General features: G+C 53.4%; 53 protein-coding genes and 2 pseudogenes. 48 read left to right on the top strand and 7 right to left on the bottom strand.

What is annotated here, in order from left to right; genetic code table 11:
• The first annotated feature begins 228 nt into the window (after positions 1-228).
• Positions 229-2,130: a protelomerase family protein gene (locus NNO02_RS10680; RefSeq protein ID WP_271454788.1), complete on the top strand. Its 1,902-nt coding sequence runs from the start codon at positions 229-231 to the stop codon at positions 2,128-2,130.
• A gap of 272 nt (positions 2,131-2,402) precedes the next feature.
• Here NNO02_RS10680 and NNO02_RS10675 read toward each other — a convergent pair whose 3' ends face one another.
• The 7 genes and pseudogenes from NNO02_RS10675 to NNO02_RS10645 all read right to left on the bottom strand — a co-directional run bounded on the left by NNO02_RS10675 (position 2,403) and on the right by NNO02_RS10645 (position 9,532).
• Positions 2,403-3,584 (bottom strand): RNA-guided endonuclease InsQ/TnpB family protein, encoded by a 1,182-nt coding sequence (locus tag NNO02_RS10675; protein WP_271454787.1) that lies wholly within the window; start codon positions 3,582-3,584, stop codon positions 2,403-2,405.
• Positions 3,584-3,811 (bottom strand): hypothetical protein, encoded by a 228-nt coding sequence (locus NNO02_RS10670; RefSeq protein ID WP_271454791.1) that lies wholly within the window; start codon positions 3,809-3,811, stop codon positions 3,584-3,586. The genes NNO02_RS10675 and NNO02_RS10670 overlap by 1 nt, the downstream gene beginning before the upstream one ends.
• Complete coding sequence (locus NNO02_RS10665; RefSeq protein ID WP_081365492.1) at positions 3,808-3,972, bottom strand: host cell division inhibitor Icd-like protein; 165 nt, start codon at positions 3,970-3,972, stop codon at positions 3,808-3,810. Before NNO02_RS10665 ends, NNO02_RS10670 begins: the two co-directional genes overlap by 4 nt.
• 73 nt (positions 3,973-4,045) lie before the next feature.
• Positions 4,046-4,108 (bottom strand): annotated as a pseudogene (locus NNO02_RS10660) (host cell division inhibitor Icd-like protein); the annotation flags it as partial.
• A 150-nt stretch (positions 4,109-4,258) separates the two neighbouring features.
• Positions 4,259-4,585, bottom strand: coding sequence for a hypothetical protein (locus NNO02_RS10655; RefSeq protein WP_271454786.1), 327 nt, complete (start codon positions 4,583-4,585; stop codon positions 4,259-4,261).
• 10 nt (positions 4,586-4,595) lie between these two features.
• Positions 4,596-8,585 carry a plasmid replication protein, CyRepA1 family gene (locus NNO02_RS10650; RefSeq protein WP_271454785.1) on the bottom strand — a complete coding sequence of 1,330 codons (3,990 nt, stop codon included), beginning with the start codon at positions 8,583-8,585 and terminating at the stop codon, positions 4,596-4,598.
• Positions 8,586-8,902: 317 nt separating this feature from the next.
• Positions 8,903-9,532: an XRE family transcriptional regulator gene (locus NNO02_RS10645; protein WP_271454784.1), complete on the bottom strand. Its 630-nt coding sequence runs from the start codon at positions 9,530-9,532 to the stop codon at positions 8,903-8,905.
• Between the two features lie 115 nt (positions 9,533-9,647).
• Here NNO02_RS10645 and NNO02_RS10640 point away from each other — a divergent pair, with 115 nt between their 5' ends.
• The 47 genes and pseudogenes from NNO02_RS10640 to NNO02_RS10410 all read left to right on the top strand — a co-directional run.
• Entirely contained in the window at positions 9,648-9,836 is a 189-nt protein-coding gene (locus NNO02_RS10640; protein ID WP_271454783.1) for a Cro/CI family transcriptional regulator, read from the top strand.
• A gap of 69 nt (positions 9,837-9,905) precedes the next feature.
• Positions 9,906-10,481, top strand: coding sequence for a hypothetical protein (locus NNO02_RS10635; protein WP_271454782.1), 576 nt, complete (start codon positions 9,906-9,908; stop codon positions 10,479-10,481).
• Positions 10,471-11,136 (top strand): bacteriophage antitermination protein Q, encoded by a 666-nt coding sequence (locus tag NNO02_RS10630; RefSeq protein WP_271454781.1) that lies wholly within the window; start codon positions 10,471-10,473, stop codon positions 11,134-11,136. The genes NNO02_RS10635 and NNO02_RS10630 overlap by 11 nt, the downstream gene beginning before the upstream one ends.
• Positions 11,093-11,395, top strand: coding sequence for a hypothetical protein (locus NNO02_RS10625; RefSeq protein WP_071698531.1), 303 nt, complete (start codon positions 11,093-11,095; stop codon positions 11,393-11,395). The genes NNO02_RS10630 and NNO02_RS10625 overlap by 44 nt, the downstream gene beginning before the upstream one ends.
• Before the next feature lie 39 nt (positions 11,396-11,434).
• Positions 11,435-11,653 (top strand): hypothetical protein, encoded by a 219-nt coding sequence (locus NNO02_RS10620; RefSeq protein ID WP_271454780.1) that lies wholly within the window; start codon positions 11,435-11,437, stop codon positions 11,651-11,653.
• 1 nt (position 11,654) lies between these two features.
• Positions 11,655-12,593 (top strand): recombination-associated protein RdgC, encoded by a 939-nt coding sequence (gene rdgC, locus NNO02_RS10615; protein WP_271454779.1) that lies wholly within the window; start codon positions 11,655-11,657, stop codon positions 12,591-12,593.
• 202 nt (positions 12,594-12,795) lie between these two features.
• Entirely contained in the window at positions 12,796-13,722 is a 927-nt protein-coding gene (locus NNO02_RS10610) for an exonuclease domain-containing protein (RefSeq protein ID WP_271454778.1), read from the top strand.
• Between the two features lie 13 nt (positions 13,723-13,735).
• A complete protein-coding gene (locus tag NNO02_RS10605) occupies positions 13,736-13,966 on the top strand; it encodes a hypothetical protein (RefSeq protein WP_271454777.1) in 231 nt (76 codons plus the stop codon).
• A complete protein-coding gene (locus NNO02_RS10600) occupies positions 13,963-14,481 on the top strand; it encodes an ead/Ea22-like family protein (RefSeq protein WP_271454776.1) in 519 nt (172 codons plus the stop codon). The genes NNO02_RS10605 and NNO02_RS10600 overlap by 4 nt, the downstream gene beginning before the upstream one ends.
• Positions 14,478-15,014, top strand: coding sequence for a DUF262 domain-containing protein (locus NNO02_RS10595; RefSeq protein WP_271454775.1), 537 nt, complete (start codon positions 14,478-14,480; stop codon positions 15,012-15,014). The genes NNO02_RS10600 and NNO02_RS10595 overlap by 4 nt, the downstream gene beginning before the upstream one ends.
• Positions 15,011-15,517, top strand: coding sequence for a hypothetical protein (locus NNO02_RS10590; protein ID WP_271454774.1), 507 nt, complete (start codon positions 15,011-15,013; stop codon positions 15,515-15,517). Before NNO02_RS10595 ends, NNO02_RS10590 begins: the two co-directional genes overlap by 4 nt.
• Positions 15,518-15,859, top strand: coding sequence for a hypothetical protein (locus tag NNO02_RS10585; RefSeq protein WP_271454773.1), 342 nt, complete (start codon positions 15,518-15,520; stop codon positions 15,857-15,859). It abuts the gene before it with no gap.
• Complete coding sequence (locus tag NNO02_RS10580; RefSeq protein ID WP_143188258.1) at positions 15,856-16,092, top strand: hypothetical protein; 237 nt, start codon at positions 15,856-15,858, stop codon at positions 16,090-16,092. The genes NNO02_RS10585 and NNO02_RS10580 overlap by 4 nt, the downstream gene beginning before the upstream one ends.
• On the top strand, positions 16,083-16,709 hold the full coding sequence (locus NNO02_RS10575) for a DNA N-6-adenine-methyltransferase (protein WP_271454772.1): 627 nt from the start codon (positions 16,083-16,085) through the stop codon (positions 16,707-16,709). Before NNO02_RS10580 ends, NNO02_RS10575 begins: the two co-directional genes overlap by 10 nt.
• 84 nt (positions 16,710-16,793) lie before the next feature.
• A complete protein-coding gene (locus NNO02_RS10570) occupies positions 16,794-17,030 on the top strand; it encodes a DinI-like family protein (RefSeq protein WP_271454771.1) in 237 nt (78 codons plus the stop codon).
• A 27-nt stretch (positions 17,031-17,057) separates the two neighbouring features.
• Positions 17,058-17,333, top strand: a complete 276-nt coding sequence (locus NNO02_RS10565; protein WP_271454770.1) for a hypothetical protein — start codon at positions 17,058-17,060, stop codon at positions 17,331-17,333.
• A 319-nt stretch (positions 17,334-17,652) separates the two neighbouring features.
• Positions 17,653-18,714: a DNA-methyltransferase gene (locus NNO02_RS10560; protein ID WP_271454769.1), complete on the top strand. Its 1,062-nt coding sequence runs from the start codon at positions 17,653-17,655 to the stop codon at positions 18,712-18,714.
• Positions 18,715-18,772: 58 nt separating this feature from the next.
• Complete coding sequence (locus NNO02_RS10555; RefSeq protein WP_271454768.1) at positions 18,773-19,084, top strand: hypothetical protein; 312 nt, start codon at positions 18,773-18,775, stop codon at positions 19,082-19,084.
• A complete protein-coding gene (locus NNO02_RS10550) occupies positions 19,081-19,572 on the top strand; it encodes a hypothetical protein (protein ID WP_071698519.1) in 492 nt (163 codons plus the stop codon). The genes NNO02_RS10555 and NNO02_RS10550 overlap by 4 nt, the downstream gene beginning before the upstream one ends.
• A gap of 13 nt (positions 19,573-19,585) precedes the next feature.
• Positions 19,586-20,047: a hypothetical protein gene (locus NNO02_RS10545; protein WP_271454767.1), complete on the top strand. Its 462-nt coding sequence runs from the start codon at positions 19,586-19,588 to the stop codon at positions 20,045-20,047.
• Positions 20,048-20,049: 2 nt separating this feature from the next.
• Positions 20,050-20,292 (top strand): hypothetical protein, encoded by a 243-nt coding sequence (locus NNO02_RS10540; protein WP_271454766.1) that lies wholly within the window; start codon positions 20,050-20,052, stop codon positions 20,290-20,292.
• Between the two features lie 25 nt (positions 20,293-20,317).
• On the top strand, positions 20,318-20,566 hold the full coding sequence (locus NNO02_RS10535) for a hypothetical protein (RefSeq protein WP_271454765.1): 249 nt from the start codon (positions 20,318-20,320) through the stop codon (positions 20,564-20,566).
• Entirely contained in the window at positions 20,563-20,877 is a 315-nt protein-coding gene (locus tag NNO02_RS10530) for a DUF4406 domain-containing protein (protein WP_271454764.1), read from the top strand. The genes NNO02_RS10535 and NNO02_RS10530 overlap by 4 nt, the downstream gene beginning before the upstream one ends.
• A gap of 161 nt (positions 20,878-21,038) precedes the next feature.
• Positions 21,039-22,040: a hypothetical protein gene (locus NNO02_RS10525; protein WP_271454763.1), complete on the top strand. Its 1,002-nt coding sequence runs from the start codon at positions 21,039-21,041 to the stop codon at positions 22,038-22,040.
• Positions 22,041-22,097: 57 nt separating this feature from the next.
• The gene (locus NNO02_RS10520; RefSeq protein ID WP_271454762.1) at positions 22,098-22,460 is read left to right on the top strand and encodes an HNH endonuclease; all 363 of its coding nucleotides are present in this window, start codon (positions 22,098-22,100) and stop codon (positions 22,458-22,460) included.
• On the top strand, positions 22,460-22,660 hold the full coding sequence (locus tag NNO02_RS10515) for a hypothetical protein (RefSeq protein ID WP_271454761.1): 201 nt from the start codon (positions 22,460-22,462) through the stop codon (positions 22,658-22,660). Before NNO02_RS10520 ends, NNO02_RS10515 begins: the two co-directional genes overlap by 1 nt.
• Before the next feature lie 815 nt (positions 22,661-23,475).
• Positions 23,476-23,913: a P27 family phage terminase small subunit gene (locus NNO02_RS10510; protein WP_213733009.1), complete on the top strand. Its 438-nt coding sequence runs from the start codon at positions 23,476-23,478 to the stop codon at positions 23,911-23,913.
• 36 nt (positions 23,914-23,949) lie between these two features.
• A complete protein-coding gene (locus tag NNO02_RS10505; protein ID WP_271454760.1) occupies positions 23,950-25,662 on the top strand; it encodes a terminase large subunit in 1,713 nt (570 codons plus the stop codon).
• A 178-nt stretch (positions 25,663-25,840) separates the two neighbouring features.
• Positions 25,841-27,103, top strand: a complete 1,263-nt coding sequence (locus NNO02_RS10500) for a phage portal protein (protein ID WP_271454759.1) — start codon at positions 25,841-25,843, stop codon at positions 27,101-27,103.
• 40 nt (positions 27,104-27,143) lie between these two features.
• A complete protein-coding gene (locus NNO02_RS10495) occupies positions 27,144-28,055 on the top strand; it encodes a S49 family peptidase (RefSeq protein ID WP_271454758.1) in 912 nt (303 codons plus the stop codon).
• A gap of 72 nt (positions 28,056-28,127) precedes the next feature.
• Entirely contained in the window at positions 28,128-29,417 is a 1,290-nt protein-coding gene (locus NNO02_RS10490; protein WP_271454757.1) for a phage major capsid protein, read from the top strand.
• A gap of 64 nt (positions 29,418-29,481) precedes the next feature.
• The gene (locus NNO02_RS10485; protein ID WP_271454756.1) at positions 29,482-29,829 is read left to right on the top strand and encodes a hypothetical protein; all 348 of its coding nucleotides are present in this window, start codon (positions 29,482-29,484) and stop codon (positions 29,827-29,829) included.
• On the top strand, positions 29,810-30,133 hold the full coding sequence (locus NNO02_RS10480; protein ID WP_271454755.1) for a head-tail connector protein: 324 nt from the start codon (positions 29,810-29,812) through the stop codon (positions 30,131-30,133). The genes NNO02_RS10485 and NNO02_RS10480 overlap by 20 nt, the downstream gene beginning before the upstream one ends.
• Positions 30,130-30,474 (top strand): phage head completion protein, encoded by a 345-nt coding sequence (locus tag NNO02_RS10475; RefSeq protein ID WP_271454754.1) that lies wholly within the window; start codon positions 30,130-30,132, stop codon positions 30,472-30,474. The genes NNO02_RS10480 and NNO02_RS10475 overlap by 4 nt, the downstream gene beginning before the upstream one ends.
• Positions 30,455-30,835, top strand: a complete 381-nt coding sequence (locus tag NNO02_RS10470; protein ID WP_271454753.1) for a hypothetical protein — start codon at positions 30,455-30,457, stop codon at positions 30,833-30,835. Before NNO02_RS10475 ends, NNO02_RS10470 begins: the two co-directional genes overlap by 20 nt.
• Positions 30,836-30,840: 5 nt before the next feature.
• Positions 30,841-31,251 (top strand): HK97-gp10 family putative phage morphogenesis protein, encoded by a 411-nt coding sequence (locus NNO02_RS10465; protein WP_442867898.1) that lies wholly within the window; start codon positions 30,841-30,843, stop codon positions 31,249-31,251.
• A 12-nt stretch (positions 31,252-31,263) separates the two neighbouring features.
• Positions 31,264-31,743, top strand: coding sequence for a phage tail protein (locus NNO02_RS10460; protein WP_271454752.1), 480 nt, complete (start codon positions 31,264-31,266; stop codon positions 31,741-31,743).
• A 51-nt stretch (positions 31,744-31,794) separates the two neighbouring features.
• A complete protein-coding gene (locus NNO02_RS10455) occupies positions 31,795-32,139 on the top strand; it encodes a phage tail protein (protein WP_271454751.1) in 345 nt (114 codons plus the stop codon).
• A gap of 228 nt (positions 32,140-32,367) precedes the next feature.
• Entirely contained in the window at positions 32,368-35,349 is a 2,982-nt protein-coding gene (locus NNO02_RS10450) for a phage tail tape measure protein (protein ID WP_271454750.1), read from the top strand.
• Between the two features lie 2 nt (positions 35,350-35,351).
• Positions 35,352-35,699 (top strand): phage tail protein, encoded by a 348-nt coding sequence (locus NNO02_RS10445; protein ID WP_271454749.1) that lies wholly within the window; start codon positions 35,352-35,354, stop codon positions 35,697-35,699.
• A gap of 8 nt (positions 35,700-35,707) precedes the next feature.
• A complete protein-coding gene (locus NNO02_RS10440; RefSeq protein WP_271454748.1) occupies positions 35,708-36,058 on the top strand; it encodes a hypothetical protein in 351 nt (116 codons plus the stop codon).
• 77 nt (positions 36,059-36,135) lie between these two features.
• A complete protein-coding gene (locus NNO02_RS10435) occupies positions 36,136-36,885 on the top strand; it encodes a phage minor tail protein L (RefSeq protein ID WP_271454747.1) in 750 nt (249 codons plus the stop codon).
• A gap of 3 nt (positions 36,886-36,888) precedes the next feature.
• Positions 36,889-37,596: a C40 family peptidase gene (locus NNO02_RS10430; protein ID WP_271454789.1), complete on the top strand. Its 708-nt coding sequence runs from the start codon at positions 36,889-36,891 to the stop codon at positions 37,594-37,596.
• Positions 37,586-38,197: a tail assembly protein gene (locus tag NNO02_RS10425; protein ID WP_271454746.1), complete on the top strand. Its 612-nt coding sequence runs from the start codon at positions 37,586-37,588 to the stop codon at positions 38,195-38,197. Before NNO02_RS10430 ends, NNO02_RS10425 begins: the two co-directional genes overlap by 11 nt.
• A 56-nt stretch (positions 38,198-38,253) precedes the next feature.
• A complete protein-coding gene (gene gpJ, locus NNO02_RS10420) occupies positions 38,254-41,469 on the top strand; it encodes a TipJ family phage tail tip protein (RefSeq protein WP_271454745.1) in 3,216 nt (1,071 codons plus the stop codon).
• On the top strand, positions 41,469-42,413 hold the full coding sequence (locus NNO02_RS10415) for a DUF6453 family protein (protein ID WP_271454744.1): 945 nt from the start codon (positions 41,469-41,471) through the stop codon (positions 42,411-42,413). The genes gpJ and NNO02_RS10415 overlap by 1 nt, the downstream gene beginning before the upstream one ends.
• 9 nt (positions 42,414-42,422) lie before the next feature.
• A pseudogene (locus NNO02_RS10410) lies at positions 42,423-43,109 on the top strand (hypothetical protein); the annotation flags it as partial.

Raw genomic sequence — 43,109 nt, 5'->3', positions numbered from 1 at the left:
CATATACTGTTACGCTAATCATCACACGTTATTAAATATACGCGCGTATATTTAATAACGTGTGATGATTAGCGTAACAGTATATGTAAATGATGTTACGATAAATTAATTAACGGTTACGATAACTATTTACATGCAATTTAAATTATGTTACGATGATTTTCAGGTTGATTTTTGGCCTATTGAGTGTAGTGTTTGCGTATAATGTTACGATAATGAGGGGGTCACATGGCGAAGCTAGGCGATGGCGGAATTGGTAAAATCATCTCTGATTTGGTGGCGGATGTAGACGCTATAGAAGCGGCCGATATCCCACAGGGAGATAAAACACGAAAATACAAGGCTGCGGCTACGCGTGTTAAAAATGCGCTGTTTTTAGATAAACGTAAGTTTCGTGGAAACGGTCTGAAAAAACGGATTACAGCCAATACCTATAACGCGTATATGACCCGTATTCGCAAACAGTTCGACGACCGTTTGCATCACCACTTCGCCAGCAGCCTTGATAAATTGGCGGCTAAATACCCCGCCTACAGTGCTGAATTACAGTCGTGGCAATCTATGCCAGCGGCAGGTATTCGTCAGGCATACGGCAACCTACAGAGCCAGCTGAAGGAAATTATGCCGCTGGCGGAAGTGCTTTCGGGTATGAAGTTCGGACCGGCTGCGGAGAAAAAATTGACGCGCTTGGCAAAAAAATACCCTGCCTGGAACATCTATCTTAACGCGTTGGCCAGCCAGGACTGGAAGCCGGTCGAAACCGAAATGCATACCGCGTTCCAGCAGGGTACCCGCTTACTGGATGATTTGAACGGCCTGAAAATCAACCATGAAATCCTGTATCACCTGCAGTTGAGTCCGGCAGAACGCTCATCGATACAGCAGCGATGGGGCGAAGTGCTGAGCGAGAAAAAGCGCTCAACGGTACTCCTGGACTACCCCAAATACATGCAGGCTGTGACCGAGCAAATCTACAAAGCGTTCGAACCCTCGCTTATCACGCAGCGTAAGGATATGGCGCCGCTGGCGTTTGCGCTGGCAGCAGTATCCGGGCGCCGGTTGATTGAGGTGATGGTGCAGGGGGAATTTGAGGTTGCCGGCAAATATGAGGTCATTTTCTACGGGCAGGCCAAAAAACGAACCGGAGAAGATAAGGGGCGTAAAATTTATGTTCTGTGCGACCCTGCATTGTTCGTTCAGCGTGTTAATGAGCTGAGAAGCTGCCCAGCAGCGGCTGATTTTGACGAAATCAGATCCCTGCTAAACGATGACAGTTACCGGGCTGCAAATGTGCGTATCGCATCAATTCTTGGTAATACATTTAACCAGCACGCAAAACTGTTCTTCGGTGACGACCGCCGAACATTCAAAGACACGCGTGCGATTTATGCTCGTATCACCTATGAAGCCTTTTTCCGCTATGACCCTCGCTGGAAGAACGTCGACGAGGACGTGTTTTTCTCTGAAATTCTGGGGCATGACGACGAAAATACGCAGCTGCACTACAAGCAGTTCAAGCTCCATAATTTCTCACGCAGCTGGCGCCCGGAAACGGGGATTGAAAATCAGCGCCTGGCTGCTCTTCAGGCGCTCGATGATCAAATGCCCAGCTTCGCCAGAGGCGATGCTGGTGTCCGTATTCACGAAACAACAAAACGGCTGGTGGAAGAGTCGGCAGATGTTGTAATCAATACCAAGATACTGCGTGACGCTGGTTTCAACCCGACCCTGGTTCGCCGGTATTTGGATTTCGTTGCTGATGCACTGGCCATGGGGGGATCTGTTCACAACACAGAAGCACCATCTATCGTCATACCCTCTGACGAGCTGGATGATGAGGATGACCTTACTGGCGATAGCGATGCCGATAGAGAGGAAACCAGTGGCGATACCCAGGCGCTGGAAGGTGAAGATAAAGGGCGAGAAGATGATGTAACCGCCGAGGCCGAAGATGAAAAATCAGTACCAGTAGACACTCGTCCACGCTTCTCTGCGCCCGTTCGTAGTGACGACGGCAGCTGGACGATCCGTTTCGAATATAAGGGTCAGCGATACGCCTGGAGTGGCGAAGCGGATAGCATCAGCAGTGCAATGAGAGCAGCATGGTTTGCGTATTTCCCAGAAAATTAATCCACATAACCGGGACCACGGTCCCGGTTTTACAACCGATCTATCCCGACCGTAGGGGCGAACCCACCGCGCGCCAGGTGGAGATCGTTGAAATCGCGACCTATCCCCGCCCGTAGGGGCGAACCTCTAACGGCATCTGGCTGAATTATATGGAGAAAACTGACACCAACATTTCTACCGGATGTTTTGCGGAAATTTCCTCGTTCATCCACGGCGCACTGGCTATGTCCGGAGGCGTTAATTCGGGAGGGCCGCTCCCTATCTATTCTTTATTATGCTGCCCGTGCAGCGATATTTATGGCCGCGTTAATATCGCGGTGATGTTCCGTACCGCATGCCTGACACTGCCACCGGCGATCTGCCAGCGTCAGTTCTATGTTGATCTCGCCGCAGTTGCTACAGCGCTTACTGGATGGCTCCCAGCGCCCAACTTTCAGCAACGCAACGCCTCGCCTGGCGCATTTGTACTCCAGCTGTCGGAAAAACTCCCCTAGGCTGGCGCTGGCCAGCGATCTGTTCAGTCCACGCTTACGGCTGGCGCCGTTCGGCAGAAATGTACCAGGCTTTTCCAGGTCCGGTTTCGACGCTGGTTTCGTCATCATGCCCCGCACATTCAGATCCTCAACCGCCAGTGCTTGGTTTTCGCAGGTCAGGCGATGAGTAAGTTTGTGCAGGAAATCACGACGAACGGCGTTGATACGCTCGTGCAGCTGCGCCACGCGGCGCTTCTGCTTCAGCCGGTTTGTACTTCCCTTCTGTTTACGTGACAGCTTACGCTGCGCGCGGCGCAGCCGTTTCATCTGCCGTTTGTATTCCGCTGGCGCGTGGATAATATAGCCAGTCGACAGGGCGGCGAACTGGTGCGTGAATCCCTCTGTTTTACAACCGACGTCAATACCCAGCGGCGTCAGACCGGCTTCCGGTTGCGCCGGCAGATCGTGACCGTCATCAATCAGCACGGTGGCGTAATATTTCCCAGTGGGGGTCTGACGAACGGTCGCGCGTTTGATGCGCCCTTCCCACGCCCTGGCACCCCGGCAGCGAACCCAGCCAGCCTTTGGAAGTTTAATCTGCCGTAGCTCCAGCTTGATACTGGTCGCTGCGGTGGCGGTGTATGTTGCATCGCCTCGGTGTTTCGATTTAAAGCGGGGAAAGCCGGGCGTTTCACCGTTCTTTACCCGCCTGAAGAAATTTTTATACGCACCATCCAGATCTGTGCAGGCTTGTTTCAATGCCTGGCTGTCTGCCTCTGCAAGCCATGGATATTCAGTTTTCAGCGTAGTCAGGCGATTCATCAGGTCATATGCGGACGGGCGTGGCGTACCCGTCTCGTACAATGCCTGGCAATATGCCAGCGCTTCGTTGTAAACCCACCGGCAGCAGCCGAACGTCCGCGCAAAGAAGTCACGCTGCGCGGCGTTCGGATACAGGCGGACACGGATGGCATAAAGCATCAGCGGCGCGCCCGTGGGATCAGGCTTTCCCACTCGTTACGGTAGCGCTCTGCATCTGCTGACAGGTTTTTGATGGTGATTAGCAGCTGTGCCGCTTCATCGAGATACACCGAACCGCCGGTGCTGCTGATTGTGTGGTGAGCCACACTGGCCAGCGCGTTGATTTGCGCCAGCGCTGACTCCAGCGACTCAGCCAAGCCGAACTCATTCATCTGCAACTGGTTCATGCGATACCCCCTGCAGCTGGCAGACGGGCCTGAAAGAACAGCACAAATTTTCCGGACAACTGGCGGCGGGCGGCGCGTTCGCTGTCGGCTATAGTCGACAGATAATGGATATGGTTTTTGCGGTCGGTACGGCAGATAGCAGCAAATTTGAATTTGTACATAGCATGGCCTCCATTGGGTTATGGAGCTGCCACCAGAGTTGCGAATCTCTATAGGGGTGGCAGCCCAGGCGGGGTTCGCAATACCGGTCCCAACGGATACCGGCCAGCCCGAGGGCTGCCCCGCCTGGACCACCATAATTCGGGTGTGCGCAGGCAAATGACACAAAAAAACACGCTAGCGCGTGTGTGTCGCCGTTGAGGTTTTCAGGATTGCGAGGCCCGGCTGCAGATTTTGCTGCAGCACGGTTACGTTAACCCGACGGCGCACATCACGTCAATAGGGAAATCAGCCCCACTGACCATCAGCAAATAAGGCGTTGTACTCCGACAGCGGGAGACGATTCCCCTCAATGGCGATATTCAGATCGTATCGCGTTCCTGGGTTCTCTTTATCAGCATCGGACCACCGTTCAGCAGCTGCTGCAGCAAGACATTCAACCGCTTTCGGGTAGTCCTCAGTTCGGAACCAGCCAAAGTTAATCCCGCCATCAGTCACAGCCCAGGCAACCTTTTTTTCTTCCTCCTGAATGGCCCGTATACGGTCGTTGATCTCATCACGGAAGGACTTCAGCTGCTCATAGTCCAGTGAGTTCAAAAAATCAGTAGTCGACATAGATATCTCCTTAAACCGCCTGCAGGCGCTTCAGTTCGTTGTATTGGCCATCTGACAGTTGGCCTATATTGTCAGCCATAAACAGCCCGGCAACCGTCGCCTGTATCAACCGTGGCGGCATAGTCGCCAGTTGTGCCAGTTCTTCCGGCGTCAGTGCGGTTCTCAGCCATGCAAATGGTACCGGCATGGCGGAAATAGCCTCTTCAATCGTCGTCAGCGTTGCCTCAATAAATGCCGTCTCAGCAGATCCAACTTGAGATCTTAAAGCTATAGTTGATCGGCAATCGAGATCCGCTTCTTCCGGCGCACCCACATCCAGTGTCATGTGGACAAACGACAGTGACGCCTCGGCGCGACGCGCTAGGATTCCGTGAATAAACGCCCAGGACTCTGGGACGATTGACCACACGTAGCCAAGGCCCTGTGAACGCGGTAGGCGGCGTTTCTGGGTTGAGTAACCGAATGCTTCGCATACTTGTTTGAAAACCGTCTCCGGGCGTTTCTGGCGACCTTTAGGGTTGATATAGCCGCCGAACCGGAGAACGTTGTTGAAACGGTCCGCGGTGGTTGGGTCCATCAGTTTAGCCATAGCTTCCGCCATGCCTTCCTGGCTGGCTTCGCCGGCGCCGGTATCTGGGTCAATACCGCAGGTGGAGAAATACTCCCTGGCGGCCTTACGGTGCAGCGATGCGTACGTACGCTGGGTGACTTCCATCACCGGGCGGCTTTGCACTGTGTAGCCGGTTATTCCTGGCTGCATGCGGTCGAACTGCGCATCAGCGGCTTCGCGGTTTAGTGCGGTGATCGTGACGAATTCATTGCGCGGCCCTTTGCGGAACTGGTAGGTAAACGTGAACGCCTGCTGCTCGCGGTCAATGCGCGCGGCGGTCATTTCGTCCATCGTCATCAACTCGGCCAGCGTGAGTTTCTTCTTCCCGCCATCAAGCAGGAATTTAAGCGACTCCGGACTGACGTCCAGCATCAGTTCTTTTTCGATATCCCAGCGCGCCAGCTGCGCCTGCTCATCCTCTGACAGAGAGCGCTTGCCCAGCAGTTCGTCGCGCTGATCTTCATCCGGGGTTTCAACTTCCATATGGCGCAGAACGGTCATATCCCAGACCCGCTCTTTCGATGCCTTACGCAGTTCTTTGCCGGTTTCGCTGGCCAGCGAGTCTTCAGCCAGATGGCTGACGTTATAGCCATCAGCGTAGAGAATGCAGATCAGGTTGTTGGCGAAATCGTTTCTGGCCTGGGCTTCCATCGCCGCTACTTTAAATTTCATGCGGACGTAGGTTGTGTCCGCCAGTCCGAGCGACAGACGATCGCCATCCAGAATGGCGTCGGTAAATTCTTCGTTTATCTCGGCGGTTTCCAGCAGCGCCTGCAGGAAGCCGCGGCGGATGTTTTCGGCGTTCTCTTCGCGTACGCCAGGCAGCTTGTTCAGGCCGACCATAAATTCGGTGGCTGTCCTGTCGCGGCGCAGCATCTGAATAGCGTCGGACGGAACTACCTGGCCGCAGAAGCAGCCGAAGTGGCGGGTGAAATGCTTCTCTTCGATCGAGACGCCAGAACTGATAGCCGGGCTATAAATCAGGCCATCGTAGAGTTTCGCGCGCTGGTTCGGCGCGTCGGTAAATGCTACAACTTCCTGATCTGGCTTTGTGTCCTGGCTGACATACAGCCATTTCTTTTCTGGCCAGCGGTCGCGCAGCTGCAGCAGCAACTGTTCGGCAAAATTGGTTGAGTCGGTGGCCAGCAGGAATTTTTCGCCAGCGGCCACGGCTTTCAATACTTCAACCATGATGCGGTCGGTATCGGTGTAAAGAACGCGGCGCGCTTCGCGCGTTCCGTCGATTTTTTTGTACTTCACATCAACCGGCAGCTCGATGACGTGGATCTGTGTCCAGGTCGACAGGCCTGTTTGTTCGCGTTTGGCCAGCGCCAGTTCGCAGAGGTCTACCAGGATGTCGCTGGCGTCTGCATCAACCAGCAGCGCGTGGTCATCGCTGTACGCAATGGAGTCGATCAGGCGGTTGAATACATCAACCGGGTGCGCCATCGCTTTACCGGAAAGCGTGGCGCGCAGGCCCTGGGTAGCTTCATCCAGGCCAAAGAAATCATGCTTGCGCATCAGCGGCTGCCAGCAGCCTTTCACGATTGAATTAATGCAGATCGTCAGCTTGCTGGCGTATGGCGCCAGTTCCTGATAGCCAGGGTCCTGATAGTGCAGGATATCGCAATTCATGCGGCGGCCATCGTCGGCACGCGTCATCATGTCCCAGAGGCCACCGATCAGAGAAACGCGGTGCGCAACAGAAACGCCGCGCTGCGCGCTGTGCATCATAGGGCGCAGCAGGTGCTTGGATTTGCCAGACCCCATGCCAGCGCGGACGATTACCGGGCCGTTCAGCGCCTTGATGTAATCCAGCACTTCCTTGGTCATGTGGGGTGTTTCAAACCGCTTATAGGTGATGTGGTCGGGGCGTATTGCCGGGTTCGTTACGCGCTCGCTGAATGAGCGGAACGCCTGGGCCTTGTCACATTTCTGTTTGAAGGCACGTTTCACTCGGTTATACACGGTACCGTGCAGCGCTTTGTCGGCGCCGAGCTGGTCCAGCTTCATTTTAATCAGCGAGATCAGCTCCTGCGGGGATAACTTGGACGGGCATTGCATCATGCCGGCATCAATGCAGCGGACCAGCTGGCGCGAGAACGCGCGGCGATCGGAAACCGGCGCAACGGCCAGGGACAACATTTCAGCATCAAAGGAGTTGCCTGGCAGCTGCAGGCGGTTCTGTTTTGAAAACAGCTGGCGGTTGGTTTCGGTGGCGCCGCGCGCCAGGTGGAGATCGTTAAAGTCGCTTAATTCAGTTTCGCTGCTGTCGAAAATCGGGAATGTGCAGCGGACCTGCGGGAATTTCTTCATCACGTCGATACCGACTCTTAACCCGGTATTGCCCTTTCCATTACGGGCCGACTTCTGGTCGTTGTCCAGTGCGCACCAGATTTCCATGCCTGGGTACAGGCTGACCAGCTGATCAACAACCTTGATAACGTTATTCGCTGAAACAGCGACGACAACAGCGTCAAAGCGTTTTTTCGCAACAGCGAACACGCTGGCGCCCGTCGCGAAGCCTTCAACTACGCAGACCCTGGTTGCGCCGCGCAGCTGGCCGATGATGTGACACGACCCGGAGAAGTCGCCGGAGTCCACAGCACGCGTCTGCAGCTTGTCGCTTCTCTCGGTGATTCGCTGCCAGCCAACAATAGGCCCAACGCGAGATTCTCTATCTTCCCGACGGTCATCGATATGAGACAACGGGATCGCCATAACAGTTTGTTTTTTAACCGCTTTAGAATTGGGACCATGGTCCCAATGGGTTACGCGTCTGACGTTGCAGTATGAGAAAATGGAGCTAATCCCTTTCTTCACTGCATATGGCCATGAACCATCTTCTGCCGGTGCGTTGGCGAATGCGGCGGAGAACTGCAGGTATTCGTTCAGGTCAGCGTCGCGTCGCTGCGACTCCATAAACACAGAGATAGCCTGCTGGCGCTCACGTTCCTGGCGGCGTGCCTCAGCACGTTTACGCTGTTCCAGCTCGCGCGCAGACAGTGGGACCACGGTCCCACCGTTCTGTTCTTTGTACCGACGGTATTCAGAGATAAGGAACTGGAAGCCACTCCAGGAGCCAGCGTCAGAACCTTTACATACGAAGTTAACAAACGGGTACTTGATGCCTTCCTGCGAACACTCCATGCGGGAGTAGATCTCAACCTTGCCTTTCAGCTTTGGCTCAGTAACAGCAGGGCCATGGTGGGCATACTTTGTGAATTTTTCGGCGGCACCGCGCGAAGAAGAAAGCTGAATATCGGCAGCGCATTTGTGCCAGTCAATACCAGCAGCGCTCGCAAGATCACTCAGTTCATTTGATGCCGCGTCAAGCAGCGAAAACGGGTCAGAGTTAAATTTGTGTTGAAAAAAGTCCGTTAATTTCATTATTTCACCCAAAAAATAACGCTGCGCAGTTGCGCAGTGCAGGTGAAACGAACTACAATCAACTCACAGTTGTGTCTTTGATCAGCTTTGTTCTTAAAGTGAACGCCAATCACTGACTGAGTTGAATCTAGACCTGTTTCACCCGAAAAGCCCTGGACGCCACATCCGGGGCTTTTTATTTGTCTGAATCCAGAGGTGGTTAAAAAGTGCTCAATCCGCACGCTACCTCTGGGGCAAGTACATCCTGGTCAGTTGCTATCACGCCACATAATAGCCTCTGACAAGTGTGTTTGACAAACCTTGGTTACTAAATTTTCCTATCTGGCTTTAACTGCTATAGATTTAGCCACGCAGATAACTGGATGCATCAAAATAATTTCGTCAAGATCGATTATCACACGCTGGGATCTGTCGTTCGGCGCGTCGAGAAACACTTTGCCATCACGCTTCGAAGCTAACATCTTAATAAACGGGTCATTACCTGATTTTGTGACAACGACCACATCTTCACCGGTCACCGGCTCGCGGTTTGGGTCTGCGATCAGCACTTCACCGATATGATACGGCGCTGCGACGTCGTTATCGACCATCAGGCCATACAGGGCCGCATCCTGAACATTGATATCAACGTACTCCCGGCAGTTCTGCGCCAGGCCGCTATTAATCATTTCCAGGTTGGGGCCTGTTGCGGTTGAACCGATAACAGGGACTCCACGAAACACATCACCGCCGGCACCAGTCAAGATCCACTCAACAGGACGTCCAAGCTCGCGCGCCAGCTTGATAGCCAGATCTAACGCGGGCATAGCATCACTATTTTCCAGGTGTGAAAGTCCTGCCCCGGTAATACCGACGCGTTCAGCTACGGCTCTCACCGAGAACTTTGATTTATTTCGCTTCTTCAGCTCTTCACGGCGAGCCTTCAGCCAATCACCACGTTTTTCCATAGAGAGATATTAAATCAAATCTGTATAGCTAGCTATACACGGCTAAAGGGAATATTAGTGTAAATTTTGACAAGTGTACTAGACAAAAGTTGTATAGCTTGGTTAGTATAATTTCATGAAAACGAAAGAAGCCATAGCCGCCTGCGGCGGCATAAACAAACTCTGCGAACTGCTCGGCTGTACTCGCGTTGCGATCTACAAATGGGGAGAGGAAGTCCCCGCGCTTCGACAGTACGAGCTGGAGATTAAAACAAATGGCCTACTCAAATCTGACTACACACTGCATAAAGAAAAGGATGCCTAACCTATGGGACAGAATAAACGTCCATCGCGAGACACAATGTCATCAGTGGTTATACGGGCAACTTTACGTATGCTCGATGAAACCGGCGGCAGTGTCGCACAATTCTCTACAACGCGCTTGATTCCTGCTCTGGAAGTTCAGGGGCTTGTTGATATGGGATCTGAAGGAATCAGCGTGCCTGATTACATGCGCTGGCGCAGCCGCTGCATTAAGCGCGCTCAGCGCGTTCTGACCGGTAATACACCAATGCCGGCTGATTGGGTATTAACGTGGATGTCATGCCTGCCTGAAGAGTACCGTAACAAGTGCTCACAAAAGCTGGCCGCGATGCAGGGCCTGCAATGGGTCCGCATGCCTAAATACAACCGTGTCCGTGTTGATTCAGTCGACGCTGAAATTGACGAGATCACTGTGAAATTCGGTGCCGTTCTTGCCAACTCAGAGCCAGCCCAGGACGGTGTATACGATGGCAGTGATGACCAGCACGCCCTGAAGCAGCTGCAGAACAGACTGTATGAATTGTCGTCATACCTCCATCGGGAAATCCTGAATATAGAAATGGCCACCGGCATTAAACCGGACCACATCGAACTTGGTGTGCTGAGTCCGTTGGGCTATCAAGCTGGGGGCAAATATGCAGTTTAATTTTATTCGCAACGAACTGACTGCCGCGCTGCTGTCGTTCTCAAAATCACACCGCAATCAGATAGTTGCGATGGCAGAACGCGCGCCTCTTCAGAGTCGTTTTACTGCAAAACCACAGCGTGAAATTGATATCGATAACGATACGGTCATTGTGATTGATGCCGAGCCGATCAGCTACAGAGAAGGCAAGCGCTACCATACGAGCATGATCCCGGTATCCCCAGCCATTTTCAGACAGGTTTCCTGGCGTAGCGCATTACTGAAAATGCCTGAGCCGTATAGATCCTGGTTGAACTACTGCTACGGTGATTCAATTTCATTCGAATATCAAACAATACTGACCACACATATCTGGCATTCCCTGCTGATTAACCTGGCTGAAAGCAAATCGCCAAAAATGAACGGCAAGACTGAAATCAATTTAAAAGCACTTGCCTGGCTGGCTCTACAGGAATCAAAAAATTTCATTAACCGCGGCGAGCTTAAATACAGCCAAAAAGAATTGAGCCAGCTATGTGGTGTGGAATATGACTTATGGCGGAAGAATTATAAAAACCGCTGGGATGTCATGTTGGCCTGCGGTGTTCAAATAGATCGGGAGGCGTTAATACATGTCGACCAATTACGGAAGAAGCATATCAGCAACAGGCGGTGAAATTCCTTCCTGCCTTTGCAAACAAGTAATGCATCACCACGCAGTAAAACCGAAATTAGTTAGATCTGAGCTACGCAATGAATATTTGATGTTTTGTCCATCTTGCGGATTCAGAACACATCCTGACTGGTGTCGAAATGCCGTTATTGCTGAGTGGTGTGGCGCGAATAAACCAGGTGATCAGCATATTCAGGAACTTTGGTTAAAGCGCTATACAGAGCAACAAAATGAAAGTCTTGCAAAAAAGATGAATATTTAACTCATTGGGACCATGGTCCCAAAATCGGATGAGGTAATTATGGCAGATAACCTGTTCGGGACGGATCGCACCTACCGCGACTCTGGTGATTTTACACAACGCTACTTCTATTTATTGCGTGGTTGCGTTCCCCCGCCAGCTAAAAGGCAGGCAGAACTCCGCGTGCAGCCAGTAGCAAAGGCAGAACCAAAGAGCCAACGTCAGCACGCCATGGATAAGGCCAGGGCTAATGCTAATCGTCGTTATAAAGGAAAATAAGATGAAAAACTTCCGTTGCGTATTCCCCTATATCAGCAAAACAGCAGTACCCGAAAACATCAACGAGCTGCTTGTCGAACGTGCGTTTGATGGCCTGTCGGATTGTGAACGTGAGGGGAAAGGTTGGGCCAGAATTGGCGATGAGCGCATGCTTACAGTTGATGGTAAGTACCTCTTCCGCTATTTAGCTAGCAAGCGCCGTCCTGACCAACTGGCGGTTCAGCGTCTGGTTAACGAACGTATCGATGAAGTAGCCGACGACGGTCGGGAGATTACGCCGGAACTGCAGGAAGAGATGCGCTTCCAGGCTGAGAACGATGTGATGAAGTACTCCCCAATCAGCAGCACCGCGATCTATATCCTTATGTGGCCAGCTCGTCGTCTTCTGCTGGTTTCTGGCGGAACGGCATCAAAGTGTGAGGACGCATTGTCATTTTTGCGTAAAACGCTGGGTAACCTGCATGCGATGCCATGGGGTAATTCACATTTTACTTCCACAGCAGTCACTAAGAATATGACTGAGGGAAATAGTATCTATAAGCTGCCACCTATGCTGGCTATTTCGCCGTATGGGAAAACGTTATTCACTGGTGAAGACACCTCTTTAAAAATCACGCTTGATGGCGTATCGAATGATACTGACGATGCACGAAATATTCTTTCCGGAATGACGGCCCGTTCAGTTGAGATGTCCCTTTATAAACGCCCTGATAATGGGCAAATTGAAAACTTAGCGAATTTCAATCTTGTCATGCCGCCAAATGGCAACGTCCATTTAAAATCGTTCGATTACGACGATGATATGGAACGTGATGACTTATCGCAGGCATTGATTGCTGAAATGCACCTTGTGACTAACTACACACATCAAATTCTGTCCGGGCTGGAAGAGTTTATCGGAGAGGATCTGGAAGAAAATAGCCTCACCCCACAGGAATAAATATGGCATTGGATCTGTTTATGCAAGGGCCAATGACAGAACAGGAAGCTACGGAGCTGGTAAATAAGTACAAAGCATCAGGACGCCGGGTATCAATAACGGCGTCGTTTCAGCCAGGTCTTAAATATGTTCAGGTTTATCTGCCAGTAAGCAGATTTCGCCCCAGACAATCAGCGACATATCAACAAAGAATATGGAAATAATGATGGATAATGCACATAAGACTATTTTACAGCTGTTAATGGCTACATGGCTTAAAAGTGATTTTCGTATTATTGATACGGAAACAACCGGACTGGCAGATAATCATGAGATTATCGAAATCTCGATCATCAATATGCGTGGCGATGTGCTGCTTGATACCCTTGTTAAGCCGACCCGCCCTATCCCCGCAGCTGCGACCGCTATCAACAACATCACCAACGAAATGGTTGCTGATGCCCCATCCTGGCAGGAAGTTTATCCGGCGGTAGTCGCTGCGATTGGCGGCCATAAGTGGCTTGCCTGGAACTCAAAATTTGATGCCCGGTTGATTACTCAGACCTGCCTGATTACTGGCCTTTATAACGATCTGGCACCGGCGGCCATGCTGGAAATGTACAGCAGCATCCATTCCGGCCATATCGACGCGAAAGAGACTTACAGCCAGTGGTACGGCGCGCTTTCTATGAAGGATAGAAACTTTGTTCGGCAACCACTGGCGATGGCCGTTGTTCAGCAGGGTATTGCTGTCAGCGCTGAAGCCCATCGTTCGCTAGCCGACTGCCAGCGTGTTCTCCGTGTTCTGGAGAGCGTATGCAACGATCCTCATCTTCCAGACAACGGTGCAGACCTTTACCGTGCAGATGATTCAGGACTAGCCCCCTGCCCGTTCTGCTACGGGCCGCCGTCTGTGTTTGTTCACCATCTGCATGGCCTCCAGTACAAGCCGCTGTGGAACCCAGCCAATTACAGCGAGGACGGTCTGTATGCCGGCGCCGTTGTTTTCTGTCATGAGTGCGGCGCACATGGCGAAGAGGCAACCGATGTTGTTTTTGATGATAGCGACGTCGAGCAGCTGGAGAACGCCGCCAAAAAGAACTGGAACACGCGCGATAAGCGTCATCAGGACCTTTATGAATCCGAATAAGCGGGGTTAAGTCATGAAGCTGAAAATGAATACGCCGGATGGTTCCGTGATTGTCGAAAGCAACCTGGTATCTCAGTTCTATCCTGATTTCGACAGCGGTGGCGAGCTAACAACAATCGAAACTGTTTCGCCTGAGGGGAAAACTTTCTCAGTGAAAGTTAAGCACTCGTTTCATCAGGTCACTAATGCGCTGGCGACCGCATGGTGTGTAGATGAGAAGAAAGCCGAAGGAGCAGCCCAATGAACGATATCACCATGCTGTTACAACGGATGAAATCAGCCGCAAGTTTAGCGACTCAAGGCGAATGGAGTTATGCGCGCTCCGGGTTCAACTCAATTGTTCAGGTGTCAGTTTCCTTGCTAAGAGGCGGACCGGCCCGCGCAGTTCTATGCAAATTATTCCGCTCAGAGTGGAGAAGCGAGCTGAACACGGCACATGATGCCGCATTCATTGCGCTGGCCAACCCGGCTAATGTCATGACGCTTGTAGGCGCGCTGGAAGCCAGGGATAAGCTGATCGTCGACAGCGAAAGCAGAGTTCGCCAGCAGAATCGCCATGTCTGCGAGCTATTCGATGAGAACGCAGTATTACGTCAGCGCATCGCCGAACTGGAGTCAAAGCTGGCTAACCCAGTGTTGCTGCCAAAAACAAACGGTTACTGGACTGAACAAGAAAAGGCCTATGAAGAGGCGATCACGCTCGCTAAGCGGCAGATTCGCCTTGCTGGATTCCAGGTTATCGAAGGAGAGCAACAGTGACGAACAGAATCCGCGACGCCGAGGTTTTCCGCGCGCGAGCTGGTGAATATCCCATTGATATGTATATCGACTGGATTCGTCGTGGCGCACTCAATTTTGATGCCGATTACCAGCGTGAATATGTATGGGGGGAGGAAGAGCAGCAAACCTTCTTGCGTGTGCTTATCTCTGGCTTCCCGCTGGGTAACGTGGCGCTGGCTAAAGCCCCAGATTGGGATTATATCGACGGTCCATACATCGAAGTTGTTGATGGAAAGCAGCGCCTGACAACGCTGAAAAAGTTCATCAACAACGAGATACCTATCGTGCTTGGCGGGCAGAGTGTCTACTGGTTTGAGTTCACCCGCGCCGAACAGCTGTCATTCGGTCGTCCAACACTCACCGCGATCATTCTCGACGAAGCTACGCCACAACACCGGCTTGAATATTTTATCGCAGTGAACTTTACCGGCGTTCCGCAGAGCGATGAGCACCGCCAGAAAGTTCTGAACATGGGACGTTTGAAATCAACGGTGGGGAGATTGATTAAATGACCAATAACCAGTTAACAGACAAACGCGCGCGCCTCCGCAAAGCCGCTCAAGACTATCAAACAGCATTATCTTGGTATCAAGAAAACCTCGATAACCCAAACGCGGAACAGGATTGCGATGAGGCTGCAGCGGCATTTAAGCGAGAGATAGCCTATCGAGAAATGGACATTATTGCTGACCTGCTGAATGAGATAGGCGAGCTTCAGGAACACCGCAAAGCCGCAGCGGAGCCAGTGCGCTATCTGAATAAGTTTTCTGGTGCTTGTGTGACGTTAGAACAGCAGCCAAATGCAGCTGATGACATAGCCGTGTATATGCCTCTCTACGCCTCCTCGCAGCCACTGACAGACGCAGGAGAGCACTTCCAGCGCGGGTACGACGAAGGGCATTCTCGTGGCCTGACGTGCGGAAAGCTGTATAAGGGTGACGACCAGATGAGGCAGCACCGCGCCGAGTGTGTGAAGGTGTACCGGGCTGAAATTAACGGCGGGGAGATTGATTAAATGGACAATAACCAGTTAATAGACCCTCAAGCACCAGTAACCGATAAAGAGCTTGATGCGCTCATTTGGGGGCTTGAGCGTGAAGGTTTTCTCAAGCGTACGCTGGCTGCATTGGTAGAGCTACGCGAGCGCCGGAAAAGTGACGCCGAATGCCGTTCAGCTGATAGCCTTCACGATCAGCTTTCTCGCCTGGCAACACATTCTGCAGAAGAAAGCGCCCAGATGGCAGAATGGGATCGCCCTGCTCCGAAAAGCGCTCTTCGCCAGCAGGCTGAGAAAATTGCCGATGATGTGCAGGAACTAATTAAGCGTTTACCCGACGCAGATCAGGGGGGCGCATGATAGACCGGAATGTCGTATTGATAAACACATTGACGCGCCGAACAATGGCGAGCGTCACTGCCGGCGGTGATGGTTTCATTTCTACCGGTACGTTGTCGTTTGATGTTGGCCTGAATACCAGGACTATTCGTCGCATGCTCGATAGCGCAGTAGAGTCGGGCGAAGCTGAGCGCCGTTCTAACGGGCCAGGCAAGCCATACAGCTATCGCATTCGGGAGGCGGCATGCTCTTAGATCATCGCAGCCACACCGCCGCTGAGCATCGAGATACCTGGAGAACTGACCCGCGCATAGCCGCGGGCCTTTTTGAGCTATTGCGCCCTTGCCATGTTGATGCGTGCGCCAGCGCTGAAAATCATCTTCTGCCGGAGTTTTTTACCCGCGAAGATAATTGCCTGCAGCTGGACTGGCTGGCTGAAACAAAACGTCGCGGCGTACTGCCGGCGCTTTATGCCAACCCGCCATTTTCGAAAGAGGACAGCCGAGCGGCCACCCCGCACAATGGCATGGGAAATTTCTTCCGTAAGGCGCGCGTAGAGGCTGAGCAGGGTGTTTATTCTCAATGGCTTTTCCGTGCACGTCCAGGGGAAAACTGGTTCCCCTGGCAGCTGGCCAGCCGCATCTGGTTTATCGTCGGGCGTGTGGGCTTTGTTGATTCCTCAACAGGTCGAATCGATAACGAGCAGACAGAGAATCATTGTGTAGCCGAATTTATCCCTGGAGAGCATCCGATTCTTGCGGCTGGGCTACCGATAAACCGTGATGACATTCTGGCCGCAGGCATGACTGCAATCAGTTCTGGAAAATATGGATTGATAACAATCCGATACAAACAACTATCGATGAGATAAATATTTTCAAAATCAGCTTGGAAGATCCTCTTTCACTATTTACACTGTATAAATAAACAGTATTATCAAGGAAAGGGGATCATCGTGAGAGTAGAAATTCTTATTGATCAAGAAGCTAAGATTTCGGAAAAGGTTATGGCTGCTCTGTCTGAGCAGGTGAAGCTACGCCTCTCCCCCCAGTTCGAGAAATTCACTTTGCGCATAGCAAAGAGCAGCAGCTCTGCGGTGCAGATCACCGGCACAAAATCACCAGATGAACACAGTGCAGCTATGGGAATCTTACAGAGTGTCTGGGAAGACGATAGTTGGTTGCCAGAGTAGGCAACCCGGTTGCAGGAGGTTGAATTGATGAAAGATGACACATGCAGTTCTGATTTACTCGCGCTAAAGCTACAGCAACTTAACTCGCTGATTCAGATTGTTCTTCGGACGCTGGACAGTAATGAAGGCAGCATTTATTTGAATGAGGCCATCAACTTGATGGGTGCCGCTGGAGAGATGACTCAGGACTGTGAGGCTATACGTAAACGGATTGATGTAGAGCTGTACCAGCAGAGCAGCAAGTACTATGACCTGTATGGCCCCAGCCATCAGTCAGCAGGGAATCAGAACGTATCGATGTGATCTATTCCCCAGCCGATCGGTGGCGGATAGGCTGGGTTTTCCAGACGTGTTGTGGCGACGCGGATAATTTGGGACCACGGTCCCAATCTGGAGCTTGCAAAAACTTCACAAAAAAATTAAACTTTTTCTAAGTTGGGTTTTTTGTAACCAGCTTATTCTAACCGCCTCCATGGCGGTTTTTTTGTGCCTTGAAAATGGGCGCTGCGGCATGTGTGACCATGCCACAGCTTTCAGCCCATGCCGCGGGACAGGGTGAAACAAGGCCCATTGCTGATGCGCAACAGCAAAACGAGCCTATCAAAAAAGGCTAATAAAAACCATGGAAAACACTGTAAATATAAACAGTGCAATTCTCGTGCGTGCTGATACCCTGGCATACATAAAAACTCTCCCAGATAACAGCATCGACGCCATCATCACCGACCCGCCCTACTACAAAGTAAAGGCGGCATCGTGGGATAACCAGTGGCCGACCGCTGTTGATTATCTGGCATGGCTCGATGAGTGTTTCGCGGAGTTCTGGCGGGTGCTGAAGCCTGCTGGCTCTCTGTATGTATTCTGCGGCCCTAAGCTGTCATCTGATACAGAGCTGCTGATACGCGAGCGGTTCAACGTGCTGAACCATATCATCTGGGCGAAGCCGAGCGGTCGATGGAACGGCTGTCGGAAAGAAGATTTGCGATCGTACTTCCCGGCGACTGAGCACATTGTGTTTGCTGAACACTATGGCTCTGAGGGATTCGCAAAAGGTAATGCCGGGTATGCGACGAAGTGCCGGGAACTGAAAAGCCAGGTCTTTGCGCCATTGATTGAATATTTCCGAACTGCCCGACAGAGGCTGGGGATTTCGGCAGCGGAGATCAACGCGGCGACGGGTACCAAAATGTGCAGCCACTGGTTTAGTTCAAGCCAATGGCAACTGCCCAGCGAAAAACAATACCAGGCTCTTCAGGCGTTGTTTAACCGGGTAGCGAAAGAGAAGCAAACCACTGGCTTACTGTCCGACCACGCCGCGCTGCAAGCGGAATACAACGAATTATCGGAGCAGTATTCAGAACTGGTTAAGCAGTACAGCGATTTGCGTGAGCAGTACGAAAACCTGCGGCGCCCATTCCGGGTAACAAAGGACGTACCGCATACGAACGTCTGGACGTACCCACCAGTTCAGCATTATCCCGGTAAACATCCATGTGAAAAGCCGATAGAAATGATGATCGATATCATTTCGGCCAGTACTCGCCCTGGCGACCTGGTAGCCGACTTCTTCATGGGTTCGGGGGCAACGGTCAAAGCAGCTATGCAGTTGGGCCGGCGTGCAATTGGCGTTGAGCTGGAAGAGGAGCGCTTCTTACAGACTGTCTCAGAAATTACAGAACTATAACCACAGCCCCGCATTGCGGGGCTTTTTATTGCCTGCGCTGCAGGTTTCGGGTTGCGTCATGAACACAGCTATCGAATACGGGAATCCTGATTTATGGCTGGTTTTGCTCATGCTCGCAGCAGGAGCAATATCCAGCGCCCTGCTCTCTGCCGACCCCATCAATTTAAAGCGCCTTGTAGGTGATGTCCTTCGGGGTGTTCTGGTAGCCATCATCCTCTGGTCTTACGGCGTGATCGGCGAAATCTCAATTCTAAAAATTATCACTTTGGCCGGACTCGCGTCGGTGGCCTGGCCGCATACGGTCAACGAGGTCACGCGGTTTGCGAAGCGGACTATCAGCCGTTTATTCGGCGGGAGAAAACAACGATGAATTACGGACTGATTAGCAAACAGGATGCGGTTCGTTACGCCACGGTTATCTGTGACGTGATAGGACACGGTAAAAATAACGCCGCGGTTTCGCTGTGTGTCGAAACGGCAGCAGCAGAAACGCTGCTCGGTGACTTTAAAGATCCGACACCAACGAGCGCCGGTACCGGATTGACCCAGGTCGATATCGGTACGTTTGAATGGTTGCGCGATAAGTACCGGAACAGCCGCTATGCGGCCCCTCTTCTTTCCACGTTTGGCATCGACCTGAGCCGAACGGTTTACCAGGAGCTTCGCACATCACCACTGATGGCGATGCTGTTTTGTCGTTTGCGCTACCTGGCGGTACCGGAATCCATTCCCGGCACGCGTGAGGCCCGTGCTGATTACTGGAAAAAATACTACAACACCGTCGCCGGCAAAGGTACGCCAGCTGACTATCTCGATAAATGTCGCCGCGCTGATGTTGATGCGTTGCTTGGCCAGTGAATGTGAGGTTCCCATGAACAAATTAAAAAGCATTACCCGCGCCTGGGCACTCATGAACGGCGTGTTCTTCCTGCTGCTGATGGTCACTCGCCCGGTGTTTGCAGTAGATAGCATCGATATCGACTCGCTGATCTCCAGCCTTCCCGCTGGCTGGGCCGGTGGGGTAACGGCGGTTTTTATTGTGCTTTATGCCATTGCGCAGCTGCGTGCCGTTCTGCCGCCATCGGTAACGGACAAGATCCCCAGCGTCGTGATGATGGTCCTGGATTTTGTAGCGGCGAATTACAAGCATGCGCGTAATGCCTCAGTCGCTAAGCAGGTTACGGATACGGCAAAAGCCGCTGGCGCCACGGATGATGAATACCGCGTTGCAGTTGAAACAGCCAAGAACCGGGGAGAGCTTCGTGGAAGTCGGATTGAGAGTGCTGGCGATTATCCTGGAAATGATCATCCAGGTAGCAAAGACGCACAGTGAAGATGAACGGCAAAAGCGCATTGATTATGCGCGCGACAACCCTGCTGATTATCTGCGTAAGTTTGGGCGCGTGCGGGAACTCGGCTCAGCTGGTACCGACAATGAAACCGGCACCGTGCGCAGCGGAAAAACCGACGATTGATATTGCTCATGTGGATGGCTATTTCGTCATCCCGGAGAGCGATATGGGGAAGCTAACCGGATACATGGCCGCGCTGGAAGCGGGCTGTATCCCTCCGAAGTAGAGGGAATATGGCGTTCTTTAAAAGAATGACGAAGGCCGAGATACGCCGCCAGTTCACGCATTATGGCTTGTTCTGGGGGTGTGTCCCGGTCTACGTCAATATGCAGAACGATGAATGCCCTGATGTGGCCACGCGAAATTGGGTGCCGGAATGGACTCTGGATGTTGCCGATTGGCTATCGGGTATTCCGATCTGGTTCATGACAATGATTGACCCGTATTACGAACCGATGTTTGCCATCAAATTAACGGCACTGATTGAGGATGACGAATGAAAGTCTACATCGCTGGCCCCATGACAGGCCGTGAGAATTTCAACCGAGAGGCGTTCAACAAAGAAGCTGAGCGACTGGCTAAGCATGGCCATATCGTACTGAACCCCGCCACGTTGCCGGCAGGCATGGAGCAGCGCGAGTACATGGACATCTGTTTTGCGATGCTGCGCTGCGCGGATGCCATTTTGATGCTGCCAGGTTGGCAAGCGTCATCCGGCGCGACCGCTGAGTACCACTACGCGTACAAAATGGAGCTGCCGGTCTACAGCACTTTGCATTACCCCCCGGTGGCCAGCGAGCAGGCCGCCTGATTGGGACCATGGTCCCAACGAAATGAACCACCTTCGGGTGGTTTTTTTATGCGCTTCGCACGCGCACATCTAAGAGAGTCTTTCAGTAGTGAGCTTGGGCAATCCGCTAGCTCTCGGGCGGTATTGCCGTGCGACAGGCTCACACCTAAAAGGAAAATTCAATGCAACTTCCGCAAGTATTAACGTCACCCCGAGCATGGAGTATCCACGTTGAATGGCAGTGGCCAGAAAATAGCGGTGAGCATTCACGGCTTGAAATGCAGTATCTCAATGCTGATGGTCGTCTGCAAAGACAGGTTATCGCATGGCCGCTAGCCGGGGTGTTGATCGGTGGCCTTAAAGCTGGCGAACGCCTGCAAATTCGCCTGCGCCCGATCGATAAAAATGGTGCAGTTCGCGAATGGACTCAGGGTGACTGGATAGAAGGTGTGTCGTCCAGTAATGCAGATGAGTACCTCGCGGCATTATCTATAACCGCTGGCAGCGACATGCGTTTAATGAAAACTTTTAGCACACCGCAATTCAAAATTGTAAATGGTGAAGTGTTCATCCGTGATGCATTTATTTCTGGAACTATCCACGCGGCAGAAACGCCGAAGACCAGTAATAGCCACATCGATGTAGGTAAGATTCTCGACGATGCATGGAAGAGTGGACGTCGTTCTGTAGCTGAAGGCCTTGAGGCTTTAGCTATGGCTGCATCGGCATATCCGCAGGACTATAAGCAGCATGCGCGCGGCGGTGAGACAACGCCATCAACCTATACAGTATCCATGGGCATTGCCGTGAACGATGCCTCATCCGTATCTGGTATCGCTAGAAATATCGATAACTTCTCAGTCGAGATGAGCGATAAGGGTGTAGTTGTCAATATGGCTAGCGGTGGGCGAATCGTCCTAGGTAATTGGGGTGATAGCAGCATCACGGTATCGAAACCATTGCCACCACTTACACCTGATGAAGAAAAGTATGGGCGTGGACTCTGCCAGCTACCTACCGGTTGGGAAGATTTAAACGGTAGTGAGTCATGGTTGGCGCATCTAAGTAAAGATTTACGAGCGCAATGGCCTGCGCTAAGCCGTGAACAGAAAATGGCTATCGCTCATACCATCGGCGAACTGACCGAAGAGTTGATCAACACAGCCAACGAACGCGCATGGTAACGCCTATCAACGTAGCCCTGGTGATACACACCGCATTCTCCTCACAGGAAAAAGAAAATGCCCGCCCGCGCTAAACGCCCTTGTAAACACAAAGGATGCTCCACGGCTACCAATGACCCATCAGGATATTGCGATAGCCACCGCCAGCTACACGCCGGTGATGGTTGGCGTAATTACCAGCCAGGGAAGAGCCGCCAGGAGCGCGGGTATGGTCGGCCATGGGAGATACGCCGCGATCGCGTTCTGATGCGAGATAAATATCTCTGCCAGGACTGCCGGCGACGGGGCATAGGCATGAAAGCCGAAAGTGTGGATCACATTATCCCAAAAGCCCACGGCGGCACCGATGACGATAGCAACCTCGAATCGTTGTGCTGGCCATGCCACCGCCGGAAGACAGCTAAGGAGCGGTTTAACTGATGGCATATATCCGTTGTACCTACTGTGGCTCGCAACTGCATACCGTAGCGAACTGCCCTAAAACGTGGGGCGGTTCTTCCCGCCGCGCTAACCTACGCTGCTCATATTGCGGTGGCGCTGGGCATTCATCGGATGCCTGCCCCCATAACGCCAGCAGCGGCAATCGTCGCCGGCTGAATGACAATTTCTATCTGGACTGACGGAGGGAAAGAAGATGAAGCATTAAAGCGGGTAGACCGTAGCAGCCGAACGGCGGCGATGGCTGGGTAGTAACCAGCCCCCGAGTCTCCGAGTAGAGAGCCAGCTTTGCATCTGGTGAGGGTTAATAAGAAAAGAAGCACCGGTAAGGCAGCGCGAACGCCGATAAGCGCACCGGTTACAGCTGCGGGGGAGCAGAGACGAACCCTAAGCGCTACCCACGGCATGGGCGCGGCCACTGCGAAAGTGTGGCGGCATCACAGCGATAAGGGCATCAGAACGTGGGCGCATAGCGCTAAGGGCCACCCTTCAGGGGAAGAGTGGCGATAACCCGCCACAGCTTTCTGGTGCCCTTCTCCTTGTGATGAGTGCGCCACCCATAAGCGCAATGAAGGAGGTGATCCCGTCTCCCACTGCAAGGGGCAGCAGAGCAAATCCCGGTACGCCGGGATTTTTATTGCCTGCTCATAACATGAAAGCGTCCTGAACCCGACGGACAACCACCACGCCTCAGCATACGGTGTGAGGCCAGGGCGCTTCCAGTTGTGGTGAATTGCAGCCGCACCGACGGCAACCAGAAGATCAGCGCCTGGCCCACACACCCATTGCCCGACCCGCGCGCCCTGAGCAGCGGACCCCGGCAGGCCGGCTACAGAACCGCCGCCAGCCGGGGGGGGTAGGGGGGGGTAAAATCCCTAAACCCCCCCGCCGTTGAGGACTGCCGCTCCCGGTCGATTTTTACGCGTGGGAAATAAGATCTTTTTTTTGGCGATTTTTAACGTAACAGAAAACGCAATTGATGCATGGAGGTGCACGGATGGCGACAGGTGTGCGATCTCCAGGCGGAGGCCGGAAACCGAACAATGCCGGCACGCAAGTTAGCTCCGTAACTCGCGCCGTATCGCCGCCAGAGGAATTGCTGGGTGATATGGCCATCGATGCATGGAAACGAACCTGCAGGCTGATGATCGATCGTGGCAACTTCGAGATGGAAGATTGCTACTTGCTGATGGAGTACTGCAACACGGTGCAGCTGTTGTACGACGCGAATCTGGAAATAAAAGGCGACGGGATCGGGGATGAGACTGCCGCTGGCGGCCAGAAGCTGGGCGCGGCGGTAAAGGCGCGAGACAAGTACATCTCGCAGCTCATCAGACTGAGCGTTGTATTGAAACTGGACCCGAACAGCCGGGTACGGGTTGCTAATCCGGGGCAAGGTGCCAAAGAAGCGGGAAACGATTTCGACGAATTTTAATTGGGACCACGGTCCCATTTTTTATGGATGAGTTATATGGCCGCATACCCGAACGTCAATCTGGCGAACCAGTATGCGCGTGATGTGCTAAGCGGCAGCATAGTCGCCTGCAAATACATCCGGCTGGCCTGCCAGCGCCATTTTGACGACCTGAAAAAATCACTGGATAAGGATTACCCGTACCGGTTTGACCGGGATTTAGCTGAACGTGCATGTCGATTTGTTCAGTTGCTTCCCCACTCCAGTGGGGACCTCAAAGGGCAGAAACTGAAGCTGGAAATGTGGCAAGCCTTCGCTTTCTGCTCGATCTTCGGCTGGGTTACGAAATCCAACAAAAAACGACGCTTTAAGGAAGCCTACATCCGTGTTGCCCGTAAAAACGGTAAATCGTTTATATCTGCGGGCATTGGTATGTATATGTTCTGCGCTGATGGCGAAAACAGCGCGGAAGTCTACTGTGGCGCCACGCAGATGAGGCAGGCCAAGAAGGTCTTCACCCCAGCCCAACAAATCGCAAAAATGCTGCCAGCGTTGCGCCGGCGTTTCGATGTTTCAGTCTGGACCGAAAAGCTGACGCGTCCGGATGGATCGGTATTCGCGCCGGTGGTCGGCGACCCTGGTGATGGTGACTCACCCAGCTGCGCCATCATTGACGAATACCACGAACACAAAACAGACCGGCTATACCAGGCGATGACGACGGGCATGGGCGCCCGTTCTCAGCCGTTGACGCTGATTATTACCACTGCCGGTACAGACCTAGAGTCGCCTTGTTACGACAAGGACAAAGAGGTCAAAGAGGCGCTGGACGAAATCACCCCGAACGATCGACTGTTTGGCATGATTTACGAGCTGGACCAGGGCGACGACTGGACCGACCCGGCCAACCTGATTAAAGCCAACCCGAACCTCGATGTCTCGGTGAAATACAGCGATCTGGTCGAGCTACTGGAAGTGGCAAAGAAAGTCCCGCGTATGACGAACGCGTTTAAGACAAAGCGTCTGAATATGTGGGTTTCCGGCGCCACGGCGTTCTTCAACATGGAGCAATGGAAAGAGGCTGAGGACAAGACGCTGAAGCTGTCAGACTTTGCTGATGATGATGCCCATCTTGGGCTGGACCTTGCGAAAAAGCTCGATATGAACGGATGTGTTCCACTGTTCGCGCGGGAAATAGAGGGCAAAAAGCATTATTACGCTGTTAGTCCAAAATTCTGGGTCCCGGAAGATACGGTTCACAGCACCGATCCTAAGCACCTGAAAGCTGCCGACCGGTACCGGAAATTCGTCACGATGAAGGTACTGGAAGCGACGGACGGCGCCGAAGCTGATTACCGTGAAATTCATGCCAGCATTCTGGATATGCGGCAGGAAATCAGGATTAAAGAGGCTGATATTGACCCCGCTGGCGCGACAGCGCTGCGTCACTTACTGGAGGATGACGGGGTTGAATGCGTGGAAATCACGCAGAACTTCCAGAACATGTCTCCGGCGATGAACGAGCTGGAAGCGGCGCTCGCCGGCGGGCGATTCCACCACGACGGCAATCCGATTCTCACCTGGTGTATCAGCAACGTTATCGGGAAGTTCATTCCCGGCAGCGATGACGTCGTTCGCCCGACAAAAGGCGATAAGCAATCAAAAATCGACGGCGCGACAGCGTTGTTTAACGCCCTTACACGCGCGTTGCAGAACGGCGGAGGCGGGGGCGGCAAATCCATTTATGACGAGGAAGATGTGGCATGTTAACAGCAGCGATCTCGGTTCTGATTTTTCTGATTGGCCTGGCCGGCGCCGTTATGATCTCTGCCGGCGCATGGCTATTCTCCCCTGCAGCTGGGCTAATTACCGGCGGCGCTCTTTGTATCTTCTGCTCATGCCTCTGGGCGAAGGCAGTGGGAAAACCAGCTGATCGAGGGGGCAACTGATGTTTATCCCCCAATTTTTCCGGGGAGCTTCAAAGCCCGGAGTTAACCGAGGCGATTGGTCAGTTCTCGGTGGGTTCGGTGCCAGCAGTAGTTCATCGGGCATCATTATCACACCGGAAACGGCCATGGCCATGTCGGCGGTCCGGGCATGTGTGACGCTTCTGGCTGAGTCGGTGGCGCAGCTGCCGTGCGAACTGTATCGCCGGGATGAAAAAGGCGGGCGTATTCGGGCGACCGATCACCCGCTCTATGACCTGATTCACTCCCAGCCCAACAAGAAAGACACCTCCTTTGAATACTACGAGCAGCAGCAGGGCGCGCTGGGCATTGAAGGTAACTCGTTTGCACTGATTGAGCGCAACGGGAAAGGTGAGCCGACGGAATTGATTCCAGTGAACCCGAAAAAGGTGATCGTGATGAAAGGTCCGGACGCAATGCCGTACTACCATCTTCCCGATCTCGGCGAAACCTTGCCGATGCGCATGGTGCACCACGTTAAATATTTCTCGTTCGACGGTTATGTCGGCACTTCGCCGATTCAGACGAACGCAGATGTTCTCGGCCTCGGTCTGGCCGTCGAGCAGCACGCGGCCCAGGTGTTTGCGCGCGGCACGACAATGAGCGGCGTAATTGAGCGCCCGAAAGATGCGGCAGCAATCAAGAGCCAGGAGGCGATTGATAAGCTGCTGGCCAAATGGACGGATCGTTATTCCGGCGTCCGTAATGCGTTCTCTGTCGCGCTGCTGCAGGAGGGCATGAGCTATAAGCAGCTTTCCCAGGACAACGAGAAAGCGCAGCTGCTGGAATCGCGTAAATGGTCGGTGAATGAAATATGCCGGCTGTATAAAGTCCCGCCGCACATGATTCAGCTGCTGGAGCAGTCCACGAACAACAACATCGAGCACCAGGGCCTGCAATACGTGATGTACACACTGCTAGCCTGGCTGAAGCGACATGAAAGCGCCATGATGCGCGATCTGCTGCTGCCCAGCGAACGCCGTGATCTGTATATCGAGTTCAATGTTTCTTCGTTGCTGCGAGGGGACCAGAAATCACGCCATGAATCCTACGCGCTGGGGCGCCAGTGGGGCTGGTTATCGGTTAACGATATCCGCCGTATGGAGAACCTGCCGCCTATTCCTGGCGGTGAAACGTACCTGACACCGCTGAATATGGTGGACAGCGCCAAGTTGCCGGCGGGTATCAGTAAAGCCTCACCGCAACAAATTAGCGAGATCGAAGCCATTCTGGCACGTACCTGAAACAAGCCCGCAGCCGCGGGCTTTTCTTTTGGTGGAAACCATGAAACTTAAAATGATTAACCTGCCGCACCTTGCGGATCAGGTCTTCGGTGTTCCGCACTATGCAACGCGTCAGATTATGGATTCGGTGAAAGCCGTTCTGGTCCCGCGCCTGCAGGGGAACGGTTCTCCGGATTTGTCTATGGCATTCGAATCTGACGACGTTCCGGAGCCAGAGAAAACGCAGTCCGCAGGCGGCGTTGCAGTGATTCCCGTTCACGGCATTCTGGTGCCGCGGCGCGGCCAGATTACGGCGGCCTGTACCGAACTGACCAGCTACGAGCGAATCCGCGGCATGATTAGCGCCGCGCTGAGCGATGCGGCCGTCAGTGAAATTGTGTTGGATATCAACTCAGGCGGAGGTGCTGCAGCTGGCTGTAAAGAACTGGCCGATTACATCTTCCAGTCGCGTGAAGTGAAGCCGATCACCGCCATCGTCAATTTCAGCGCGTACTCAGCAGCGTATTTCATCGCGTCGGCATGCAGCAAAGTCATCGTGAGCCAGACCAGTGGTGTTGGTTCGATTGGTGTCATCATGGAGCACATGGAGGCGTCAAAGTGGGAAGAGAGTATCGGCCTGAAGTTTACGACGCTCTTCCGTGGCGACAACAAAAACAACGGCTCACAACATGAACCGTTAACAGAGCAAGCCCAGACGATGTTCCAGGGCCTTATCGACCAGATGTATGAGGTTTTCACCTCATCCGTTGCGGAATATCGCGGAATGACGCAGCAGGCGGTCATCGATACGCAGGCCGCGCTATATACCGGCGCTGATGCAGTTGCCGCCGGTCTGGCTGATGAGGTTTCCGATCCGCAATCGGCGATCAACGCGATTGCAGCGAAGTACCGAACACCACAGCAATCAATCCTGTTACGGGCCTCAGTCATGGATATGCAGACCCAACTTTAACCCGACGCCTACGCGTCATCCTGAAAGCAGCCATATGGCTGCTTTTTTTATGTCTAAAAAGAGAGAAAAATCATGCCTCAGATTGAAGAATTACGTCGTCAGCGCGCGGGTATTAACGATCAGGTTCAGGCTCTGGCTCAGGTTGAGCTGGGCGGCGGTGTATTGTCCGCTGAGCAACTGACTCAGTTTAACAGCCTGCAGCAGCAGTTCACCGATATCACCGCCCAAATTACCCGCCTGGAAGCGGCAGAACGCGCCGCAGCAGCGGTGGCGGTCCCGGTATCAGCGACGGGTACGGGCGCGCCGGCGATTCATGTGAAAGCCGAACCGCAGCAGTACAAGGGTGCGAGCATGACCCGCATGGTGATGGCCATTGCCGCCGGCGGTGGTGACCTGAACATGGCGCAGACTTTTGCGACCAACGAGCTGAACGATAAGCAGGTTGCCATGGCGATCAGCACCGCCGCCGGTTCTGGTGGCGCGCTGGTTCCGACCAACATGCAGAACGAGGTCATCGAGCTGCTGCGCGACCGCACCATCGTTCGTAAGCTGGGTGCGCGTTCCGTGCCGCTGCCGAACGGCAATCTGGCGCTCCCACGCCTGGCCGGCGGTTCGACTGCCAGCTATGTCGGTGAAGGGAAGGATGTGAAAGCCAGCGGCGCCAGCTTTGATGATGTGAAACTCAGCGCGAAAACGCTGATCTGTATGGTTCCTCTGTCGAACCAGCTGATCGGTCGTGCCGGGTTCTCTGTCGAGCAGTTGGTGCTGGGCGATATCATCAGCGGTATTTCTACCCGCGAAGATAAAGCCTTCCTGCGTGATGATGGCACCGCAGACACCCCGAAAGGGATGAAAGCAGTTGCCACCGCTTCAGCGCGCATTAAAGCCTGGGATAAAGATGCGGATATCACCCTGCAGACCATCGATACCTATCTGGATGGGCTGATTCTGATGACCATGGACGGCAACAGCAACATGCTGCAGTGCGGCTGGGGTATGTCCAACCGTACCTACATGAAGCTGTTTGGTCTGCGTGATGGCAACGGGAACAAGGTATACCCGGAAATGGCCAGCGGTATGCTGAAAGGTTATCCGATTGAGCGTACCAGCGCGATCCCGGCTAACCTCGGCACAGGCGGTAACGAGTCCGAGATTTACTTCGCTGACTTCAGCGATGTGCTGATCGGTGAAGAGGGTGATATGAAGGTCGATTTCTCGCGCGAAGCGACTTACATCGATGCTGACGGCAACACCGTTTCGGCGTTCGCCCGTAACCAGTCCCTGATCCGCGTTATCGTTGAGCACGATATTGGTTTCCGTCACGTCGAAGGTCTGGCGCTCGGTACCGGCGTTCTCTGGTAATCGCCCACAGCCACAAAGGCCCGCTTAGCGGGCCTTTTTTATTCACTTTAGCTGGAGATAGGCCATGGCTGGAAAGTCTAAAAAAGATGCCGGTGCAGACACCACAACTTCCGTTGATGGTGGTGATGCGATTATTGATACCGCCAATATTGACGACGGTGTGATTTCTGCTGATGTGACCACTGGTGATGAAAATGGGACCGTGGTCCCAGTGGTTAAATCCGACCAGGAACGTCGCGCCGTTGTATTCCTGGGGCCTTACCATCGCTATTCACGCGCAGATGTCGCTGCGTTCGATGCCGAATACGCTGAAGAGCTGGTTAAGCGCAAAATTGCAGCCTGGCCAGAAGATGCGAAGCGGGCGTTGAATCCTCGCCGGGGAGACGATGACCATGAAACCGACATTGGATGAAGTTAAGGTCCAGCTGCGTCTCGAGCTGGATTTTACCGAGCATGACGGTCTGCTGACGCGCCTGATTGGTGCCGCGCGTCGCAGTATCGAGCGCTCGTATTACTGTCGCCTGGCAGAATCGCAGGATGAACTGGACAAACTTCCAGATGGCCCGCCGGCGTACCTGATTGATGACGATATCCAGCTGGCCATGCAGATGATGGTCGCTCACTGGTATCTCAACCCAACAGGCGCCGGTGAGGGTACGCCGTCAGATCTTGGCGTTTCCTACCTGCTGTTTCCGCTGATGGAGCATACGGTATGAGCCAGAAACCACTGCAACCCGGCGAGCTTAATTGCCGACTGTCGTTCAGCTATATCGTCATTTGCGAAGGCCCGCTGGGTGAGCCGCTGCCGGCGCAGGAAGTGCAGGCGGGGAAAGCCTGGGCGAAGAAGGAGCTGATTTCAGGCCGGAAAATCCGGACGCTGGACCAGCAGCAGGTGGTCGAAACCTGTGAATTTACCCTCTATCCGCGTGAAGTAGATATCGACTGGAAGGTGGCCACAAAGGACCGGGTTTATACCGTTCGCAACGTGGACCGACTTCCTGACCGCATGATCATTACGGGGGAGGCTGACGGGCGCCATGATCGAGCTGGCAATTAAACCTGCGCTGGAGCGCATAACGGGCCTGAAAGCGTACCCGCTGCTGCTGCCTGATAGCGTGCAGGAAGGGGCAACCTTTCAGCGTATTTCCGATCCGCAAGTCGGTGATGGCCTGGTGCGTACCGGGCTAATTGATGTCCGGATGCAGGTCAATTTGTACGTGATTGACGACTACACCCACATGCTGGAGCTGGATAAAGCATTGTGGGCCGAGTGGAAAACCCTGGTTCATAGCGAGATTGAGGGCCATCCGGTCCAGTACGTTGAGCGAGGCGGCATCCAGCAGGATAAAGTCACCCTGACCAATGGCCGCGTGCAGTACCGCCTTATCCGCGATTTCACTTTTACCGTTCCGGAGTAACTCCCATGGAGATGGAAATCAAATTCCCGACCGGGAAGGATTTCGATCGGATTCTGGAAGATATCGACAAAAAAGTGGGTGTGAAGTTGCTACGTGATGCCGGACGTGAGGCGATGAAAATCGTTCAACTGGACATGATTAGCAACGCCGGTTTCGATGAGGAAAGCATCGGGCCGCACATGCGCGACAGCATCAAAATCCGTAGCACCAACGTAGCAGAAACCTCCCGCTATAACACGATCGTCACCCTACGTGTCGGTCCCAGCAAAATCCATCACATGAAAGCCCTGGCGCAAGAGTTCGGCACCGTAAAACAGGTGGCACAGCCGTTTATTCGCCCGGCGATGGATTACAACGTTCAAAAAATCCTGCAGGTGCTGGCAACTGAAATCCGCATCGGGCTGGAAGGTCAATAATCGGAGATAAAAATGGCTGACGAAAATATCAAATCCCCCTCGGAGTATGCATCCCTTCCGGCGGGTACCCGCGTTTCTTACGGCGCAGTCGGCGCCACTATCGACACCGCAAAGCTGTTGCAGTCGGCAACTGCCATCGGGGCCACTGGTAACAAAGGGACGTTTATCGACGTTACCCGCCTGATCGACACCGAGCCGAAGTACATGGCTGATATGGGCGAAGGTGAAGACAAAACGCTGGTCTTTATCGATGATCCGGATGATGTAGCACAGCAGGCGCTGCTGACCTCTGCTGACGCGAAAGAAACGGTTGTCTTTTTCATGCAGTTCCCGAACCGTCGCCTGGCAGAGATTCAGCTCGTTCTGGCCGGCTGGAGCATGCAGACCGTCGATTCACCGAAAGGCAAGGTGCTGCAGCTGGAGGTTTACGGCAAGCAGAACAAACTGAAATGGACGGTGACCCCCGCCGAACCAGACCAGGGCGGCGCGTAATCCTTTAGCCATTGCCAGCCACTTCCTTCATTCATCATCAGGATCATCATCATGAACTACAAATCACTGACCACTCCGCTGAACACCACCACTGAAAAAACGCTGCTTGGCCATAAGGTGTTTATCCGCCGTCTGACCAGTACCGAGCTGGATAACTATTCCGATGCAGTCGACGCGGCCCAGAAGGAAGGTAAGTCCCCTCGGCAGCTCTCAGTGATGGGGGTGAATTTATTCCTGCAGGCGCTGGTAAACGAAGACGGTACCCGCCCAGCGAAAAAGGACCTGCCGACAGCAGAAGAGCTGCTCGACGCGCATGCATCGGCAGACCTGCTGGAAGCTGTCACCATGGTGCAGCGCCACTCTTACGGCACGCTTGAGGAAGCGGAAAAAAACTAACTACCTCGCCCCGGCTCAGACTGCTGTTCATGCTGGCAGACCGCTGGGGCGAGCCTGACCCGCGCAAACTTGGTGACCTGCCGGCGCACATTCTCACCTATTGGGAGGCATATTTTAACCTCCTGAAGACTGAGGTTGCCGGCGCGCCACCGCCATCATCACCGCAGCCTGCTGTTGCACCGTCTGAGGGCGTTCAGCAGTTCGCTGATTGTCTGAGGATCTTAGGAAATGGCTGCTGATGTTGCATCGTTGGCTGTTGCGCTTCACCTGAATTCGGCCAGCTTCAAATCGCAGTTTGCTGATGCGATGCGGTCGGCTGACAGTGGAGCGCAACAGTTCAACAGAAAGGCGCAGGCGGATGCCAAAAATACCCGCCAGTCATACGAAGGAGTCAGCAAGGGGATCACCGGTCTCGATGCTGATTTTAACAAACTTGGTCGTACGGTTGATAAGCGTCTGACCGGGCTTGATGAGATGCGCGGCCTGCTGGCCAGCATCTCTGCCGGTAGTAACGTTGCCGGCAGCTCTATAGCAAATGCGCTGGTTACGTCGCTCAGCGAGGGTATGAGCACCGCGCTATCAAACAGCGTGAATGGCCTGAAGAACCAGCGACAGGCCCAGATTGAGTTTAATGAAGCGCAGATCAACGCCGCCCAGAACGTCATAGCTAACGCCAGGGGCCTGCGTGAAGAGGCTATCGCCAAGCAGAACATCGCGGTCAAGACGATGGAAGCAGCGAAAGCCGATCGTGAGCGCGCAATCGCGCTCGATGAGCATTTCGCTAAGCAGGCAGAGGTTAACAAGCAGTTCGGGCTGGCGGTCAGCTATCAGGATGAACACGTCAAAAATGCCCGGGCTATTCAGGAAGCGAACCTGGCCGAGGCCAAAGCGAAAGGGAGTCTGGCCGAAGCAACAAAAACCGTTCTGGCCACGGATATCGCTGAATCCAATGCCAAGCAGCAGCTGACTACCTCGACGCGAAATCTGGCTGTGGCCAGCCGTGAGCTTTCGCTGGGCCAACGTGCAGCTGCAGCCGGTGCTGGGCTGTTACGCGGGGCGCTGGCGATGATCGGCGGTCCTGTCGGGCTGGTAGTAATGTCGCTCGCTGGCATCGGAACGCTGGCGTATACCGCCCTTTCGAGAAGTAAAGCCGAGGTGGACGGTTTCACGAAAGCGCTGCAGAAGTCCGGGCAGCAATCCCTGATGAATGTGGCGTATCTGCAAAATCTGGTCTCCCGCCTAGGTGATACTGACGGTGCAGTGAAATCCGTTACGTCAGCGGTGGGCGCCGGGTTCGGCGGAGATATGCTGGATAAGGTCGCTGGGCTCGGCATGCGAATGGAGGAGATTGGCCAGAGCTCGGATGACCTTGTAGCGATGTTGTCCAGTCTCAGCGGCGATCCTTTGCAGGCTCTGCAAAAGCTCACTGACCAGGGGATTATGCTGAACGGGAGCATGATCGACCAGGTCATCACGCTCACCCGCCAGGGTAAAGAGAGCGAGGCCACGGCGCTGCTGCAGAAGGAGGCAATGGACAGCGTTGCCAAAAAGGTCAAGGAGCAGGAAGAGCAGGTCGGTATGCTCGGTGGCGCCTGGGCGTCCCTGAAAGGCTACGTTAACGACTACTTTAAATCCGTTGGCGACGCGCACATCGCTACCGCGAAGGTGATCGCCGCCGAAAAAGGTATCGATCCGGCGACCTTCGGTGAGCTGGCCGCGGTTAAAGAGCGGGAAGAGGCTGAAAAACTCTACCAGCAGCGGAAGAAAGAGCGTGAAGAGCTGGCCAAACGTCTTAAGGATGAAAACACCCTGGCTGGCCTGATGAAGGCAGGCGTATCGCGGGAAAAAGAGCGCGCAGACGCGACCGCGCTGGTTAACGCCAACTATAAAAAAGGGACGGCGGAGTACACGCAGGCGATGGCTGGCGTGAACAAGATGTACGCAGAGCAGAAAAAAGCGCGTGAGAAAGCCTATTCCGACGATACAGCTACCCGCCGCCTGCAGGACTTACGGCAGGAAGAAGTGGTGCTACGCACGCAGAACGACCAGACCGAGCAGCTGACGAACAGCGAGCGTAAGCTGCTGCAGTTCAATCAGGAAGTTGCCGATCTGAAAGAAAAGCGCATCCTGACCGCTGGCCAGCGCAGTCTGCTGGCACAGGAAACTGAGCTTCGCAACCAGCTGCAGATTAACGCCAGCCTGGACCGCGCCAACGCGCAACGGAAAATCGGCCTGCAGATGCAGGAGAAAAACCAGGAACTGTACCGCTCAACAATCCAGCTGCAGCAGGAGTACAGCAACCGCGTTGCGCAGATGACGATGAGTTCAACCGCGTATGACCAGATGGTTGCCGAACAGCAGGTTCGTGTTCGGTTTATGAAAGAGCGTGAAGAACTAGATACTAAGGAAAGAGATAGAACATCGACTATCTATAAAGAACAGTCTTCTATTCTGGATGAGGAAGAGAAGAAACAGCTTGAAATCGTTCGTACAGGTGCCCTGAAGAAAAAGGCAGTGGAAGGATCCTGGATTGACGGCATGAAAAATGGCCTGCAGGAGTGGCGAGAGGATGCCGAAAACCAGTTCGCCATGACGCGGGATATTGCGATCAATGCGATGGATGGAATGGGTAATGCGTTGTGGAATTTCGCCTCTAAAGGTAAGGGTGATTTTAAGTCGTTTGCCGTTTCGGTCATCAATGATATCGGTCAGATGATCACCAGAATGATGGTGATGAACGCGGTGAAATCGGGTTCAACAGCGATGGGGATCGGGAGCTGGTTTGGATTTGCCTATGGGGGTTATACCGGTGATGGCGGCAAGCATGATGTTGCCGGCGTCGTGCATAAAGGGGAATGGGTTGTTCCTCAGAACGTGGTGCAAAAACCCGGCATGCTGAACTTCCTGAACCAGTTAACCTACGGCAGCGGTTACGCAGACGGCGGTTTAGTTGGTGGCAGCATCGCCCGTTCTTCCAGCAACGAAGATGCCGGTAACGACAATCGAAACATCCGCGTTATGGTCAACATCCCGCTGCAGGTGATTAAGCAGGGCACCGCGGAAAACCAGCAATCAAAAGGCCAGGGAAAAACCAGCGATGAGGCTCTTAGCCTGGAGGCGTTATCCCAGATAAAACAGGTCTGCTACAGCGTGCTGGATCGTGAGTTATCGAATAACGGCATGATCCTGAATGCAATCAAGGGGGCGTGATAATGGCGCTGGAAACATTTAACTGGTCGCCGAGGAATGGTCCTGTCGGGGACATTCAATTTCGTACCCGGTCAGCACAATATGGCGACGGTTACGAGCAGGTTACTGGCGATGGTATTAACTCCGAAACGCAGTCATGGCCGCTGACGTTCGTCGGGCTGAATGACGATATCAGGCCCATCCTGAAGTTCGTCAGAGAGCATGGCGAAACACGCGCGTTTAAGTGGGTTAACCCCCTGGGTGAGCTTGGGCTATATCGCGCCACCCAGATAAAACCCACTGTGATGGATTTTGCTCGTATGTCGCTCGCTGTTACATTTGTGACGGCATATAGAGCCGAGGACTCATAGAGGGATACATGAAACTGAAAATATGCGGGGCTATTATCGGTTGCCTTGCGATGGTTGCAGCATCTGGAGCTGCGGCGCGCGAGCTATCGCCAAAAGAGAAGGGCGTGATTGAGCAGGCAGCAAAGCAGCAGCTTAAAGATCCGGATAGTGCCAAATTTTACTGGCAGGATTACAAGGGTGGTGATGTTTATTGCGCTCATGTGAATGCTAAAAACTCATATGGTGGATTTGCAGGCAAGGCTCTGCTGCTGGTTGGCGTTAAAACTGACAGCAAGGGTAATATCACGTCAGCTGACGTATCGATTCGAAGCGACAATATGATGGATAAAATCTGCACCAAGCGCGGCTATAGCGCTTAAATCCCCCACACCCCACACAAACCCCGCTCTGCGGGGTTTTTTGTTATTGGGACCACGGTCCCAATTTGGAGAACCCCATGGGTATCGCAGCTGATGATCAGAAATTAGAACCCGGCAGCAAAATTGAACTGTACGAGGTGGACGGCACCGCGTTCGGGGCCGAGGTACTCTACTTCCACAACCACGCTATCCCGTATACCGCAGAAGAAATTCTTGCCGCCGGCGATGATGCCAGCCTGCTGCCTGGTAAGCCTATTTTCTGGCAGGGCGTACGCTACGATGCGTGGCCGTGCCGGATTGAGGACATGGAATCGAATGGCGACGGCTCGCCGGCTACGCCTAAATTATCGGTGGCCAACCTGGACGGCTCGATCTCTTCGCTGTGCGGCATGTTCCAGGACATGAAACAGGCCAAGGTGACGGTTCACCGTACTTACGCACATTATCTCGATGCGGAGAATTTCTCCGACGGTAACCCCAGCGCCGACCCGACCGCTGATAGCGTAGAAGTCTGGTACATCGACAGTAAATCAGCGGAGAACGATACCACCGTCCAGTTCAAATTATCCTCCCCGGTCGACGTTACGGGACAAAAGCTACCCGCACGCCAGATGCTTAGCCGCTGCGCCTGGTGCCTGCAGGGCCAGTATCGCGGTCCTGACTGCGGCTATACCGGCACAAACTACTTCGACAAATTCGGCAATCGGGTCGATAACCCGTCGCAGGACGAATGCCCCGGTACCGTCGCCGGCTGCAAGCTGCGCTGGGGTGAGAAAGAGCAACTGCCGTTTGGCGGGTTCCCGGCCATTGCACTGATAAGGATGTGAATGATGCTGAGCCAGAGACTAATTACCTCCATCCAGCTTCACGCTGCGCAGGTGTATCCGCATGAATGCTGCGGGTTGATTATCCGGGCAGGGCGCCAGCGCCGATATATTCCCTGCGAGAACACTCACGACAAGCCAGCTGATTGTTTCCGGATCAGCGCTGAGGCCTGGGCAGGTGCTGAGGACACCGGCGAAGTGCTGGCGGTGGTGCATTCGCATCCGGATGCAGGTCCGCATGCGTCTGCAGAAGACCTGAAGCAATGCCATGAAAGCGGCCTGCCATGGGTCATTATGTCGTGGCCATCCGGAGAATATACCGTCACCACGCCAGCCGATACACCGCCCCTGCTGAAGCGCCCGTTTATTCATGGTAGCTGGGACTGCTACGGCCTTATTCGTGACTGGTATAAGCAGGAACGCGGCATCGAGCTGCCCGACTTTGAGCGGACCGATAACTGGTGGACACGCGGAGAAAATCTCTACGTTCGGCACTATGCCGAGGCGGGGTTTTACTCGCACGCCAGCGAGCTGCAGCCAGGCGATATCATCCTGATGCAGTACAAGGCCGATGAAATTAACCATGCCGGCATTTACCTGGGGGACGGAAAGATGCTCCACCACATGTATGGCCGGCTGAGTGAAGTTGTTCCGTACGGCGGCATGTGGCGCGACCGTACGCTGTTAACGCTGAGGTATAGAGATGGGCAGTGAATCCCTTAATACCGTTGAAAAAGTCGTCCTAGTGCGCCTGTACGGCAAGCTGGGAACGTTATTTGGGCGCGAGCACCGGTTGTCCGTCTCATCCGTGCGTGAAGCGATACGCGCGCTCTGCATCATGATCCCTGGTTTCGAACTTTGGCTGGAAACAAGTCAGGAGCGGGGGATCACGTACGCCATCTTTAACGGCGGACGCAATATCCATGAGCAGGATCTGCAGCTGGATGGCGTACATGAAGTTATCCGCATTGCGCCGGTGATTATCGGCAGCAAGAAAAATGGGGCGTTCCAGACTATTTTTGGTGCCGTATTAGTAGCAGTGGGATTCGTGCTCAGTTTTACACCGTTCGCAGCGGCATCACCGTTTCTCTACAAAATAGGTGCGGCAATGATGCTGGGTGGTGTGGCTCAGATGCTCGTTCCTGCAGGAACACAGGGCATGACGAACGAATCAAAAGACACCCGGAAAAGTTACTCGTTTGGCGCGCCGACGAACCAGGTAGCGGCCGGCGCTGGTGTGCCGCTGCTCTACGGTATTCGTGAAATCGGCGGTGTACTGATCAGCGGCGGTATTTATGCCGAGAACCAGAACTAAAAGACCTTTGTCCAATTATCCCGCTTCGGCGGGATTTTTTTTGCCCGGAGTTAGCAATGGAAATCACAGGCGCAAAAGGTGGCGGCGGCAGCGGAAGTAGCGATAAAGGCGAGAACCGCGGTACCGAGATCGCTTCAGTTGCTTACATGAAGATATTACTGGCGCTGACCGAGGGTGAAGCCGCCGGTGGATTCTCAGGCCAGGATATTTATCTCGATGGCACACCGCTGCTGGATAGTTCTGGGAGTGCAAACTTCCCAGGAGTTACCTGGGAATGGCGTAGCGGGACTGTCGACCAGCCATATATTTCCGGCTTTCCTGCTGTTGAAAATGAAGTAGCCGTTTCTACGGAACTGAAGTACGGGACGCCGTGGGTTAAGTCGATTAACAACACGCAGCTCTCAGCCGTTCGTCTGCGTCTGAAGTTCCCGAATGGTCTGTATGAACTGCGAGACTCAGGTGGAAAGAGCGGTTATACCGTTGAGTTTGCCATTGATATCTCAACTGATGGAAGCTCCTATATCGAATACGGGCGGGATACTGCAAGTGGTATTGCCAATAACGGCTATGAACGTAGCTATCGAATTGAGCTGCCACCGGCGCAGACTGGCTGGCAAATTCGCGTAAGACGCCTTACACCAAACGCCAATGATGCCCGGCACGCCGATACATCCCGGATCGAATCGATAACCGATATCGTTGATGCCAAGTTGCGGTATCCCCACACCTCACTGCTGTTCGTCCAGTTCGACTCTCAGTTGTTCGATGGTCGTACGCCGACAGTAACGATAAAAATGAAGGGGATCATAGTTCGCGTTCCATCGAACTATGACCCGATCAACCGGACGTATAGCGGTACGTGGGACGGGACGTTTAAATGGGCATGGACGAACAACCCGGCCTGGATTTTTTACGACATCGTGACGAATGCCCGGTACGGCTTAGGCCGCCGGATAACGACAAACCTCGTTGATAAGTGGACGCTCTATCAGATAGCTCAGTACTGCGATGCTAAGGTTTCTAACGGCGCAGGAGGCACAGAGGCGCGTCATCTTTGCGACCTGTACATTTCACAGAGAACCGACGCCTGGACGGTACTGATGGATTTGGCGGCGATTTTCAGGGGGATGATCAGCTGGTCGAATAATCTGCTTTCGCTTGATGCCGATATGCCGCGGGAGCTGGACCCGGACTTTGTCTTCAATAAGTCCAATATTGTCGGTTCTTTCAACTTCTCCAGCTCATCCGAGCGTACCAACTATTCTGCGGCGATAGTGACTTACAGCAATCCGACCAACGGCTATAACGATGATCAGGCCAGCGTTCACGTACCCGAAGTCTCTTCGCGATTTGGTTTCAATACGATGGAAATGACTGCCGTTGGCTGCACGCGCGAGAGTGAGGCGCAGCGCCGTGGGTTGTGGGGTATCGAGACGAACCGCGATGATAATGCGGTGGAGTTCAAAACAGGTATGGAAGGCCGTATTCCGCGGGTTGGTAAAGTAATCGGCGTGAATAACGCACCACTGGCCGGACGGGCGAACGGTGGCCGTGTAGCTGCCGCGGTAGGTACAAAAATCACGCTGGACAGAAACACCGTTGCCGTTCCCGGTAATCGGCTGATCATCAACCTGCCGACTGGCAAGGCTGAAGGGCGCACGATTAAGTCGGTATCTGGCCGCGCGGTCACTGTGGAGTCTGCATACAGCGTATTGCCAAATGCTGAGTCGGCGTGGGTAATTGACCAGCAGGATCTGGCCATCCAGTTATTTAGGGTTCGCCGTGTGGCCATCGGGAGTGATGACCTGGTGACGATATCAGGGTTGCCCTATAACCCGAACAAATTCGCAAAAATCGATGATGGCGCGATTGTTGAAGACCGTCCTGTGACCGTGGTCCCACCAGGTAGCCAGGCTGTACCAACGAATATTGAAATCACCAGTGAGTACCGAATTGTTCAGGGAATAGGTATTAATACCCTGGTCGTAACATGGGACCCGGTGATAAATGCTATCGCCTATGAGGTGCAATGGCGCCAGAATAGCGGCGACTGGATTAATGCAGGCAGGACAGGAAATACCAGAATTGAGGTCGACGGTATTTATTCTGGCCGCTATGTCGTCCGTGTTCGGGCCATCAACTCGATGGATGTTGCATCGGTATGGGCAGTATCAAAGGAAGTCCAGTTGGATGGCAAAATCGGGAAGCCTCCCGTTCCTGTCAATTTGAGAACAACCCCGATGCTGTGGGGGATTCGTATCGATTGGTCCATTCCTGCAGGAGCCGAGGATTCATTATATACAGAACTCCAGTATTCTCAGGACGCAGATGGTAATACTGCGTTGTTGCTGAGTAATATTCCGTATCCACAATCGACATATTCTCAGATGGGGCTTCGGGCGGGGCAGGAATTTTGGTATCGCGCCCGCCTGGTGGACCGTATCGGCAATCCATCAGACTGGACTGAGTGGATGCGTGGGATTTCAAACGATAATTCTGATGATTATCTGGAAAGTATTAGTGATGGTTTTCTAACATCCACTGATGGCGACCGTCTTACGGGGGATATTAATACCAACCTTGAAGGTGTTCTGCAGAACGCGCTGGCGGGTAATGCGACTATCGAACACCAGTGGGCGCAGTATGGGGTCATTCGTGCAGATATTCTGATAGTCAAAACAACGATTGCTGACGTTGATAAGGCGATGGCCGAGCTGTCAACACAGGTACAGGCGCAGATTGAGGACGTAACTGCCTCGCTTGAGGATAAGCTCACCGCCACCGTTGACGCATCAGGAGCGACGGCCATTCATACTCTGAAAGCCGGAGTGCGTATCAACGATATTTTTTACAGCGCCGGGATGTCGATTGCAGTGCTGGCTGAAGCGGGTAAGCCGGTAGTCACCCGCGTCGGGTTTAACGCTAACCAGTTCGTCCTGATGAGTGGCAGCGGTGATACGCAATATTCACCCTTTGCTGTTGTTAATGGCCAGGTATTTATCAGCTCAGCCTTTATCGGTGAGGGAACAATCACGAATGGCAAAATTGGTAATTACATTCGCTCGAATAATTACCAGTCTGGCGTGACAGGCTGGAATATTCCAAAAGATGGATCGCCAGAGTTCAATAACGGAACATTTCGTGGTTCGCTTTATGCCAATAACGGTCAGTTTGCATTTAACGGTACGAATAACACTGTTGTTATCAATGGCAATGGACTGACAGTTAATCTTCCTGGTGGTGGGCGAGTCGTCGTCGGGAGGTGGTCATAATGCCGGAAGGGATTTTAATCGACTACAACGATGGCCGCCCGGTAATGGCGATTACTGCGGGGCTGCGAGCCCCCAGTTTTTGCACATCGTTCTCGGGCAGGTCACCCCAGCCAATGCAGTACCCGGTCAACACACCACTGGTTCCAGGCTCTCAGGTTATTGTGATACCCACCAATCCCATCTACACCTACTCATTTGCTTATTACGACGTAGCCCTTATGGCGAGCGTGACCAGGAATGGTGACGCCGGGGTAATCATCAGTGCCGAGACAATCGGTGGAAATACCCTTAATCCGAACTGGTCCGGCTACGTTATGGAACTACTGCCTGCAGCGGCTTATAACGAAGGGTTACTGGTTACGAACTCTACCGACTTCACCGCCATATCTAATCAGGCTGCGCTGATGACCTGTGCCTGGTCCGGGCGCATCACGGTTAATGGCAGTGCCCCCCTCCCGGTTGGCGGCATCCCTTTTGGTAAATGGGATAACCCGAATGTATCGGTGGGATTTGATGGTGGCAGCATTATTGTTCGCGATATCTCGTACACAGGCAGGGATGATGTTGCCGGAACGGCGACGATTGACCTGGTGATATTCAATCAGACAGCGCCTGTTGGTGGCGATGGTATCACCATGACTAACGCCGCAGGCCAGGTGACGTTCTCCACACTGAATCGGCCTTTTGTATACGACCGGCAAATTCAGATTACCGATGTCTTCCAGAATATTGGCGGCGGATACTGTCAGATAGTTTATACCGGTGCGCAGGTACGCATGGATGGCGGCTATGGAAATCTGCGGGCGAAGGGGATCGTGATGTCAGGAGGTAGCATCAGGTCTGCCTATAACCGGGTTTTTGGTAATTACTTCAGCAATGGGTGGGATATGACCCGTAACAGAAATATCACCATGCCCATTCTCATTCTCCCAAATATGTACTGAGGAAAATTTATGTCAGCAGGAACACTCACCCTGACGAATAACTCTGCCAGGGTGTCAGGAAACGGGACATCATTCAGCACTGAACTGGCGGCCGGTGATTTTATTGTCATGAAAACAGGCGGTGTGACGTATACCCTTCCTGTAAAAACGGTTGAGAGTGATAGTGCGCTGACACTTTCACGTCCGTATGCCGGGCCGGCAGTGTCGGGTTCTGCGTGGACCGCGATGCCGCGTGACACCCTGAACAGCATCAGCGCACAGATAGCCACAGATACAGCCTATGCCATTCGTCAGCGCGTTCTGGAAATCGATAACTGGTATCAACTGCTGGAGGTCAATGGTGATATCACAATAAAGATGGCCGATGGCTCGACTTATACCGGTCCCTCGTGGCTTCGTATTATCGATATAATGAAGACGATGAAGATTGAAGACCTTATTCCTCTGGCTGACCAGATTCATACCGATGCCGCACAGGTTGCTGCAGATAAGCCAGTCATCATCCAGGCAAAAGCCGACGCTGAGGCAGCCGCCGCCGCAGCACTGGCATCTGAAACATCATCGTCCGTATACGCCACATCGGCAGATAGTGCCAAAACAGCAGCAGAAGTCGCGCAAGGGAAAGCCGAGAAGGCGGCGCAGGATGCCGCATCGCACAATCCTGTTGCTGCGCTGGCTAAGGCAAACAACCTGTCT

This window comes from Citrobacter sp. Awk 2, from assembly GCF_028069815.1.
In the GTDB taxonomy this organism is placed as follows: Bacteria; Pseudomonadota; Gammaproteobacteria; order Enterobacterales; family Enterobacteriaceae; genus Citrobacter.
This window is presented reverse-complemented; position numbering and strand designations above follow the sequence as displayed.

Excerpts from the sequence above, each read along its gene's own strand:
- NNO02_RS10680 (WP_271454788.1), top strand. The coding sequence starts at position 229 with ATGGCGAAGCTAGGCGATGGCGGAATTGGTAAAATCATCTCTGATTTG.
- NNO02_RS10675 (WP_271454787.1), bottom strand. The coding sequence starts at position 3,584 with ATGCTTTATGCCATCCGTGTCCGCCTGTATCCGAACGCCGCGCAGCGT.
- NNO02_RS10670 (WP_271454791.1), bottom strand. The coding sequence starts at position 3,811 with ATGAACCAGTTGCAGATGAATGAGTTCGGCTTGGCTGAGTCGCTGGAG.
- NNO02_RS10665 (WP_081365492.1), bottom strand. The coding sequence starts at position 3,972 with ATGTACAAATTCAAATTTGCTGCTATCTGCCGTACCGACCGCAAAAAC.
- NNO02_RS10655 (WP_271454786.1), bottom strand. The coding sequence starts at position 4,585 with ATGTCGACTACTGATTTTTTGAACTCACTGGACTATGAGCAGCTGAAG.
- NNO02_RS10650 (WP_271454785.1), bottom strand. The coding sequence starts at position 8,585 with ATGAAATTAACGGACTTTTTTCAACACAAATTTAACTCTGACCCGTTT.
- NNO02_RS10645 (WP_271454784.1), bottom strand. The coding sequence starts at position 9,532 with ATGGAAAAACGTGGTGATTGGCTGAAGGCTCGCCGTGAAGAGCTGAAG.
- NNO02_RS10640 (WP_271454783.1), top strand. The coding sequence starts at position 9,648 with ATGAAAACGAAAGAAGCCATAGCCGCCTGCGGCGGCATAAACAAACTC.
- NNO02_RS10635 (WP_271454782.1), top strand. The coding sequence starts at position 9,906 with ATGCTCGATGAAACCGGCGGCAGTGTCGCACAATTCTCTACAACGCGC.
- NNO02_RS10630 (WP_271454781.1), top strand. The coding sequence starts at position 10,471 with ATGCAGTTTAATTTTATTCGCAACGAACTGACTGCCGCGCTGCTGTCG.
- NNO02_RS10625 (WP_071698531.1), top strand. The coding sequence starts at position 11,093 with ATGTCGACCAATTACGGAAGAAGCATATCAGCAACAGGCGGTGAAATT.
- NNO02_RS10620 (WP_271454780.1), top strand. The coding sequence starts at position 11,435 with ATGGCAGATAACCTGTTCGGGACGGATCGCACCTACCGCGACTCTGGT.
- rdgC (WP_271454779.1), top strand. The coding sequence starts at position 11,655 with ATGAAAAACTTCCGTTGCGTATTCCCCTATATCAGCAAAACAGCAGTA.
- NNO02_RS10610 (WP_271454778.1), top strand. The coding sequence starts at position 12,796 with ATGATGGATAATGCACATAAGACTATTTTACAGCTGTTAATGGCTACA.
- NNO02_RS10605 (WP_271454777.1), top strand. The coding sequence starts at position 13,736 with ATGAAGCTGAAAATGAATACGCCGGATGGTTCCGTGATTGTCGAAAGC.
- NNO02_RS10600 (WP_271454776.1), top strand. The coding sequence starts at position 13,963 with ATGAACGATATCACCATGCTGTTACAACGGATGAAATCAGCCGCAAGT.
- NNO02_RS10590 (WP_271454774.1), top strand. The coding sequence starts at position 15,011 with ATGACCAATAACCAGTTAACAGACAAACGCGCGCGCCTCCGCAAAGCC.
- NNO02_RS10585 (WP_271454773.1), top strand. The coding sequence starts at position 15,518 with ATGGACAATAACCAGTTAATAGACCCTCAAGCACCAGTAACCGATAAA.
- NNO02_RS10580 (WP_143188258.1), top strand. The coding sequence starts at position 15,856 with ATGATAGACCGGAATGTCGTATTGATAAACACATTGACGCGCCGAACA.
- NNO02_RS10575 (WP_271454772.1), top strand. The coding sequence starts at position 16,083 with ATGCTCTTAGATCATCGCAGCCACACCGCCGCTGAGCATCGAGATACC.
- NNO02_RS10565 (WP_271454770.1), top strand. The coding sequence starts at position 17,058 with ATGAAAGATGACACATGCAGTTCTGATTTACTCGCGCTAAAGCTACAG.
- NNO02_RS10560 (WP_271454769.1), top strand. The coding sequence starts at position 17,653 with ATGGAAAACACTGTAAATATAAACAGTGCAATTCTCGTGCGTGCTGAT.
- NNO02_RS10555 (WP_271454768.1), top strand. The coding sequence starts at position 18,773 with ATGAACACAGCTATCGAATACGGGAATCCTGATTTATGGCTGGTTTTG.
- NNO02_RS10550 (WP_071698519.1), top strand. The coding sequence starts at position 19,081 with ATGAATTACGGACTGATTAGCAAACAGGATGCGGTTCGTTACGCCACG.
- NNO02_RS10545 (WP_271454767.1), top strand. The coding sequence starts at position 19,586 with ATGAACAAATTAAAAAGCATTACCCGCGCCTGGGCACTCATGAACGGC.
- NNO02_RS10540 (WP_271454766.1), top strand. The coding sequence starts at position 20,050 with ATGAACGGCAAAAGCGCATTGATTATGCGCGCGACAACCCTGCTGATT.
- NNO02_RS10535 (WP_271454765.1), top strand. The coding sequence starts at position 20,318 with ATGACGAAGGCCGAGATACGCCGCCAGTTCACGCATTATGGCTTGTTC.
- NNO02_RS10530 (WP_271454764.1), top strand. The coding sequence starts at position 20,563 with ATGAAAGTCTACATCGCTGGCCCCATGACAGGCCGTGAGAATTTCAAC.
- NNO02_RS10525 (WP_271454763.1), top strand. The coding sequence starts at position 21,039 with ATGCAACTTCCGCAAGTATTAACGTCACCCCGAGCATGGAGTATCCAC.
- NNO02_RS10520 (WP_271454762.1), top strand. The coding sequence starts at position 22,098 with ATGCCCGCCCGCGCTAAACGCCCTTGTAAACACAAAGGATGCTCCACG.
- NNO02_RS10515 (WP_271454761.1), top strand. The coding sequence starts at position 22,460 with ATGGCATATATCCGTTGTACCTACTGTGGCTCGCAACTGCATACCGTA.
- NNO02_RS10510 (WP_213733009.1), top strand. The coding sequence starts at position 23,476 with ATGGCGACAGGTGTGCGATCTCCAGGCGGAGGCCGGAAACCGAACAAT.
- NNO02_RS10505 (WP_271454760.1), top strand. The coding sequence starts at position 23,950 with ATGGCCGCATACCCGAACGTCAATCTGGCGAACCAGTATGCGCGTGAT.
- NNO02_RS10500 (WP_271454759.1), top strand. The coding sequence starts at position 25,841 with ATGTTTATCCCCCAATTTTTCCGGGGAGCTTCAAAGCCCGGAGTTAAC.
- NNO02_RS10495 (WP_271454758.1), top strand. The coding sequence starts at position 27,144 with ATGAAACTTAAAATGATTAACCTGCCGCACCTTGCGGATCAGGTCTTC.
- NNO02_RS10490 (WP_271454757.1), top strand. The coding sequence starts at position 28,128 with ATGCCTCAGATTGAAGAATTACGTCGTCAGCGCGCGGGTATTAACGAT.
- NNO02_RS10485 (WP_271454756.1), top strand. The coding sequence starts at position 29,482 with ATGGCTGGAAAGTCTAAAAAAGATGCCGGTGCAGACACCACAACTTCC.
- NNO02_RS10480 (WP_271454755.1), top strand. The coding sequence starts at position 29,810 with ATGAAACCGACATTGGATGAAGTTAAGGTCCAGCTGCGTCTCGAGCTG.
- NNO02_RS10475 (WP_271454754.1), top strand. The coding sequence starts at position 30,130 with ATGAGCCAGAAACCACTGCAACCCGGCGAGCTTAATTGCCGACTGTCG.
- NNO02_RS10470 (WP_271454753.1), top strand. The coding sequence starts at position 30,455 with ATGATCGAGCTGGCAATTAAACCTGCGCTGGAGCGCATAACGGGCCTG.
- NNO02_RS10465 (WP_442867898.1), top strand. The coding sequence starts at position 30,841 with ATGGAGATGGAAATCAAATTCCCGACCGGGAAGGATTTCGATCGGATT.
- NNO02_RS10460 (WP_271454752.1), top strand. The coding sequence starts at position 31,264 with ATGGCTGACGAAAATATCAAATCCCCCTCGGAGTATGCATCCCTTCCG.
- NNO02_RS10455 (WP_271454751.1), top strand. The coding sequence starts at position 31,795 with ATGAACTACAAATCACTGACCACTCCGCTGAACACCACCACTGAAAAA.
- NNO02_RS10450 (WP_271454750.1), top strand. The coding sequence starts at position 32,368 with ATGGCTGCTGATGTTGCATCGTTGGCTGTTGCGCTTCACCTGAATTCG.
- NNO02_RS10445 (WP_271454749.1), top strand. The coding sequence starts at position 35,352 with ATGGCGCTGGAAACATTTAACTGGTCGCCGAGGAATGGTCCTGTCGGG.
- NNO02_RS10440 (WP_271454748.1), top strand. The coding sequence starts at position 35,708 with ATGAAACTGAAAATATGCGGGGCTATTATCGGTTGCCTTGCGATGGTT.
- NNO02_RS10435 (WP_271454747.1), top strand. The coding sequence starts at position 36,136 with ATGGGTATCGCAGCTGATGATCAGAAATTAGAACCCGGCAGCAAAATT.
- NNO02_RS10430 (WP_271454789.1), top strand. The coding sequence starts at position 36,889 with ATGCTGAGCCAGAGACTAATTACCTCCATCCAGCTTCACGCTGCGCAG.
- NNO02_RS10425 (WP_271454746.1), top strand. The coding sequence starts at position 37,586 with ATGGGCAGTGAATCCCTTAATACCGTTGAAAAAGTCGTCCTAGTGCGC.
- gpJ (WP_271454745.1), top strand. The coding sequence starts at position 38,254 with ATGGAAATCACAGGCGCAAAAGGTGGCGGCGGCAGCGGAAGTAGCGAT.
- NNO02_RS10415 (WP_271454744.1), top strand. The coding sequence starts at position 41,469 with ATGCCGGAAGGGATTTTAATCGACTACAACGATGGCCGCCCGGTAATG.